Genomic DNA, 55,372 nt, shown 5'->3' with positions numbered 1-55,372 from the left:
ATTCGCCGCCGGGTGTGCGCAAGCGCACCGGAGATTGCGCGCCACGGCCGCTGGCCGCCAGTGCCACCGCCGTTACGCCAGTGCCGCAGCTCAGGGTTTCGTCTTCCACGCCGCGCTCGTAGGTGCGCACGGGCCAGGGCTGGCTGGGGTCGGCGGGCACTTCCACAAAGTTGACGTTGGTGCCGGCGGGGTCGTAGGCCTGGTCGTAGCGGATGTCGTGACCAGCGGCAAATACGTTGAAGTCGGCCAGCTTGGGTGACTCTGTGGGGTCGAGGAAATGCACGTGGTGGGGCGAGCCGGTGTGCAGAAAAACGTCGTCCTCTCCTACTTCAGCATCCTGGGCCGGGGCCACGTCAATCATTTTCAAGCGCACGGTGCCGTCGTCTTCCACTTTAGCATCGTGCGAGCCGTCGATGGCCAGGAAATGGGCGCTGTCTTCGATAATGCCGAGGTACTTGGCGAAAGCCACAAGGCAGCGGCCGCCGTTGCCGCACATAGAGCTGGGGCGACCGTCGGCGTTGAAGTACACCATTTCAAAATCGTAGCCCGTGAGGTCGCGGAGCAGCATCAACCCATCGGCCCCGATGCCGAAGCGGCGGTTGCAGAGGCGGGCAATGTAGGCGTGGTCGGTTTCATCGAACAGCATGGCCCGGTCGTCGATGATAACGAAGTCGTTGCCGGTGCCTTGGTATTTATGGAAAGTCATGTGGGATAAACTACTATATTTTGCTCTGGTTGTCCGCGGATGTGCTTACCAGCTGCAACCACAAAGATTGTTCTGCATAACCACCCTGTGCGGGACAATCTTTCTTTTTACAGAAGAATATTTTCATTATCTGGGCTGCGCGCACCTTTGGCCCAACTTATCGATGTTCGCGTTGGTAGCGGTAGGTGCGGTGTTGCATGCGCTGCTCCTTTCGCTTGCGGCTGGGAGCAATGCTGCCCCGCAGGTATTTTTCAATAACCAATGCCGCGACTGGTGCGGCAGCCGTGGCTCCGAAGCCCGCGTTTTCGAGGTACACCGCTACCGCAATTCGGGGGTTTTCGGCTGGGGCGAACCCTACGAAGGTGGCGTGGTCGTCGCCCTCGTCGTTTTGCACGGTACCCGTTTTGCCGGCGATGGTGATGCCTACGTTGGCCAAGCTAGAGGTTTCGGCGGTGCCCCCGCGCTGCATCACGGCTATCATGCCGGGCACTAGTGCTTCAAAGTGCACGCTGTCGATGAGGGTATAGTGCTTTTCGGTGAAGCGGGGCAACGGACCGCTGGTGCCCACGCTCCGCACAAAATGCGGGGTATAGTACCAGCCCCGATTGGCGATGATGGCCATCATGTTGGCCATTTGCATGCCGGTGAGGTTGATTTCGCCCTGGCCTACGCTCAGGGAATAGATGGAGCGATATTTCCAGTTGCGGGTGCGCCGCCTCTGGTCGTAGTAGGCCGGCGTGGGCAGGAAGCCCGCTTGTTCGCGGGGCACATCGACGCCGAGCAGCGTATCGAGTCCAAACGACTTGGCGTAGCGCTGCCAAGCAGCCAGGTTGGCGTGGCGGGCCTCCACGGCATCCGCCGCCAAGCTGTCGGGCACGTGCTCAATGAGATTGCGCATTACCTGGTAGAAGTAAGGGTTGCAGCTGTACTGCAGGGCGATGGTCAAGTTTCGGCCAGGCGGGTGGCGGTGCACGCAGTTGATGAGCGACTGGTCGCAGCGAAACGAAGTAGTAGGCTGAATGGCCCCCAGTTGCAGGGCCACCGCCGCATTCACCAGCTTAAATACCGAGCCGGGCGGGTTGGCCAGGGTAGCAGGGCGGTTGAGCAGGGGCATATCCTCACTATACAATAGCTTTTGGCGGGCGCCAGCGCGGTCAGGCGCGGTTAGGGTGCTAGGCGCGAAGGTGGGAGCCGATACGGCGCACAGCACCTCGCCCGTGCGCGGGTCTAGCGCCACGAGGTAGCCCTTGCGGCCGCCGAGCAGGCTTTCAACATAGGCCTGCAGCTTGGTATCGAGGCTCAGGTGGAGGTCTTGGCCCTGCTGAAACGCGGTATCGGGGGCCCACGTGCCGTGCTCTTGGCCCGTGGTGTCGACGAGGGGGTGCCGGGCGCCGCGGCGGCCGTTGAGCAGACCGTTGTAGTAGGTTTCGACGCCGCCGTTGCGCAGGCGGTAGAACCGGCCACGCCGGTAGCGTTGGGCCGAGCTCAGAAAGGGCTGCGCCTGGTCGGCGGAGTAGCCCAGTATGCTGGCCGCCGAACCGGTGGTGTAGGTTCGCAAGGTTTGTTGCGTTAGCGTTAACATGGGCCACTCGCGCTGGCGCTTGCGAATTTTTTCAGCCTCGCCGTTGGTAAGCAGCAGCTTAACCCCTCCTTTGGGGCGGGCACCCTCGTAGGGCAGGGCAGCGGCAATGCGGTGCCACAAGGTGCTGTCGCGCCAGCCAAGCAGGCGGCTTAGGCCCATAGAGTCGAGCGGCGGGCGGGCGGGCAGCGTGAGCAAGTACACGGACCGCGTGGCCACCAGCACCGAGTCGTTGCGGTCGAGTACCCGGCCCCGGCGGGGGGCTTCCGTTACTTCGCGGCGCGGGATGAGGGGCCCCACAGTTGTATCCTGGACGACCACCTCGTGCTGTTGTGCCGGCGATGAGCAGGCCGTCATCATCAGCAGCAACGAGAAGAAGTGAGCTTTCCAGGTAGCAAGGGCCATAAGCAGTCAATAAGGCTAGGCGGTGTCCGGCGGGTTGGCCAGTTGTTTTCGATAAACGAGACTGATGGTCATTCGGATGAATTGGATATCAGAAAGTTCGTTTTCGATTGCCAGGTAAAAATTAAGCCAACTTGCAGCTATGGGCCCTGCGGCACGATGTCAATAGCCACTGCACCTAACTATTATGGCTGCAATGATGGCCACGGCCAGCAGCGAGCCCAGGCGCAGGGCAAAAAACACCCAAGCTGGTAATTCAGGGTCTTTACGGATTTTGAACATCTCCATTTGTACGGCAAGAGACTGATAATGGGTATTCTCACATTTAAACGTCGAACGCCTGGCAGATTTGGTCGAGAAGACGAGTGCTTTTCAGGAATCATAAAAGGGTAAGAAAGCAATGGGCATGAGTAACTATACTTTTCTGCCTGCCACGCCAACTTTTCAAAACACTGGGCTGGGGCCCTGCCAAATCGGCCCTCCCTGCCGGGCACGGCCCCTACCTTTGTGCTCTCTATGTACGACTTCCTCACCACTTCGCCCTGGCCCGACTACGAACTCATCGACTGCGGCAACTTCCAGAAACTGGAACGCTTCGGTAAGTACCTCCTGGCCCGGCCCGAACCACAAGCCATTTGGGACCCGCACCTCCCCCTGAAAGAATGGGAAAAAGCCGTTGCTGCCTTCGCCCGTGCCCCCGGCTCGACTGAAAAGGGCCAGTGGCGCCTCAAGCCCGCCATGCCCGAGCAATGGGTCATTGCCTACGAGCGGCCCGACGGCTTGAAGCTGAAGTTTCGGCTGGGTTTGTCGTCGTTTAAGCACGTGGGCCTGTTTCCAGAGCAGGACCCCAACTGGCAGTTCATCTACAACCAGACGCGCCTGCGCCGCGCCCAGCAGCCGCGCGTGCTCAACCTGTTTGCCTACACTGGCGCGGCTACCCTAGCCGCCCGCGCTGCCGGGGCCGACGTCACGCACCTTGATTCGGTGAAGCAAGTCAACTTTTGGGCCCGCGACAACATGGAAGCCAGCCAGCTCGACGGCGTGCGCTGGCTGGTAGAAGACGCCATGAAATACGTGCGCCGCGAAGTGAAGCGCGGCAGCAAGTACCAAGGCCTTATCCTCGACCCGCCCGCCTACGGCCGTGGCCCCAATGGCGAGAAATGGCAGCTGGAAGACGAGCTCAATGAGATGCTCAAGCTAAGCCAGCAGCTGCTCGACCCCGAAGACCATTTCTTCGTGGTGAATCTATATTCGCTCGGCTTCTCGGCGCTGATACTTGATAACCTGACCACGGCCATCTTTCCAGGCCAGAAATCGGTGCGGGAGCTGGGCGAGATTTATTTGCAAGACGCCGGCCAGCGCAAGCTGCCGCTGGGCACGTTCTGCCGGTTTGCCACGTAGCGCGAACTTGTAGTCTGCGACCGAAAGCACTTTTCTTTACTTACAGGACGTGGACTACAAGTCTGCGCTACACCATGCACACCGCCCACGACCATCGCCGCCTCGCCCTCATTGACTTAGGCACCAACACTTTCCACTTGCTCATCGTGGAAATGCCAACCACTCCGGGTGACAAGCCGGTGCCGCTGCTGCGCACGAAAGCCGGCGTGCGCCTCGGCGAGGGCGGCATCAGCAAGGGCATCATTGCCCCCGATGCCTATGCCCGTGCGCTGCACACGCTGGCCGGCTTCAAGGAAGAAATTGAGCTGCACGGCGTGACCGAAATCCGCGCCACGGCCACCAGCGCCATGCGCGTAACCAGCAACGGCCCCGAGCTTGTGCGCGACATCTTCGAGCAAACCGGCATCCGCGTCGAGGTCATCCCCGGCTCGCGCGAGGCCGAGCTTATTTGCGCCGGCATTCGCCAGGCCGTGCCGCTGGGCCAGGAGCCGCATTTGCTCATGGATATCGGCGGCGGCTCCGTAGAATTTATCATTGCCGACGAAGCCACGATTTTCTGGAAGCAAAGCTTTGAAATTGGCGCCCAGCGCCTGCTCGACCAGTTTTTTCCCGAGCCCGAAGGCATCATGCTGGCTGCCACAGTGGCCGCCGAGCAGCAGTACCTGGGCACGGTGCTGGCCCCTCTCATGGCCGCCATCGAGCACTACAAGCCGGTAAGCCTGGTGGGCGCTTCGGGCAGCTTCGACAGCTTGGCCGACATGCAGCTGGGCGAGCTCCGCGCCGAAGCGCAACTGCCGCCGCACACCGAACTGCGGCTGGCCAGCTTCCGGGAAAGCTACACCTCGCTGCTTAGCAGCAACCACGAGCAGCGCGTGGCCCTGCCCGGCATCCTGTCCATGCGGGCCGACATGCTGGTAGTGGCCAGTGTGCTGATTGATTTCGTGCTGGGCATATCCGGCATCAAGCGCATTCGCACGTCTGCCTATGCTTTGAAAGAAGGCCTGCTGGCCGAAATGCTGGCTGCGTAATTTCTTCTCATGACGTTTTCCTACACCCAGCTTTTTTCTTTCACTGAGGCCATCTTCCGCAGCATTGGTTGCCCCGAGGACGATGCCACGCTGGCCACCGAAACGCTACTCTCGGCCGACCTGCGCGGCATCGACTCGCACGGGGTGGCGCGGCTGGTAGGCTACGTCCGCCTCTGGGAAGCCGGCCGCATCAACGCTACGCCGCGCGTGGGCGTGACTTACGAAACCCCCAGCACGGCTGTGGTTGATGGGGACGGTGGCCTAGGCCTGGTAGTGGGCCCCAAAGCCATGCGCGTGGCCATCGAGAAAGCCCAGCAAGTAGGCACCGGCTGGGTTTCGGTCAAAAATTCCAACCACTTCGGCATTGCCGGCTACCACGCCATGCTGGCCCTGGCCCACGACATGATAGGCGTGGCCATGACCAACGCTTCGCCCTTGGTGGCCCCCACCTACTCACTCGACCGCCTGCTCGGCACCAACCCCATTGCCGTGGCCGTGCCCGCTGGCGAGCAGCCCGACTTTGTGGCTGACATGGCCACCACCACCGCCGCCAACGGCAAGCTCGAAATCGCTCAACGCAAAAACCTACCCCTACCCGAAGGCTGGGCCCAAACCGCCGAGGGCCAGGTTTCGACCGATGCCAACGCGGTGAAGAATGGCGGCGCGCTGCTCCCACTGGGCGGCGCCACCGGCTCGCACAAAGGCTATGCACTGGGCAGCATTGTAGACATTTTTTCGGCTGTGCTTTCAGGAGCTAATTATGGACCGTGGGTACCGCCGTTTGTGGCGTTCCTGCAGCCCTCAGCCAACCCGGTGGGCCAGGGCCTGGGGCATTTTTTCGGCGCGATGCGCGTGGATGCTTTCCGGCCCGCCGAGGAGTTCAAGGCGCACATGGACAACTGGATTACCACCTTCCGCAACGCCCATGCCGTGGAGGGCAAAAAAGTGCTGATACCCGGCGACCCGGAGCGGGAAATGGCTGCGCACCGCCTGCTCGGTGGTATTCCGCTGCTGGAAGCCGTGGTGCAGGACCTAGAAGGCGTGGGCAAAAAGTTTGGCGTAAAGCTGTAAACTTGGTTTATGAAACCACTCCTCTACCTGCTGCTGGTGCTCGGGCCGCTGGCCGTGCAGGGGCAAACCGTCCAGTCGATGGGTTTGGGCAATATTGCCGTCAATTAGCGCCCCTTGGCAGCCACGGATTCGCTGGTGATGGATGTAGATGGCAACGCACAACCGGATGTGGTCTTCAAGAGCACTAATGTTCCCAGTGGCGGCCAGGGACAACCATCCACTAGGACTTTCCGGGCTGACGTCAGGACGGGCAGGAGAGCGGAGCGGAAATATGCCATCGACGACAAGGAGTTTGACAGCGTGCACCGGTTTGTAGCGGGCGACCAGATTGGCCCGGGCCTGCGCTGGCGAAATGTCGGCGGTGGTTTTCTCGACTATACAATAACTGGTAATGGCGGCACCGGTGGGCGCGGCTTTTTCCGCTCCAACGCATCGGGCTTTGTTGCTTTCCGCAAGAGCACTGGCGGGCAAATGCGGTACTGGTGGTTTTACATCGAGCCCCGCATTGCCGCTACCGACGCTTGGATAAGCTACTACGCCGGCACCTCCGTGGTGTTAGCCACCCATAGCTCACAGCCAGCCTTTGCCGTACTCCCCTACCCAAACCCCACTATTAGTTGCTGGAAGTTATTGAGCGCCGTCAAATACCAGTTATTTGATGGCTGTGGACGCTTGGTTAGCAGCGTGCCGGACAAGCCAGCTACCCTTATCCAGGCCGAAAGATTGCCCAGCGGCTTATACGCCCTTCCGGTGTATCGCAACGACGGTACGGTAGGGCGGCAGGCGGTAGTAAAGGAATAAGCCCCGCTCATGGCATTCAACAAAAAAAGCTCCTAACCTGCAGAAGGCAGATGAGGAGCTTTTTTTGTTGAATGCCTAAGGAAGCTTAGCTGTTATAGTCAGCAATATTGGTTGATACCAAAGCCGTGGCTGCATCTTCCTGATTCAGGAATTTTGAGTCGTAGCCAGCGTCCGACTTATTAATAAACAAGCAAGTACCGCCGTTCACGGCTTCAATGATTTCGTCTTTCAAGTCCATAGGCAAAGCAGGGCAACCGAGGCTGCGGCCCAGCCGGCCGTTTTGCTTGATGAAGTCTTCGCTGACGTAGTCAGCGCCGTGCATCACCACTGCGCGGGCAGCAGCGTTTGTATTGAACCCCTCGTCGAGGCCCTCAAGGCGCAAGCTACGGCCGTGCTTACCGGTGTACTCGTTGCTTGTGGCGTAGAAGCCCAAGCTGCTCATGTTGCTGGCGTCGGTGTTGGAGAAGTTGGTGGCTTCGTTTTCGCCGGAGTTGTGGCCATGGGCCACCAAGGTGTTGAACTTGGTTTGGTTGGTAGCCAAGTCAAACACCCACAAGCGCTTCTTGGTCGAAGGCAAGTCGAAGTCGACCACGGTTAGCAACTCTTTATTCTCAGCCAAGCGGCCCGCCTCGCGCAAGTTCAGGTAGCCAGTCATGGCCTTGGCGAAGGTTTCGTACTTCAAGCCTTGCTGCTCGGCGCCAAGGGCGTTGTAGGTAGCGCGAAGTTTCTGCTCCAATAATTCTGCGGGCGAGGCAAAAGCATCGGGCGATACAGGCTGGTTGGGCAGGCGCAGTTCGTTGCCCGTGCTACCAGCCATCGACTTGGTTACGGGTGCGGCGAGCGGCGTGGCCAAAAACAACGACGCCAGAAAGGGCAATACGCGACGAGCAATGCGGGTCCGCATCATCTTGCGTTTGCGCTGAATTACGCTGGTCTGGTGCATGTTTACCTGGAGTTAGCTGAGTAATTAAAAAGAACCAAGAGGCTTATAACAGCCCATGATTTCCAACCTTATACGAGGTTATCTATCTGGTGGCTGGTTTTCAAACAGTTCCTTGGGGCAAATGATTCCTTCGGCCTGCTCTGGCTGGTCGAGGCCCGGCACTCGCACCGACCGATTAATCCCAGCCCCGGGCCAAAAAACGCCGCCCGGCGGCCCGCCCATCCAGCCAGCGCGAAGCCAGCCCTGGGCCACTGATGAGCAGCATACTGCCCACCCGCACCGTGGCAATAATCTCCTTGTACTGCTCGGGTGGCAGGGCCGGGCAGCCGCGGCTGTACCCCAGGTGCCCGTGCTGCTGAATGTATTTCGGGCTGGCATAATCCGCGGCGTGCAGCACCACGTACCGGTCGAACGCATTGGTATTTTGCCCTTTGTCGAGGCCCTCGATGCGGCGCGAGTAGCCGTGAACGCCATCGTAGGTGCCGGCCGTGCGGTAGAACCCCAGCGACGTGCAGGCCGACTTTTCCTGGTTGGAAAACCGCGTAGCCCGCAGCTGCCCCGAACCCTCGCCGTGGGCCACCAGGCTGTGATGCAGTACGCGGGCCTTGCGCAGGTCGAGCACCCAGAGGCGTTTGGCGGTATTGGGCAGGTCCATATCGGCCACGGCCAGCAGGCCGGCGCGCTCAATACGGCCGGTGGGGTGCAGCGTGAGGTAGCCCACACAGGCCTGCTCGAGCACCGCGGGGCGCAGGCCGGCGGCGGCAGGGCCCAGAGCAGCGTGCAGGCACCTAATAGCTTGGCGCAGCGTGTCGGGCACCTCGGGCAAAGCCGGCACAGGAGTGAGCACCAGCGAATCGGCGACGGCAGCAACAGGGGGAGGGATGATGTGGCCAGAGACGGTGGTAACCGGCAGGGCATAGGGCATCGCGCTGGGGCTGGAGTGAACTTGGTCGGCACGGAGCTGACAGCTGCTTAGTGCAGCGGTCAGAACGGCTACGTAAACAAAGCAACCCCACGAGAAAGCTTTGGCAATTGAAGTAGCCACGGAAGTTTGGGCATTAGCAAGCATTGCTTGAAAGTACATCTGGATTTGTAACTGGTTCGGTTAGCGAGCCAGAATCGTGGCATTAAATCGACTACGGCAGCTACTCAAATGCTTCGCTGCCACTGCCCACATAAAAAACCATCGCAGAAAGCTTCACATGCTAATTAATATTTATTAAGTATAAATATTAAAATTATATCCCACGTACTAGCTTCCCCAGCATATCTTATAATACTATAAGAATAATTACTTATTACAGGCCATATAACTGCTTTAATACCATTACCCTGCCTTCCCGGGCAGGGTACCGCATCTGCACGAATTTCTTCTTTTTTCACAAACCCCAATTCCCACACATGAAGCACTCTACTCCGTTTTCTTTCTTCCGTCGAAGTACCCGGCACTTACTGCTACTGGCAGTGATGCTGGGCCTGAGCAACCAGGCAGCCCGCGCCCAACAAGTGGTGCTACAAGGCTTCTGGTGGGACTACTGGAATGCTAACTACCCCAACGGGTGGGCCAACTACATTGCCGACTTGGCCCCGCGCCTCAAATCCATGGGCATCGACGCCGTATGGATGCCGCCCACCATCAAGAACGGCAACCAGGGCAACGGCTACTCCCCCTTCGACAACTACGACCTTGGCGATAAATACCAGAAAGGATTTTTGGCCACCCGCGTGGGCAACAAGGACGAGCTGCTGCGCGGCGTAGCCATTCTACATGCCAACGGCATCAATGTGGTGCAGGACATTGTGCTAAACCACAACGACGGGGCCGGCTCTTCTACCGGCGCCGGTGGGCAGGACCCCAACGCCTGGGAAGACTTCACCACCAGCAAATACAAGAACTTCCGCTACGTGAGCTATGCCTCGCCGGCCGTAGACGAAACCGCGGCCAACTACCTGGCCCGCCGCGGCCGCTTCTCCAAAAACTGGCAGAACTTCAACCCCAACCCCGGCAACAACTCCACCAGCGGCGACCTCAACCAGGTATTGTTCGGGCCGGACATCAGCTACTACAACGGCTCCTATGGTCAAAGCTCCAACGCCACCTTCAACCCCACCCAGACGGCGGACTACATGCGCAACGGCAACCGCAACTGGCTGGTGTGGTATAAAAAGCAGATGGGTTTCGACGGCGTGCGCCTCGATGCGGTGAAGCATTTCCTCTATAATATGCAAAGCAACGCCGGCTGGGCCAATGGCAGCGCCACCATGTATGCCGTGGGCGAATGGGTGGGCGGTGCCAGCCAGCTCGACCAGTGGTGCACCGACGTGCAGAACCGCGCCGGCACCTTCGACTTCTCCATGCGCGACGGAATTTATAAACTGGTGAGCAACGGCGGCAGCTTCGACCTGGGCAGCCTGCCCGGCTACCAGCAAGGCCGCCGCGTGGTGCTCATCGACGGCAAGTACGTGCACCGCACGGTGCCTTTTGTGAACAACCACGATACCTTCCGGCCCAAAGTAGACACCAACGGCAACTACATTGGCTGGAACACGGGCGACGAACTGGCCCCGCACATCGACCCGTTTGACCCGCGCCTCTCGGCCGCCTACGCCGCCGCGCTGGCCGTCGACGGCTCGCCCCAGGTATTCTTTGAAGACCTGTTCAACATCGGCAACACCAGCAAGCGCTACTCGCACTCGCCCAAAAGCAGCACCGACCTGCCCGTGCGTTCCGATATCGAAAACTTGATTTGGTGCCACCAGAACCTGAAGTTCAAGCAGGGTGCCTACAAGGTGCGCTGGCAGGCTGCCGACCACCTCGTAATTGAGCGCAGCACCAAGGCCATTATTGGCATCAACGACAACTTCAACACCTGGCAGAACAGCACGGTGAGCTGCGATTTCCCGGCCGGCACGGTGCTCAAGGACTACTCCGGCGCCAACGGCACGGCCACCGTCACGGTGAGCAGCTCGCAAACGGTGGCTATCAACACGCCGCCCTGCAACGGCACCGCCAACAACGGTCGCCGCGGCTACTCGGTGTGGGCCCCTACCAACGCCACCACCGGCTACTCCCTGCCCGGTCGCAACACCACCCAGGAATGGGAGCTGGCCGATGACCTCGGCGACAGCGACAGCCGCTCGCTGCGCCAGGGCGGGCAACTGCCCTCCGGCTCTACGGCGGTGCGCAGGGCGGGCCGCATCTATGTGGCTTCAAGCAAGGTATTTCCTACGTCCTCTACCCCACCGATGCCACCCGCAGCCTCACGGTATCGGTGGTGAACAGTGCTGGCACGGTGGTGAGCACGCTCACCGGCACGGGCACCCTCACGGGTTCCTACACCGCTCCCGCCGAGGGCTGGTTTACCCTGCAGGCCAACAACGCCTCCACCGCCAACCCGGCCCAGCGCTGCTTCATCAGGGCCACTTACATGCCGCCGGCCGTCGTGACTGGCGCCATGACCGGCCGCCGCGAAGCCCAGGTACTCGCCGCCACCCAGGCCGAGTTGGGCAATGAGCTGAGCGTGTACCCCAACCCCACCACGGCCGACCGCATCGACCTGGTGGTGCAGGCCAGCCTGCAGCAGAACGCTACCATTCGCCTGCACGACCTCACTGGCCGCCTGGTGCACGAAGAAACCGTGCGCCTCTACCCCGGCTCCAACGAAGTACGACTCGGCGTGAAGCGGCCCTTAGCCGCCGGCATGTACCAGCTGTCGGTGCCGGAGTTCAAAATCAGCCGCAAGCTGGCACTGCGCTAGTCGGCAAGCCCGACCGGGCTTTTCCGGCTGAAGTTTATTCACAAAAGATGCCCCTCCCAATTATTGGAAGGGGCATCTTTTGTGAATACGTTTCTGCAACAGCAGAAAGGCTTACTACCTGAATTTGGGGTTGGATATCCGGACCTGATGGTTGATGATTTCCACCTTTTTATCCTTTGGATAATCGACCTGGAAGCTAAAGCGCAACCGCTGGCTGGCGCCAGAAGGCAAGGTTAACAACCAAGTCAGCTTGCCTGAACGCGCATCGAGCTGGGCGCCGCTGGTTTCGAGCACTTTCACGCTGATTTCCTTTTCCTCGGACACCGGCACTTGGTCTAGCAGGCGGAGGCGCACGGTTTCGGGGTGGCGGTTGCGCACGTTGAGCTCGTAGGTGAGGCGCACGCGGCGCTTGTCGCTGAGGGGCACGTTGCCGCTAATGTCTTCGAGTTTGGCCCGCCCCACCACCAGTTGCTCGTCATGGCCCAAGGCCACTTCCAACGAGTCGTTAAATGCACGGTCGTTCAGTTCCGTGTTGCCCACGTACGTGCCTTGGTGGAATACTTTGGCCCGGTCGGGCAACTGAAGCCCTTCCCAGCCCGATACTTTGGATTGCAGAAACACTCGTTCCGACACTCGCGGCACGGCCAGGTACTCGGGCCGGCCTGCCAGCTTCACCGCAGGCAGCGTAAGTTCCCGCCGGGCCCCGGTGGCCAGTGTTACCAGCTCCGGCACCTCGTAGCGGGTTCCCTGCGACGTTTCAATTGGGCGGCCCTTGGCCGTACCCTTCACCACAAACTCGTCGATGCGGCCCTCGCCGATGTGGTCACCACCGTCAAAGTCCAGCTCCCAGGGCGTGAGGTCTGGGCGCGAGATGTCGGCGCCCTGCGCGTAGCGCATCAGCACGAGGCGCACCTGCTGCCATGGCAGCCCGCTGCTGTTGCGCAACAGCCCATGCGTCACGAACTCCACCTCCCGGCCCGTGGCGTTGGCCCGAATGTCGAGCTTCGGAAACCACGGCATGCGGCTGCCGACGAAGTAGCGCACGACGAGCGGCACTATTACGGCGCGGGGGGCACGCACCAGCAGCACCTGCCAGCTCCCTAGGCTGGTTTCGTTGGCGCGCGGGCGGAGCTGGCTAGTTTGCGTGTTCAGGGCTTGCTGCCGGGCTTTGAGTCGGTCCGTTTCCTGCTGAATGGCTGGCAGGCGGGCACGCATCAGGCTACTGCCCCTCTGGAGTTCGGCGCTCCAGTTGGCCTGGTTGCCCGAGGGTAGGGTTTGGTTGGCCAGCAGAAAGGCTTTTTCCTGCTGCAACCCCTGCAACTCGCCCTCGATGGTGCGCAGCTCGGCTTCGGCCCGGGTCAGGCTGTCGGCGGCGGTTTTGTTGAGGAGCGTGGGGGTCGGGGCCGCATCATCGTCGTCACTCACGGAAAGCAGTTCGGCTGCATCGCCAAGGCGCACTTCCAGCGTCTGGGCGTCCATGCGGGGCGCTAGGTTGCCTACCACCAAGCGATTTAGGCCAGCGGCCAGGGTTACCTGGCCCTGGTGTTCCAGGGCCGTGCCGTTCAGGTAGACCGTTACGTTGGTGAGGCGAGGCTTAATGGTTTGCGCAGGCGTTTGGGCCGCGCTGCCCCAGGCAACAAGCAAGCACGGCAGAAGCGCGAGTAATCGTTTGAACATAAAAGGGGCCAATGGCAAGAGGCATTGGCAGGACGAAGTTGCACAACTTTACGCCCCAGAGGCGCGAGCCTCCCTCCTATTAAGTTCTGAATTGCCAAAACATTACTTTTCACGTCGCTGATGCAGGTATCCTTTTAGAAAAACACACTGGCATTTATCTTGAAGAAAAACGGTGTGCCGGGCGTGAAGTGCAGCTGCTCAATCACGGGGGAGGTCTGGTCGCGCAGACGGCTGGGGTTGGCAAACTGGGCTTCGTTCCAGTCCACGTTCAGCAGGTTTTCGGCCGTGACCCCTATCTGGAAGCGCGGTTGGGTGTAACTCAGCACGCCATCGAGCAGGAAATAGCCGCGGGCGCGGATGGAGTTGTCTTCGTTGGCCGGACGGCTGTCGATGTTGCGGTAGCGCAGGCTGGCGCCGAAACCCTGGGGTGTTTTGACCGTGAGGCCGCCCACGCTGGTGAAGCGCGGCGCCAGCGGAATGTAGTTTTCGCCCTCAGCCGCACCCACTAGGCGGCCGTGGTTGTAGTTCAGGTCCACATCGGCAAACAAGGAGCGGGTGAGCTGGTAGCGCACCGAGAGGTCGGCGCCATAGCGACGGGTGCGGCCGGCGCTTTCCACAATGGCCTCGTCGCCCACGTACACTAGCTCATCCTGCAGGTGCAGAGACCAGAGGGCCGCGTTCACTACCACGCCGGGCATGGGCTTGAACGTGCTGCCTGCCTCGTAGCCCAGGGCGCGAGGCAGCACGTTGTCGTTTGCGGTGCCGCGCACCACGCCGCGGGCATCATTGGAATGAAAGCCGTAGCCGGAGCGCACAAACAGCTGCACGGCCGGCATCAGCTGGTAGTACAAGTTCAGCTTCGGAGACACCAGCGCGCGGGTTTTGCGACCGTTTAAGGCTTTCAGGTCGCCGTCATCGTTGGTGATGATGCCCCGGAAATCGAACACGAACACGTCGGCGCGCACGGCAGCGTTTAGCGTGAGGCGGTCGGTTAGGGTCAGGGTTTCGTCGAGGTAGGCGTTGATGTTTTGCTCGTAGACTGTGCCGGCCATGATGGTGTCGGTGATGGCGCGGCGCACGGCCCGGCGCAGGGTCACGTCCGCGTCGTCGATGCGGGTGCCCAGGCCGAAAGTGGTGTGCAGGTTGCGGGCCCCGAGACGGTCGTCGCGGTCGTAAGTGCCGGTGTAGCCGTAGATGTTACGGGCATCGGCCTGGTTGATTTCGTCGCCGTCTTCCTCGTTTTCCAGGAAGAAAGTAAAGTTTGAGAACAGGTTGAAGTTATAGTTGGAGTAGTAGAGCTGCTGGCGAATCACAGCGTCGCCGGGCAGGCCCGTGGTGAGTACCACCGAGGCGTTGGTGCGGTCGGTGTTGCCACCCTCGGTGGGGTCGATGCTGCCGAAGCGCGAGATGATGCCGTCGCGCACGGCGCTTTCCGGTATCTGGCCGCTGGCGTCCCAGCTCGACGTGAAGTGCGAGCCGAGCAGGGTGAGCGAGGTGCGGTCCGACAGCTGGCCGGTGTACTTGGCAATGCCGTTGAAGCGCCGGAAATCCTGCGGCTGGTCGAAGTAGGCGTTGGTGAAGCTATACTCGGCGGCTACGTAGGCGCTTTCCGGCTTTTTGGAGAACAGGTGGCGGTTGTTGTTGCCCAGCAGGTCCAGCATCACCAGCGCCCGGCGTGTGTCGAAGCGGCCTGCCTCCAGCTTTACCTGGCTGGCATCGAGGCGGGTTTTGGTGCTGAACTCGCCCGCCCCGGCCGTAGCAAAATCGCCAAATCGTGCCGTGTAGGGCCCTTTGTACACTTTGAGCTGCTCCACTGTTTCGGGTATCACGAAGTGAAAATCGGCATAGCCCTGGCCGTGAGCGTGGCTCACCATGTTCACAGGCAGGCCATCTACGCTCACGGCGAAGTCGGTGCCGTGGTCAACGTCGAAGCCGCGCAGGAAAATCTGCTCGGCCTTGCCGCCGCCCGCGTGCTGGGCAATGAACAGGCCCGGCACCAGCCGCAGCAGGTCTTGGGCCGAGTTCACGGGCCGCAGCGCTTTGTCGATTTGATTAATGGCGGCCAGGCTTTGGTTGGGGTCGTGCGGCTGGCTCACCATCACCTCCGCCAGGTTGAGGGAGGTGGGCGCTAAGGCGATGTTTACCACGTTGGTTTCGCCCGTCGCCACTGTTACGGCTTGTCCCAGGCCCCGGTAGCCCAGCCCGCCTACCCGCAGCGTGTGGGAGCCCGCTGCCACGCCGCCCAGCCGAAAATGCCCCAATGCATCGGTAGCGGTGCCGCCAGCCTGGCCCTCCAGCCCCACGCTCACCCCCATAAGCGGCTGGCCGGAAAGCGAATCTGCCACAGTGCCTCGCAGCGTACCCATGCCCTGCGCCCAGGCGGCGTGGCGGGGCCAACAAACGGCGAGAAAAAGAAAGCACAAGCCCAACGGCAACACCCGCCAGGCCGGCACAAGCGTAAGAAGTTGTTTCATGAAGAAGTTAGGAATGGGTGCGGTTGCTTCTCAGCAAAGGCCTCGAATGAGGGGATACGCGCCGAGCAAAGTCGACTGCTGCCTGACCGCTGCCCCGTCTCGGATGCAGCGGCCAGGCAACTGACGCGCGATTAGAAATTAGCTTTGCTCATGCACATGGCCCGGCATTGGGCCCGGTGCTGCGCCCGCTGCTGAGACGGCCCGGTCCGCTGTCGGTCTGGCGCCGTGCTGAGGGACGGCCGCAGGAGATAGTTGTCTTTGCTTAGCCCAGGGTGGGAAAGGGCGCCGCGGCTCGCCATCGGCAGTTGCACGCGGGAAACAATGCCCACAGCGCCCGCTGCGGGTGAAAATGGTAGTGTCCGGAAATTCATAAAGTCGGGGAAATGCCCCGGCAGCTGGCTTCACGGCGCAGCAGGCCAAGGGCAGTAAATTGGATAAGGTGAAGCGGGCTGAACGCAGACGTTCGCAACCCATGGCCCCGCAGGGCCGGCGCTTTACTTATTCCCGACAGGGTGGCAACTCAATCTGGCCCCGGTAGCCAGTGGGCACGGCGGCTTGGCAGGCCCCTAGCCAGACCTCAGCATAGTGCCAAGCGGGCATGGCAAACGCCAACGGCAGCTGCGGCAGGCAATGCGTATCGAGGCCTTTGAGGGTGGACAGCAGCACTTGCAGCGGCAGGGGCTCGCCGTTTTTCTTTACCACATACTGCACGCCGTTGCAGTCGTCGAAGCAGCCAATGCGCAGGGTGTTTTGCAGCTGGCAGTCGTGGCTGTGCTCGTAAGCGAAAGGACGGTCAATAACCCGGGCCGGGCGCTCCACAAGGCCGGCCCCAACCACCAACAGGTAGTTGAGCAGCAGCAGCAGCGTGAGGTACGAGCGGAGAGCCACGGAAGAAGTACAATAGTTGTCTGGCGCTATCTACGGCGCGCAGGGCGAATTGGATGCCCAGATTACGGCCTTAAACAGCAGGGAACAAATAATTTAGGGCAACTCAGCGAAATGCGCTGAATGAGACTGCCTTTCAGGCTTAAAAACCCTGACACCCGCCTCCAATGCCCTTTCGTTTTGGCCTGGTGGGTGGAGCGGTCAAGAAAAAAAGACGCGCTCTACGGTCCAGTACGCGGCCACCAAACCGATGACGACCGACACCGGCACCACCACGCGCTGCTTGTACCAGGTTTTGTTCGCCGCCCAGCGCCCCACCAGCGCCCAGGCCAGCAATATCACCGTGACCTGGCCCAACTCCACTCCCACATTGAACGAAATGAGCGAGCCAAAGTAGTCCTTCTCCGGCAGGCCCAGCCCGGTGAGCGCGCTGGCGAAGCCCATGCCATGCACCAACCCAAACCCGAACACAATGGCCACCCGCCACGGGTTTAGCCGGTTGGTAATCAGGTTCTCGATGGCCACGAACAGAATCGACAAAGCAATAATGGGCTCAATGACCTCCGAAGGAGGCTGAATCAGCCCGTACATGGCCAGCCCCAGCGTGATGGAGTGCGCCACCGTGAAGGCCGTGGCCTGCAGCAGCACCGGCTTCAGGCGCGGCTCCAGAATGTAGAGGCTCAGAATGAAGAGAATGTGGTCGAGCCCGAGCGGAATGATGTGGGTGAAGCCCAGTTGCAGGTAAGTCCAGAAAATCTCGGTGCGCGAGAGCTTGCTCAGGTCGGTGTTGAGCACATGGGCCGCGGCCGGCTGCGCCAGTAGCACCAGCAGCGCCACCGCCGGCCAGCTGCGGCGCAACACTTTTCCAGCCCAGGCGGCTTGGCCAACAGTTGTGCTCATCAGCGGGATGCCAGCAGTGCTTTGCCTTCGGCTTCGACCTCGGAGTTGAGATAGGGCGCGGTTTTCAGCGAGTTTTCAATCAGCTTCTGGCCCTCGGCCGCTTTGCCTACTTTAGTCAGAATGAGACCAGCGCGGCACAGCAGCACCGGGTTTTTCGAGCCGGTGCGGCGCGCCACCTGCATGTACTTATGAGCGTTGGCGTAGTCGCCACGCTTGTAGAGCACCCAGGCCATGGTTTCGTTCACGTCGATATTGTCGGGGCGGCGCTCGTACTCAATTTTGGCGTGCTCCAGGGCCTTGTCCAGCTCGTTGGTTTTGAGGTAGGCATAGGCCAGCTCGCGGTCGGCGTAGTGGCCCATTTGCTCGTTTTCGTCGGCTTCTTTCGCAGCTCCGGCTAGCATGGCAATGGATTCCCGGGCCATTTTATCGGCCTCGGCGGGCTGGCCGTTGAGGCGGTATAGGTCCGTCAGCTCGTCGCTGAAAGCGTAGTCCTTCACCATGGCGCGCGCCTGCTGATAATTTTTGATGGCGGTGGCGTAGTCCTTTTTGGCGGCGGCCATTCGGCCCAGGCCAGCCAGCGCGTAGGCATAACCGGGGCGGGCCGCCAGCGCCATCAGGAAGCTGTTGCGGGCGCGGGCGGTGTCGCCGCTCACTTCGTAGAGGTGGCCCAGTGCCACGCGGGTCCACTCGGTTTGCTCCAGGCCGATGACGCCCGCCTTCACGGCGTAGTCCATGGCCTCAATGGCTCCGGGTACGTCGCCGTGAATCTCCCGCAGGTAGCTCACGCGGGCGTAAGCAGCCAGGTCGGGGCGCAGCTCATTCATTTTGTCCGCCATTTTCACGGCCTCCTCGTAGTGGCCCATTTCCACGTTGGCGTCGGTCAGCAAACCGTACACAAAACCACTTCTGGGATTTAATTTATGGGCCTGCTGGGCCAGGCCAAGGCCTTGCGCAAAGTGGTGCTGGGTAAGGCTGAGTGAGGCCTTGCAGCACAGGGCCTCGAAGTTCTCGGGCTCGGCCTTCAGCACGTCCTCCACCAGCTGCATGGCGGCACCGTCGTAATACGGGTGGTCGCCGGTCACGCGGGCTTCCTGCATGTAGGCCTGGGCCAGCAGCAGACGGCTTTTCTGGTCGTTGGGGTCGGTCCGCAGTTTGGCCTGAAGGTCCTGAATAGCCGCCTTGGTGTTCAGCCACTCCTTGCCAACCGATAAGTCGCTGTGACGCTCTTTCAGGCCGGGCATGCGGGGCGCCGGTTTTTTAAACATGTAAATGGCCACCGCAAGCAGGCCAAATACGAGCAATAAGCTTGGGTACAAGTATTTTTTCAAAGCAGCAAGGACTAGACTAAGGTAAGGATGAGGCCTTCTTGTGTAAGATACGAAAAAAAGCCGCCGCCGGTCCACGTTGCACCCACGACGGCTTTTTATCAAGTGCTTAAGTTAATTTATTGCCGTTGCAGGCGCACCGACTGCACTACCGTCGAGCCATTGTAGAGGGTGGCAATGTACTGGCCAGGGGCAACGTCGCGGCCCGGCTGCCACGCTACTTCGTTGGCTCCGCTGGCAAAGGTTTTGTCTTTGGCAATGGTCGCCACCTTGCGGCCCGTCAGGTCGCTGATGACGATGCTCATGGTGCCGCGGGCAGGCAACTCAAAGCGCAGCGTGGTCCGGTCAACAAAGGGGTTCGGGTAGGCCTGGGCCACCGTCAGGTTAGCCGCCAGGCCGAGGCCGGCCGAACGCTGCGACAAAGCCGTGCGCTGGGCGTTGGTACCGCTCCAGGGCGTCTGGGCGTAGGGGAATGCCGCCCGCAAAGTGGTGTCGTTGGCCGTGATGCCGGCGTTGAAGGCCAGCACCCGACCCAGCTGTGCCGTTACGGGGTTGGTGGTAGCGGGGGTAAAGTCGTCGTACCACAGGCCGATGGCGGCCAGTACCACGCCACCCACGGCTTGCAGTTCAATGCGGGTCACGTCATCCTCCAGGCGGCGGCCGTTAGGGAAGCCGTCCATGTTCGGGATGTTCTCAACGGTAGTAGTGGTGTTGTAGCGCGGGTCGGTTAGGCCCAGCACGGCAGCGGCCAGCAGGCCCTCCGAGCTGAAGTCAACCGAGTTGCGGGGCGTGGGGGGCACGGCCATGTTTAGGCGCAGCATGTCGCCGCCGGGGTTGCTGGCGACGCCGCCTACCAGCAGGAAGTTGTTGATGAAAGGCTTGCCGGCAGCCAGCGGATTGCCGTTTTTGCCGGTGGCCAGCTGGTACGGAATCAGGTTTGGCACGCCCGTATGGAAAATGGGCAGCAGGTCAACCGAACGGGGCTTGCCCGCCCGCAGCAGGTAGGGACCGAAGGCGTTGGGCGCCAGCGCCGTGCCGTTTAGCAGGGCATTTCCGGCCAGGCCACTCAGGCCGTTGGCGCCGTTGCGGAAGTCAAATCCGGGGAAGGTAGAACCACCAAGCAATGTTTGGCCAGCCAGCGACTTGGTTTGAATGCGCAGCGGCCCGAGGCCGGGCACAGCTTCGCCGTAGTAGGTTTGGCCAGCGGGCTTGGGCGCGGCGGGTGCCACAGGCGTATTGTCGGCCATGTACAGGCCTAGTTCGGGGTTCGACAGGTAGTCGTCGGTGGTAGCGGCTTCGGCGTAGGGGGTGCGGGCGTTCCAGCCGTCCTTGGCGCCAATGGGGTTAATTACTTCGTTGGTAAGCGGCATGCCCAGGCGCGACACCTGCACAAAGTTGCCGGTATGGGCCTGAGTGCCGTCTACGTTCAGAGTCCGGATGGCGGGGCGGCTGGCCGAAGCCCACACGCCGATGATGTAGTCAGAGTCTAGGATGTTGGTAGTGGCTGACAAAGCCGGCGCGCTGGCTTTCTTCAGCACCGACACCGGAATTTGCAAGGCTATGGCGTGGGTGTTTTTGCGGGCCACAGCGTCGCGGGCGGCACCGGGTGCGCGCACGCCGCCCAGGTCGAATATGCCGCCCAGGTCCACGAAGAACGGGTCATCGGTAGGGCCACAGAAAATTTTGGTGCCGTCAGCCAGCGTCTGGATGGCGCCGGTCATCAAAGCCTCATACGTAGTATTGAGTCCGGCCGCACTCGAAATGGAGCGTGGGCCCACGTTGGGCGGCGGCACAATGCCGTTGGTTACGATGGTGGTGAAGGCCCCGCCCGCCATGCTTTTTTCGCAGACGTAGGTGGTCTTGAGGTTTTGCTGGCCCAGCCGAATGTTGAAAAACGTGGTTGGGTCCTGGTTGGTGCGCGAGAACGTGAAGCGGTACGTGATGTCGTCGCCGGCAGTGACCGGGTTGTTCTTCACGTGGATTTCGTAGCGCACGTTCTCGCCGAACGTGTTGTAGTTGGGGCCGCCTTGGGGCAGCTCCAGCGGAATGTAGTTGGCGATGATGGTAACCGAGGCACTGGCGTTGTTGGCCGCCGCATCGGGGCTACGGAAGGCGTAGAGGTCGGTGTTATCGGCCAGCGGGTCGTCGGCAATAAGCGGGGCTTCGCGGTGGCTCGAGGCCTCCAATGCGTTGTGCTGACCACTCCAGGCCAACATCCCTCCTACTGATGTTGCGAGTAGAGCAACGTGAAAAAGAGGACGAGTAAGCAAGTGTTTCATGAAATAAAAATTGGCTTTGGATAAAAGAAAACTCAAACGGCAAAAACCAAGCATCAGCGGCCTAACAGCCAGAAATTGTTGACACTGAGCTCGACTAATGTTGTTGTTATCCTGCCTACGAGTGCCGTGGTTAGTTTGGTTTTAAACTCTGAAATATTATTTTAATAAGATTTATGGACCCTGCTGTCATTTTGCCTAAATCTTTATTTCCATTGAATGAGCTGCCTTTCTCTGCTTCCTGCAATGACCTTATGGGTGCATTTTTAGGTGAAGTCAACTAAAATCTTTGCCGCTTCCCTGCAAACGGTTGGGAATAGCTACCCCAAAAAAAGAAACGCCGGCCAGTCGCGAATCGACTAGCCGGCGGCTCCTATTCGAAGTACGAGCGGTTATTGACGCTCGATGCGTGTGGAAGTGATAATCGTTTTGCCGGTGTACAGCGTCACGTTATAAAGCCCGGGGGCTACGTCGCCATTTGGCTGCCACACCAGCTCATTGGCACCGGCTTTAAAGCTTCTGCCTGCGGCCACGGTTGCTACTTTGCGACCCGTTTTCACGTCCGTAACCACGATGGTCAGCTCAGCTGGGCGGGCCAGTTCGAAGAACAGGGTGGTGCGGTCCACGAAGGGGTTGGGGTAGCCTTGCAATACGGCTACTTTTGGCTGCATACCCAGGCCAACGGCTGGCATAGCGCGGTTTTGAGCGGCTACCATGTCATTCTGAGCGACGTCACCGCCCTCATAACCGCTCCACGGCACTGCCACATAAGGGAATACTGTTCTGAAAGCCTTGTCGTTTTTCTCCACGTTGGTCGTGAAGTTCAACACACTTAGCAGCTGTGGGGTGAGTGGGCTAGGGCTAGAGCCCACCATGTAGTCGTCGTACCACAGGCCGATGGCTGCCAGTACAATGCCGCCTACAGCTTGCAGCTCGATGCGGGTCACGTCATCCTCCAGGCGGCGGCCGTTGGGGAAGCCGTCCATGTTTGGAATGAACTGCACGGCCGTGCTGGTGTTGAAGCGGGGGTCAGCCAAGCCCAGAGCAGCGGCGGCCAACAGACCCTCCGAGCTGAAGTCGGGCGAGTTGCGGGGCGTGGGGGGCACGGCCATGTTCAGGCGCAGCATGTCGCCGAACGTGGGCAGGAAGTTGTTGATAAAAGGCTTGCCAGCGGCCAAGGGGTTGCCTTCTTTGCCGGTAGCCAGTTGGTAGGGAGGCAGGTTGGGCACACCCGTGTGAAAGAGGGGCAGCAGGTCAACCGAACGGGGCTTGCCCGGCCGCAGCAGGTACTCGCCAAAACCGCCCTGAGCAAAGGGTGCCAGGGCCGTGCCGTTCAGCACGGGGTTGCCGGCCAGCACGGCCAGGCCGTTGGCACCGTTGCGGAAGTCAAATCCGTTGGGCACAGCGGGCAACAGGCCGGCCAGCGAGCGGGTCTGGATGCGCAGGGGGCTCAGGCCGGGAATGGCTTCGCCAAAATACGTCTGGCCCATAGGTTTGGGAGCCGCGCCGTTCTTCGGCATGTCGTCGGCCACGTACAGGCCGAGCTCGGGGTTCATCAGGTTCTCGTTGAGGCGGAACTGCACCGTGCCCTGGCCCGGCAGCGCCTGCTGGTAGGGGTCGCGCGAATTCCACTCGTCCTTCAAGCCAATGGGGTTAATTACCTCGTTGGTGAGGGGCATGCCCAAGCGCGAAACCTGCACAAAATCGCCGCGATGAATTTCAGCTCCATTCTGCGCAATGGTGCGCAGAGAACGGCGGTTGGCCGATGCCCATACGCCGATGATGTAGTTGGAATCCAGAATATTCGTGGCCGAGGTCAGGGCGCCAACACCGGGCTTGGTCAGCAAGCGAACCGGAATTTTCATGGCGATGGTGTGCGTGTTGAAGCGCGCCAACCCGTCGCGGGCCTCGCCGCGGGGCCGCACGTGGCCCAAGTCAAAGATGGCTCCGATATCCGTAAAGAACGGGTCGTCAATCTGTCCGCAAAACACCTGCATGCCGCTTTGTGTGCGCCGGATGCGGCTTTGCATATAGGCTTCGTAGCCTTCCGTCCGGTTCAATCCCACGGGCGTCTCAATGGAGCGGGGCCCGATGTTGGGCGCTGGTACCGGCTCGAAACCGAAAATCTGCGTCGTCCTACCGTTCCGGATTTCGTCCAGGGCGTAGTAAGTCTTCAGGTTCTCTTTGCCCAGTCGCACCCGGAAGAACGTCGAGGGGTCTTCGTTGAAGCGCTTGAAGGTAAACCGGTACGTAATGTCATCACCTCGGGTGTCTGCTTGGTTTTTGACGTGGATATCGTACTGGATGTTCTCGCCGAACGTGTAGTAGGTTGGCCCGCCCTGAGGCAACTCAAACGGAATGTAGTTGGCAATGATAGTAACCGAGGCATTGGCGTCGTTGGCGGGCGCATCCGGGCTGCGGAAGGCATACACGTCGGTATTGTCAACCAAGGGGTCATCGGCGACAAGGGGAGCTTCGCGGTGGCTCGAAGCCTCCAAATTGTTGTGCTGGCCAGTCCAGGCCAACATTCCCCCTACCGATGTTGCTAGCAGCGCAACCTGGAAAAGGGGACGGGTAAGCAAGTGTTTCATAGAAATGGTTTTAGGTGAAAAATTTGAATAAATAGGTAAAAATGAATGAAAATGCGCCTAGAAGCGTATAGCCAAACCGTGCGCTTCTCGCCTCAAAAAAGCTCAGTGGAAAGCACTTACGGTCGACGTTATTTCAGTCTTTAGTCGCTACCCATCTACGGACAGCTTGTATACTTTGGACTTACCTTGCGTAATTATTATTGTCATAAAATTTTGTCTTTTTATGCAATTATGATTTTTCTATTGCGTTAGTTTTTCTGTGCTCCATCTTTTTCCTGCCACGGGCGTTTATAAGCTACTTTTGCGTTGCCTGTTCCAGGGCTTTTTTGTGTTTTTTTTATTATTTTTTAAGTCCGCGAATTCGTTGGCTTTGTGCATTTATGGCTACTGTCGCTATCAACCTTGCCACTGGCACGTTTCAGCAAGAAGAAATTATTGTCGGCATCGACCTCGGCACCACAAATAGCCTTGTGGCTTACGTGCACCCCGACAGCCGTCAGCCCGTGGCCATCAACGACCAAGGGCGCGGCAGCATCGTGCCCTCCGTGGTGCACTTCCCCGCCGACGGTGCCGAGCCCGTGGTAGGCAACGAAGCCCGCGAATTTCTCCTCACCGCCCCGCAGCGCACCATCTACTCGGTGAAGCGCCTGCTGGGCAAAAGCTACCGCGACCTGGGCAACCACGCAGACCAGCTCGGCTACAAAGTCATCGACGACAATTCCGAGGGCTTGGTGAAAATCCGGGTCGAAGACCGGTTCTTCTCGCCCATCGAGCTATCGGCCGACATTCTCAAGGAACTGCGGGCCCGCGCCGAGCACGCCCTCAAAACGCCCGTCAACCGCGCTGTTATAACGGTGCCGGCTTATTTCAACGATTCGCAGCGTCAAGCCACCCGCGACGCCGGCCGCCTCGCCGGCCTCGAAGTGCTGCGCATCGTGAACGAACCCACGGCTGCGGCCCTGGCCTATGGCATCGGCCTCGACCCCAGCGACGAGAAAACCGTGGCAGTGTACGACCTCGGCGGCGGCACCTTCGACATCAGCATCCTGCGCATTCAGCAAGGCATCTTTGAAGTGCTGAGCACCAACGGTGACACTTACCTGGGCGGCGACGACCTGGACCGCGCCGTGGCCGAGCACTGGACCAGCGCGTTCCAGCTCTCCCCTGCCTTTCACTCCGACCCGCACCTGCAACAGCAGCTGCGCCTGGCCGCCGAAATGGCCAAGAAATACCTCAGCCAGCACGACGACTTCACCACCCAGCTCACCGACGCTGCCGGGCAGAATACGTCCGTCACGCTCACCCGGGCAGAGTTCAACGACCTCATCCGCCCGCTGGTGGAACGCACCATCACGGCTTGCCGCCAGGCCGTGGCCGATGCCAAGCTAACCACCAAGCTCGACGCTGTGCTCCTGGTGGGCGGTTCTACCCGCGTGCCGTTGGTGTACGATGCCGTTTCCGAGTTCTTCGGCCAGCCGGCCAACAACTCCCTTAACCCAGATGAAGTGGTGGCCCTGGGCGCGGCTATTCAGGCCGACATTCTTGCCGGTAACCGGCGCGACGTGCTGCTGCTGGACGTGACTCCGCTCACACTTGGCATTGAAACGCTGGGCGGCCTGCTCGACCCCATCATTCCGCGCAACTCCAAGATTCCGACCAAGGCCGGACGCCAGTACACCACAAGCGTCGACGGCCAGGTAAATCTAAAAATCGCCGTTTACCAAGGCGAGCGCGACCTCGTGAGCCAAAACCGCAAGCTGGGCGAATTCATCCTGCAGGGAATTCCGGCCATGCCCGCCGGCTTGCCCAAGGTCGATGTCAACTTCCTGCTCAACGCCGACGGCATCCTGAAAGTGGAAGCCATTGAGCTGCGTTCAAACACCCGGCAGCAAGTCGAGATAAAGCCCCAGTACGGCCTGACCGACGAGCAAGTAGAGCAAATGCTGATGGACTCGCTGGTGAACGCCAAAGAAGACGTAGCCGCCCGCTTGCTCATCGAGGCCCGCACCGCCGCCGAGCAGCTGCTGTACCAGGTAGAAAATTTCACCCGAAAAAATCGCCAGCATCTCACCGAGGAGGAGATAAGCGCTACCGCAGCCAAAGTGGAGAGTTTGCGTACTGCCCTAACCAGCCCCGACCGTGACCCCATCCTCAAGGCCATGGACGAATTGGATGAGCTCACCCGTCCCTACGCCGAACGAGTAATGAACATATCAATTCAACAAGCCATGGCAGGCAAAAAAATCGGCTAACGAGTGCCCCTCGTTTACGCCGAATTCTGCCTTGCATTAGCTTTTATGCATGAATCCCTCGCGCTATCGCTCGCTGCTGCTGCTGCTATTTTATCTATCCCTGTTCAGCCTACCCCTGTCGTTTAACTGGGTTGCGGACCGTTGGAACGTGGGCATGATGCTCTTTGCTGAGCCCCTCATGGCCCTGACCGTAGCAGCGGCAGTAGTAGGCGGGCTACTCGGCTGGGTAGCGGTACCGCGCCTCAATCTGCTTGATAAGCTGATAGGCCTGCATTTCGGGGCGCTGCTCCTGGCTACTGTATTTTCAACAGACCCGCTGGTATCTGCCAAATTTTTCATCACGCTGCTGCTCTATGTTTCGTTTGGCTACGGCTTGCCCCGCTTGCTGGTGCCAGTCCGGTCCGAGTGGCTTGCCGCGGTGGGCTCTCTGGCGCTGGGCACGAGCCTGCTGGCTCTTTATGTGCTGGTGCAGCAAGCTATGCAGGGCATTTCCTATCAGCTATCCTACTCCATTGCCGAGCCCTTCCTGCACCACGGTCACACCAACCTCACGGTGATGCTGGAGCCCCTGGTGTTGGCCCTTAATATGGCCTTGATGTATCGCACCCGCACCCAAAGCTTCTGGGTACGGGCGCTCGCGGCGGTGCTCCTGACGGGCGTGCTCATGGTAGTGGCCTTCTCCTATTCGCGCGCTTCGTATGCCTCGCTGCTGGTCCAGGCCATGCTGCTGCTGTTCTATGCGAGTTGGGCAACAGGGCGAAGGTTGCTGCTGCCCTGGGCCGTGGCCGGATTGGTGATTTTGGCGGGCTGGCAAGTACTGGAGGAAGTACACCCACAGGCCTCCAAGCCCTCCGACCCGAAGCTCCTCACCGAGCTCAGCTCCGTGAGCGACTTTTCGCCCGCCAACGAGTCAAATGCCGAACGCAAAAGCCGTTGGCTCTATAGCCTTGAGCTTTTCCAGCAACACCCCGTGCTGGGCATAGGCCCGGGTACCTTCGCCGACCGGTACCTTGAATTTGTCAAAAATTCACCCAATCACCCCACCTACTTCACCACGCTGCGGCGCATGAACGCCCACAATATTTACCTGAGCTGGCTAGTAGAAGCTGGGGGGATGGGCCTGGCCACCGGCTTGCTGCTGCTGGGCTATGTGGTGTGGCGGGTAGTACGCCGGGCTTTCCAATGGCCGGCCCCACTGGGGCAAGTAGCCCTGTCCGTGTATTTATTGTATTTCCTGCTGCACTCCCTTACCCAGGATTTCTGGCAGGAGCCCCGCGTGGTGGTGATTTTCTGGCTGGTGATTGGCTTGCAGCGCTTCTGGGAAGACGGTTATCCTACTAGCGCTTCGGTCTCTGGCCAGCGGGCACGGGCGCGGTCAGGAGTTTGGGCAACGGTCGAGGCCCCGGGCGTAGCCCAAAGCTCAGCACAGCTCGTGTAGCGGTGTCCCGAAATGTCACCTCCAGTATCGCCGGAGGTGGCACTACCCCCGAATCGACAGCAAACGTGAAGGCATAAAACATGCGCGAAGAGTTGCCCGCTCCTAGTCGAACGCCCAGTTTGTAAAGCTCTATTTCCTGGCCCCGCCGCTGCCCGCTTTTCCAAAGTGGCAGCGCGGCTGCTTCGAAGCGTTCCAGGCTTACGGCTCGGCGCACTTCGGGGGCCAACCGTCCGTACGCCGATGTATAATCGGCCCGGAGCACGGCGCGCAAAAATTGCCAGGCCGCCTGCCCCTGCGCGAGCCGGACGGGCTTAGTGAGCAGGGTGGGCAGCGGCTTCGCACTTGCTCCCGTCAGCAGTACCAACAGTGCCAATGTCCAGCCCAGCATTGTCAGGCGCCCCTTTGGCGACGTTGCCTCTTGCAGCCTTTGCCGAAAAACATTTGGTACGTGCATGGTCAAAAGTAAGCGGGGGCGGCCAGCCGAGCGTTGTGCCCGGTCAGCCGCCCCCGCCCCTCGCCTCAAAAGGTTGGCCAGCGCTTGCTGTTGGTTTATTCAATAACGACCCGCCGCGTCACGCTTAGGTTCAGTCCTGTGATGCGCAACGTGTATACACCCGTGGCTAGGTTTTGCGTGGTTACCTCCGCTTGGTTGGCCCGGCCGGCGCTTAGCAGCAGTGGCTGTGTGCGCACCCGCTGCCCTAAGGCGTTATACAGGTCCATAGTGGCTGCACAGGTAGCTCCGGCACCGCCGAGCTTTACGCGCAGGCCGTTGCCCATTGCAACGGGGTTCGGCGCTACCGCCACGGTGTAGCCAGCTGTTTGCTCGCGGCTGGAAAGCAATACGGGAGTCACCGTTACGGCCAAGGCAGCCATGTTATTGGTTTCATCCGACTCGCTAACCACGTTCAGGGGGTCGGCCACAAATAGCACGTAATATACACCGGGAGTGACGTTGCCGGGTACTACGGCCACCAATTGGCGCGCGGCGCTGAGGCCCGTTCCCAGGGCAGCGCCCGCACTGGTGCCCAGGAGGCGGTCGTTTCCATCCAGCACCTGGTTGGTGGAGAGGTAATAGCCGACAGCTGAACTAGTGGCCGGGCCAGCACCGTGATTGGCCACGGTTGCACTCAGCGACAAGCTGCTACCTGCTGGAAGCGTCGACGGCGAAGCGCCAATCTGGGTCAGCAAAAGGTCCGACTGCGGCGCCACGCCACAGCTCACCGTGGCATCAAAGCCCGGCGCACCCACGCTGCCGTCGCTGGTAAACTGCACGGTGAGGGCTCCTTCGACGTTAGTAGCCAGCAGGAGCGGGGGTATTTGGGCGCCTGTGTAGGCACCCAGCAACGGCGCGCTGGTAGTTGTGCCGTCGTAGACACGCACATAATCATACCCCGACTCCAATAGGAACGAGTTAAATACCAGCTGTACCATCCCTCCGGGCGTTGCAGGCCGAATGGTCAGCGAGCCATTAGAGTTATCAGCGTAGTTGCTGTAGCCGCCGTTGTCATAAATAGTAGTCGAGCAGGTAGTGACCGTGGCAGTACCCGTGAAAGGCACAATAGTCCCGGTAAAGGGTCCCAGCACGGTGAGCGACTGCGAAGCCATATTGTTGTTTTCGTTAGTTTCGGCCACCACGTTCTGCGGGTCGACCACAAACAGCACGTAGTAGTTGCCAGCCGCCGTACCCATTGGAACAACCAGGCTGGCTGAGCGGAACGAGCCCTGGCCCGCCAACAGCGCAAAGCCCGTCGCGCTGTTCAGCAACACGTCGCTGGCGTCCCACACCTGGTCAGCAGACAGGTAGTAGCCGACCGAGCTGCTCGATGCAGTGGCATTGCCTGCGTTTTGCACGGTGCAGCCAGCCGAGATGGTAAAGCCCGGCGTGACACTGCCCCCTGAAAGCGCCGGCTGTTGAATCAGCAGGTCGATTCCGGGGGCTATCACGGCCAATGCCTGGAAAGCCACGTTGTTGAATTCATTAGTTTCGGCCACCACGTTTTGCGGGTCGACCACAAACAGCACGTAGTAGTTGCCCGGGGCAGTCCCTGCTGGAATTATCGGGTTATCGTAGCGCGAGAAGTACTGGTTGGCCCCCAGAGTACCGCCCGGGATAGTCTGTAGCAAGACATCGCTCGCGTCCAGCACTTGGTTGGTCGATAAGTAATAGCCGATGGTGCTGCTGGCGGCTGTAGCATTGCCCACGTTATGGATGTAGCAACTCGTGGAAATCCTGTTCCCAGGCACGGCAGAAGCCGTTGAAACATAAGCCTGCGTAATCGTCAGGTCAATGCTAGGCGTCACAACTTGTAGAGCGGCAATAGCCAAGTTGTTGTTTTCATTGGTTTCAAGCACCTGATTGAGGTGGTCGGCTACGAACAGCACGTAGTAAGTACCGATTACCGTGCCCGCCGGCACAGTGAGGTTGGCGTACCGCGACGAGGAATTTCCCGCCGATACGCTGCCATTGGTGCTTCCCAGTAGCACATCGCTGGCATCCAGCACTTGGTTGGTCGACAAATAATACCCTACAGTGGCCACGTTGGCCATGGCGTTGCCTTGGTTATAGAGGTAGCACGACGCCGACGTTACGCCACCGGAGCCTACTGATACCGGGCTTAGGTATGCGCTTTGGATACTCAAGTCAACGCTTGGGGCCTGCACCGTCAGAAAAAGACTGCGTACGTTGTTCGTTTCGTTGATTTCTACTACTGCGTTCTGTGGGTCCGCCACAAACAGCACGTAATAGTTACCCGGTGCGGTGCCCGCCGGCACCACCGGGTACGCCGAACGGTAAGCGCTCTGGTTAGCTCCCAGCCCTCCTCCCATCACCGTGCTCAACAGCACGTCACTGGCATCGAACACTTGGTTAGTGGACAGGTAAAAGCCCACCGTGCTGCTGTTAGCCGTCGTATTGCCTTGGTTGGTAATGGTGGCATTCACCTGCAACGAGTTTCCAGCTACCGTAGAACTGGGGTATAGCTGCTCCTGCTCAATAACCAAGTCTGTACCGGGAGGCGATACCGTGATGCTGACCGCCGAAACGTTGTTGATTTCATTGGTTTCGTTTACCTGATTCTGGTAATCGGCTACAAACAAGATGTAGTAGGTACCCGGCGCCACTCCCGAAGGAATTGCTGCTGTACCAGACCGATACGCAGAATAAGGGGGCGACAACTGCGAGCCATATTGGGAAGTCAGCAGTTGGTCCGATGCATCCAAAGTGGCATTGGTCGAGAAATAGAACCCTACGCTACTGCTGTTGGCCATGGCATTGCCGTGGTTGAGGATGTAGCAAGACATGCTGATGGGGTTACCTGCGGCCGTGTTGAGCGGCGTAACCGCTGCCTGCTGGATAGTCAGGTCGATGCTGGGCGGCGTCACGGTCATGTTTACAGCCACCACGTTGTTGTTCTCATTGCTCTCGCTCACCTGGTTCAGGTAGTCGGCGACAAACAGCACAAAGTAATTGCCTGGTGCCGTGCTGGGAGGCACCGTAAAGTTGCCGTAGCGATACGATGACTGCCCCACGGGCAGGGCTAGCCCCTGCGAGTTGCCTAGCATTTGGTCTGCCGCATCCAGCACCGCATCCTGGGACAAATAATACCCCACCGAACTACTGCTGGCCGTGCTCCCCGATAGGTTATAAATCGAGCAGTTAGACGTAAGGCTTCCACCGGCCACCACGCTCAGCGGCGACAACGATGCGCCCTGTACTGCCAAGTCCGGCAATACCAGCGGCACCGTGGTTACACACTCAATGTTCGCAGCAAAGCCATTCAACTGCACCATCCCGTCCGATGTCAGCCGCACCGTCAGGGCTCCCGAGTTTGAAGTGCCATACACGGTGCCCGGTTGGTTACTGGAGTTGTAGACCCCAATCAGAGGTGCGTTCACATTCGCACCGTCGTAGATGTAAACCGCATCGTACCCGGTTTCCACAGCGAACGAGGTAAACTGTAGCTTGATTTTGTTGCCCGCGGTGGCCGGTGAAATGGTAGTCGAACCATTAGCGTAGGAAGAGTACGGCCCATTGGCCCCGCCATTATCATACAGCGTTCCCGAACAAGCGGTAACGTTGGTGCTTCCCGAAAATGGCAACAGATACGTTTGGGCGTGCAGGCCCCGCGGCGTGGCCACCCCTACGAGTATCAGCAGACTTAGAACCCCAGTAATGAACCGCGAAGCGGCAGGGTAGATGTGCTTCATATAAGCAGTAAAATGGATTTGCAAATAGATAAATATTCAGATGATTAGGGCCCAAAAAAAGTCTTATCCCATTTAAAGAGCAGCTACTCAAGCCCCACTTACTTATTATTCGGCGGTGGCAGGCACTAGCACAAACACGTCCTCGCCAGGGCGTTTCATCAGGTACCGCTCGCGGGCGAACTTCTCCAGCAGCGCTGGTGAGCTCATCAACTCCGCCCGCTCCCGCTTTACCACTTCAATATTGTCGAGATAGTACTGCTTCTCGTTGCGCAGCTCTTTCCATTTCTGGTAAATATCGAACTGCTTGCCTAGGTCGTTGGCGTCAAACACCAGCATCCAGACCAAGAAGCCCATGCCCGTAAGAAAATAAAAGCTGCGAACAACGCGCAGAACAGGGCTAATAAATGAAGGTAATTGCATCAGGGTAAAGGTAATAGAAACGGCCGATTCAGGATGTACTGAATCGGCCGTTTGCGCTATTAATAGCTGAGGAATTACATTTTGCGGCCAGGATAGTAAGCTACTTCGCCTAGTTCCTCCTCTATGCGGAGCAATTGGTTATACTTCGCCATCCGGTCCGAGCGCGAAGCCGAGCCTGTCTTAATCTGGCCGGTGTTCAGGGCCACAGCCAGGTCGGCAATGGTGCTGTCCTCGGTCTCACCCGAGCGGTGGCTCATGATGCTCTTGTAGCCGTTGCGACGACCCAGGTTCATGGCCGCGATGGTCTCCGTGAGAGTACCAATCTGGTTCACCTTGATGAGAATGGCGTTGGCGATGCTCTCGTCGATGCCGCGCTGCAGGCGGTCTACGTTGGTTACAAAAAGGTCGTCGCCCACCAGTTGGATTTTGTGGCCCAAGCTTTCGGTGTGCAGCTTCCAGCCGGCCCAGTCGTCCTCGTCCATGCCGTCCTCGATGCTGATGATGGGGTACTTGCTCACCCAATCAGCCCAGTAATCGGCCATCTGCGAAGACGTCAGCTTGTCGCCCGTACTCTTCTTGAAGTGGTACATGCCATCCGAGTAAAACTCCGATACGGCGGCGTCCATGGCAATCATCACGTCCTCACCGGGGCGGTAGCCAGCCACCTCAATAGCCTGCAGCACCACCTTGATAGCCTCTTCGTTTGATTTAATGTTAGGAGCGAAACCGCCTTCGTCACCTACGTTGGTGCTTAGGCCCTGCTTCTTCAGAACGCCTTTCAGCGTGTGGAAAATCTCTGAGCCCCAGCGCATGGCCTCCGTGAACGAGGATGCACCCACAGGCATAATCATGAACTCCTGGAAGTCAATTGAGTTGTCGGCGTGCGAACCACCGTTCAGGATGTTCATCATCGGCACCGGCATGGTGGAGGCCCCTACCCCGCCCACGTAACGATAGAGCGGCATGTTGGCATCCAGCGCCGCAGCGCGGGCGGCTGCCAGGCTCACGCCCAGAATAGCATTGGCACCCAAGTTGGCTTTGTTAGGCGTGCCGTCCATCTCCAGCATAATCTTGTCAAGCAGCGCTTGCTCGTATACCGAGAAGCCTACCAACTCCTCAGCAATGCGGGAATTAACGTTATCAACGGCCTTGAGTACGCCCTTGCCCATGTATTGGCCATTGTCTTCGTCGCGCATCTCCATTGCCTCGTGCTTGCCCGTACTAGCGCCCGAAGGCACGGCCGCGCGGCCCATCACCCCCGAATCAAGGGTTACATCAACTTCTACCGTGGGATTACCACGGGAATCAAAAATCTGGCGGGCGTGAATCTGCGAAATGAAGCTCATCTTGTCTCGGTTTTAAATCAGTTTACGTTGTCACAAACCTACGCGAATCAGCCGGCATAAGCACGTTTTACTGATAACTCATCAAAACCAAGTTGGGTCACCGCCCCAATCGTTTGCAGCCCTCATCAGCCTAAACACAACGTAGGCCGACAAGAAAAAAGGGACACACCTTACGGCGCGTCCCTTTTAACTCTAGCAGTTAAGCTTAATTAAGCACCAGCCTCGTCAGCCTTAGCTTCATCACGGCTCTCGCCTTCTTTAACGGTTTCCGTAGCCGTATCAGCCGGAGCCGACGTCTCAACTACAGCAGCAGGAGCAACAGCCTCGCTAGTTACTTCGATGGCCGATGTAGCAGCGTCGCCAGCAGCCTTCTTACCACCACGGCTGCGCGAACGACGAGTCGTAGTAGCTTTCTCGGCAGCGGCCGATTTAGCCTCGAGCAGGGTCTCGTTGAAGTCAACCAGCTCAATGATGCACATCTCCGCGTTGTCACCCAGACGGGTATCGCTCAGCTTCAGGATGCGGGTGTAGCCACCGGGACGGGTAGCAATTTTGCTCGAAATGTTGCCGAACAGCTCCTTGATAGATTCTTTGTCCTGCAACGCCGCGAATACCATCCGACGCGAGTGCGTGGTGTCTTCCTTCGACTTGGTCAGCATCGGCTCCACGTACTTGCGCAGGGCTTTGGCTTTGGCAACCGTAGTCGTGATGCGCTTGTGGAGGATGAGCGACGAAGCCATGTTCGACAGCATCGCGTGACGGTGGGCGGTAGTCCGACCCAGGTGGTTGATTTTTCTTCCGTGTCTCATTGGACGTTTGAAAAGATGTGCGCTTGCGGGCGGCGACCACGGCGGGCCTAGGTGGCCTCATTAGAACCGCTGCCCCTTGGGCGCACTGGTAAAAAATAAAAGGTTTATAAAAAACGAATGGCTGAACCATAGGCCGCCGACTGCAACACAGTCAACTTTCCAACGGTTCAGCCATCACGACTAGTCTTCTTCGAGGCGGTACTTGCCCAAGTCCATGCCGAACTCCAGGCCGCGCTCTTCAACCAAGTTCTCCAACTCAGTCAAGCTCTTTTTGCCGAAGTTGCGGAACTTCATCATGTCAGCGATTTCGAGCTGTACCAATTCGCCCATCGTCTTGATGTCGGCAGCCTTGAGGCAGTTCTTGGCGCGTACGCTGAGCTCCATGTCCTCGAGAGGAGTCTTGAGCATCTTGCGCATCTGCATAGTTTCCTCATCAATCGGCTCGTCTTCAGTCACGCGAGGACCTTCGAGGGTCATCGTGTTGTCTGAGAACAGCATGAAGTGCTGAATGAGAATGTTGGCCGCACCTTTCAATGCTTCCTCCGGGTGAATCGAACCGTCGGTTTGAATCTCGATAACGAGCTTCTCGTAGTCGGTTTTCTGCTCCACACGGGTGTTCTCAATGCTGTACTTCACGTTCTTGATAGGCGTGTAGATGGCATCAATAGCAATCTGACCAAAAACCTGGTCAGTCGGCTTGTTCTCATCGGCGGGCACATAGCCACGGCCACGAGCAATAGTCAGCTCAAACTCCAGCTCAGTGCTGGGGTCTAAGTGTGCAATCACGTGGTCGGGGTTCAACACCTCAAAGCCGCTAGCAAACTTGGCAATATCGGCGCCCGAGAAGGTCTCCTGACCTTTCACGCGCACCGTGATTTTATCAGCAATGGCGTCGCTGGTCTTCTTGAACCGGACCATTTTCAGGTTCAGGATGATTTCGGACATGTCCTCAATCACACCTTCGATGGTCGAAAACTCGTGCAACACGCTGTTCGTGCGAACCGACGTGATGGCGAAACCCTCCAGCGACGACAACAGAATGCGACGCAGCGCATTGCCGATGGTGACGCCGTAGCCCTTCTCGAGCGGCTTAAATTCAAACGTCCCGGTGAAGTCGTCGGATTTCTCCATCACCACTTTCTCCGGCATCTGAAAAGCTAAGATTGACATATGTGGGGCGTAAAAAATTTGAAAAAATTAGGTGAAGTATAAGCACAAGTGCGGCCCGGCAATCTGCCGGGCCGCTACCAGTAGCGCTAATTACTTCGAATACAATTCGACGATGAGCTGCTCCGTGATTTTCTCCGGAATCAGCTCGCGGGCCGGGGCGCTGGTGAACTTACCCACCATCTCCTTGCCGTCCCACTCTAACCAGGAGAACTGGCGCGAGTTGCGAACCGACAGGCTCGTGGTGATAGCCTCCAACGACTTCGACTTTTCGCGAACACCCACCACGTCGCCAGCCCGGAGGTGGTACGAAGGAATGTTTACAACTTCGCCGTTAACGGTGATGTGCTTGTGGCCAACCAGTTGGCGAGCAGCGCGACGCGTCGAGGCAATGCCCAAACGGTACACGGTGTTGTCGAGACGGGCTTCCAGCAGGGCAAGCAGGTTGTCACCGGTGATGCCGGGCAACGTAGCTGCTTTGTGGAACAGGTTTTCGAATTGCTTCTCCAACATGCCGTACATGTACTTCACCTTCTGCTTCTCCATCAGCTGAACAGCGTATTCCGACTGCTTCTTGCGACGGCCGCGGCCGTGCTGGCCCGGAGGATAGGCTTTCTTGTTGAGCGCTTTGTCGGGGCCGAAAATCGGCTCGTTGAAGCGACGGGCAATTTTTGAGGTAGGGCCGGTATAACGTGCCATCTTAATCTACTATCTGAAGTTAAAAACTAAACGCGACGACGCTTGGGAGGGCGGCAGCCGTTGTGGGGCAGCGGCGTTACGTCGCGGATGGTGGTCACCTCAATACCCACGTTGCCGAGGGCGCGGATGGCCGACTCACGGCCCGAACCCGGACCTTTAACGAATACTTCGGCTTTGCGCATGCCCAGGTCGTGGGCTACTTTACCGCAGTCGCTCATCGCCATTTGGGCGGCGTAAGGCGTATTTTTCTTTGAACCACGGAAGCCCATTTTGCCAGCCGAAGCCCACGAAATAACTTGACCGTTGTTATTGGTAATGGAGATGATGATGTTGTTGAACGAGGCACGAATGTGTACCTGACCAACCTGCTCCACTACGACAACGCGCTTCTTGGCTTTGTCTTTTCTTTTTTGTGCCATTTGGTTATCGCAAAAAATGCGGGAGGTGTTGGCGCTGGCTGCTGCGGATAATTCATCCGCAGCAGCCAGCGCCGATTCCCGTGTGAGATTATTTGGTTGCCTTCTTTTTGCCGGCTACCGTCTTACGCTTGCCCTTGCGGGTACGCGAGTTGTTCTTGGTGCGCTGACCACGAACTGGTAGACCTTTGCGGTGACGCAAGCCACGGTAGCAACCGATGTCCATCAAACGCTTGATGTTGGTGGTTACTTCCGAGCGCAGAACGCCTTCCGTCTTGTGCTCAGCAGCAATAATGGCACGGATAGCACCCGACTCCTCGTCGGACCAGTCCTTCACCTTCTTGTTGATGTCAACCCCGGCTTTCACCAGAATTTTCTGAGAATTGCTCCGGCCAATGCCGAAGATGTAAGTCAGGGCGATTTCGCCGCGCTTGTTGTCCGGGATATCTACCCCTGCGATACGAGCCATTTTGTGTGGTTAAGTGTTTGCGGACAGAAGCCCGGCAGCTACTTGGAAGGCGGTAAGCATACTTACCAGTACCCAAGGCTCCGGGATTCTAAAAAATGAATTAACCCTGGCGCTGCTTAAAGCGCGGGTTCTTCTTGTTGATGACGTAGAGCTTGCCATTACGGCGGACGAGTTTGCAGTCCACGCTACGCTTTTTCACCGAGGTTTTTACTTTCATGACCTGTGGAGAGAAACGAGTTTATTTATAACGATACTTGATGCGACCCTTTGACAAATCGTAGGGAGACATTTCCAATTTAACCTTATCACCGGGCAGAATCTTAATGTAGTGCATCCGCATCTTGCCCGAAATGTGGGCAATCAGTTGGTGGCCGTTTTCCAGTTCCACGCGGAACATGGCGTTGGAAAGGGCTTCGAGGATGGTACCGTCCTGCTCAATCGAGGCTTGTTTTGCCATAAGGGCTACTGCTGCAATGCTTTTTCTATGTACTCAAAGGAGGTAAGAATCTCCGCCTTATCTTTTCTAACAACAACGGTGTGCTCAAAGTGCGCTGAGGGCTTGCGGTCTTTGGTGCGAATGGTCCAGCCATCCGCCTCCTGCACCACGTCCTTCTTGCCCAAATTTACCATTGGCTCTATTGCCAACACCAAACCCGTTTGTAAGAGCGGCCCAGAACCCCGTTTGCCGTAATTAGGCACTTCAGGTTTCTCGTGCAGCTTTGCGCCAACTCCGTGGCCAACCAACTCGCGCACCACCCCGTAGCCCATTCGAGCCACATGGTTCTGGATTGCGAAGCTGATATCACCAACGCGGTTGCCACTCACGGCTTGTTCGATGCCCTTGTACAGCGAAGCTTTGGTTTCAGCCAAGAGCTTCAGTACTTCGGGCGCCACCTCCCCTATTGGGTAGGTGTAGGCACTATCTGAATGAAAGCCATTCAAGTAAACGCCACAATCCACCGATAAGATATCGCCACTCTTCAGCGGCTCATCGGTAGCAAACCCGTGCACCACCACCGAATTTGGTGAGAGGCACAGGCTGTAAGGAAACTTGTTGTAGCCTTTAAAGGAAGGTACTGCACCATGGTCTCGGATGAACTCCTCCGCGCGCTTATCAAGCTGTCGCGTCGTTACTCCTTCCTTCACCATGCCCGCGACTTCGCCGTGGGCCTTAGCCAGTACTAATGCACTGGCGCGGATGAGGTCAATCTCTTCTTCGGTTTTATACTGTATGCTGCCGCTTGCCATGTTTAAATTACGAAGCCACCGAAATGGGCTGTGCCGTGCGACCGCGCAGCTTACCCGATTTCATCATGCCATCGTAGTGCTGCATGAGCAAATAGCTTTGTACTTGGTTTACCGTGTCCAATACTACACCCACCATAATGATGAGCGATGTACCGCCATAGAAGGCCGAGAACGGACGCGTAACGCCAAGCAACAATGCAATAGCAGGGAAAATTGCAATCAGTGCGAGGGCAACAGCACCTGGCAGCGTCACACGGGTCAGGATTTCATCGATGAACTCCGACGTGTCACGCCCTGGCTTCACACCTGGCACAAAACCCCCACTCCGCTTCAGGTCATCGGCAATCTGGTTAGGATTGACGCTGATAGCCGTGTAGAAGTAAGTAAAGATGATGATGAGCAATGCAAAAGTCAGGTTATACTGCCACGACGTATAGTCCGAGAACTTAACGCCAATGTAGCTAGCCATATCACTCTGGTTCTGCCATACCGAAGCCACAATGGCCGGCACGAACATCAACGACTGAGCGAAGATGATGGGCATTACACCAGCAGCATTAACCTTGAGAGGAATAAACTGACGCTGAGCATCGAGCTGGGTAGTACCACCAACCTGCTTGGCATACTGCACCGCGATGCGACGAACAGCCTGCGTGAGCACGATAACAGCCATTACGACTAGGAATAGAACCACCATTTCCAGCAGGAATATAAGCGATTTATTAACTCCCTTTGCAGCGGCTTCACCAATAATAGCACCGGGCAGACGCGATACTATACCAATCATGATGAGCATCGAGATACCGTTGCCGATACCCTTATCAGTGATTTTCTCACCCAGCCACATGCAGAACAACGTACCGGCCGTGATGATAATCATGGTCGACACGGTGAAGAACGTGCCCGGATTAATGATGGCATCCGCGTTTATGGTAGCGATAAAGCCAACTGACTGCGCCAACACAATCGGAATTGTGAGAATGCGAGTATACTGGTTGATTTTCTTACGGCCCGACTCTCCCTCCTTTTGCAATTTCTGGAAGTAAGGAACAGCAATGGTGAGCAGCTGCAACACGATGCTGGCCGAGATGTAAGGCATGATGCCCAACGCGAAAATAGACGCGTTACTGAATGCGCCTCCAAGGAGGGTATCCAGAATGCCAAACAAACCTTCGGCACCCGTCTTCAGGCGAGTCGGGTCGACACCCGGCAACACCACGTAAACGCCGAGGCGATAGATGGCAATGAAGAAAAGCGTATTGAGGATTCGCGTACGCAAATCCTCAATCGCAAAAATGTTCTTTATCGACTCGATAAACTTATTCATTGCCGAAGGTAGCTTTTAGAGCGTTACCGCTTTGCCGCCCGCCTTCTCGATGGCTTCAACAGCCGACTTCGAGAATGCGTGAGCATGAACTTCCAGAGCCGTGGAAACTTCGCCACGGCCGAGGATTTTGATTTTAGCGTTTTTCGATACCAAACCGTTGGCGATGAAGTAAGCGGCATCCATGGTGGTAGCGCTGTTCTTCTCAAGCAGAGTTGCGAGCACATCGAGGTTGATGGCTTTGTATTCTACACGGTTGATGTTGGTGAAGCCGAACTTAGGCACACGACGCTGGAGGGGCATTTGGCCACCTTCAAAGCCGGACTTACGCTTGTAGCCCGAACGCGACTTGGCGCCTTTGTGACCACGGGTCGACGTGCCACCGCGCGTGGAGCCTTCGCCCCGGCCAATCCGCTTCTCGTTTTTAGTCGAGCCGTAGGCTGGCGATAGATTGCTGAGATTAAGCATGACGATATATAGTCTTACAGTTCGGTTACTTCTAGCAGGTGCTTCACGCTGTTTACCATGCCCATGATGGACGGGTTTACTTCGTGCTGCGCGGTGCTATTCATTTTGTTCAGGCCTAAGGACTGAACGGTGCGCTTTTGACGCTCGGGGCGGTCAATGGCGCTGCGCACGAGCTTTACTTGAATTTGTGCCATGTCATTTAACCGTTAAAAACGCGGGCAAGAGAGATACCACGTGCCTGTGCAATTTGCAACGGGTCACGCATTTTGGCCAAGGCAGCAAAGGTAGCCTTTACCACGTTGTGGGGGTTCGACGAGCCTTTCGACTTCGCCAATACATCCTTGATACCGGCGCTTTCGAACACGGCGCGCATTGCACCGCCGGCGATTACACCCGTACCAGCCGCTGCCGGCTGGATGAGCACGAAACCACCGCCGTAGCGGCCTTCCATGAGGTGAGGAACGGTGTGCTTGTACATCGGCACCTTCACTACGTTCTTCTTAGCGTCGTCAATGCCTTTGGCAATGGCGTCGGTTACTTCGTTGGCTTTGCCGAGGCCGTAGCCTACGTTGCCGTTGCCATCGCCTACTACCACAATGGCAGAGAAGCTGAAGCGGCGACCGCCTTTCACCACCTTCGCTACGCGGTTGATGGCTACTACTTTTTCTTTGAAGTCGGAATCAGCACCCATGCGGGAGTTGTCCTTGTTCCGGTCGCGGTCGTTGCTGCGCTGACGGTCTCCGCCAGGACGATTGTTGTCGCGTTCTTGCGCCATGATAGTTTAGAAATTGAGGCCGCCTTCGCGGGCACCTTCAGCCAATGATTTTACGCGACCGTGGTAGAGGTAACCCGAGCGGTCGAAGACCACTTTGGTAATGCCTTTCTCCTGGGCGACGGCGGCAATCTGCCGTCCTACAGCAGCGGCCAGAGCCACGCCGTTGCCACCTTCGGCCGTTACTTTTTTCGACGTAGCAGCAGCCAGCGTGCGGCCGGTGGTGTCGTCGATAATCTGAGCGTAGATGCCCGTGTTGCTACGGAACACCGAGAGCCGCGGCCGCTCGGACGTGCCAGCCACCTTGGTACGGATGATGCGCTGAATCCGCTTGCGGCGTTGTGCCTTATCAAATGCCATGATGCGAACTTATTTAGAGGCCGTTTTACCAGCTTTGCGACGGATGATTTCGCCCACGAAACGTACACCTTTGCCTTTGTAAGGCTCGACTTTACGCAAGGAACGAATTTTAGCGGCTACCTGGCCCAGAAGCTGATTGTCGATGCTGTTCAGCGTCACAATCGGGTTCTTACCTTTCTCGGTAACAGCAGTAGCAGTTACTTCCTTCGGCAGGGCAATGTAGATGTTGTGCGAGTAGCCTAGGGCCAGCTCGAGCGTGGTACCAGCGAGGGAGGCTTTGTAACCTACACCTACAAGCTCCAGCTTCTTCTCGAAACCATTGCTCACACCGAGTACCATGTTGTTGATTAGCGAGCGGTACAGGCCGTGCATAGCCTTGTGACGCTTTTGCTCCGTGGGACGGGTTACCGTGAGGGTACCGTCTTCAATGGCAACGTTGATGTCGCGGTCCACTTGCGTGGTTAGCGTGCCCTTGGGGCCTTTCACCGTTACCACGTTGTCTTTCTCAACCGAGATAGCGACCCCAGTGGGGACAGAAATCGGGAGTTTACCAATACGTGACATAATTAAGTTAGCTAAAGCGGTTCCGGATTAGTACACGTAGCACAGCACCTCGCCGCCCACGTTCTCGGTTTTGCACTCTTTCTCCGTCATCACGCCCTTTGAGGTCGAGATGATGGCGACGCCCAAGCCGCTGAGTACCCGGGGCAGGTTATCGGAAGACACGTACTGACGCAAGCCAGGCGTTGAAACGCGCTGCAGCTTGGTGATAGCAGGAGCCTTGGTGGTCGGGTTGTACTTCAGAGCAATTTTGATGGTGCCCTGAACCGATGAATCATCAAAACGGTACGACTGAATGTAGCCCTTGTGGTAGAGCACCTTCGTGATTTCCTTTTTGATGTTGCTGGCCGGGATTTCTACCACCCGGTGGTTCGCCTTGATGGCGTTGCGTACCCGGGTCAGGTAGTCGGCAATGGGGTCAGTATTCATTGAGTATTAAATGCGTCCGCTTTTTTCGGAGCGCAAAGATAAGAAAATTTCGCCGGGTGCCCAACGGGACCAACGAAATTTCGGTTAAGACTACTTGGCTTGCCCGGCGACGGTGCAGCCAATGGTTTCTTTTGGCAACCTGCCAAATGGTTTGGGGCCTTCCCCAGCTTTTGGGAGTGCAAAGGTAGCAGACTTACAGGGCTTTTGCAAGTGCAGTGTTGAAAATCCTTCGCAGTGAGCTTGCACTTTGCCTACTTAACTCTCCTCTTCAGGCCCTGTCAAGGTGCTCCCCTGCCCAGGACGCATCTGCAAAAACTTGCTGTGGCGGCAGGCTGAGCAGATACGGCAACCAATATTCTTTGCTAGCAATACGCTCAAACTCTCCTTCTCCTGCCAGATTCAATCTATTATCATCAATAGGCGAAAGAATGAAGTTGATAATATCTGTACCCGCATCAAGATGAAGCACTTGCTTCAAAGTATCTGGTACAACAGGAAACTGAAGTCCCTGATACTTTACTAGCAGTTTGTTGCCGTCACCCTTAATGATTAAAAGTGTATCATATGGCTTTTCAACCTTACGCCAATGACCAATCATTTTATCTTGAAAACGCAAGTCGATTGGGTTTGAGCAACCAATCACAATAAGACTAAGAATGAGTAATGGAATTTTCATTAACGATTGTTTAATCCATTGTGCAGTTGTACCACAAACAAAAATAGGCGCCTCCACCAAAGTGGAAGCGCCTATTTTATTGCTTAGCGAAAAGCCTAAACCGGAATACTACCAGCTTGACTTGGTCACGCCAGGAATTTTTCCAGCGAGGGCCATTTCGCGGAAACGCACGCGGCTGATGCCAAACTTGCGCATGTATCCGCGGGGGCGGCCGTCAATCATGTCGCGGTTGTGCAGGCGCACGGGCGAAGCGTTTTTGGGCAGCTTGTCGAGACCTTCGTAGTCGCCGGCAGCTTTCAGAGCCTTGCGCTTCTCAGCGTAGCGGGCCACGGTGGCAATGCGCTTGCGCTCCCGTGCTTTGATGGATTCTTTAGCCATGAGTTCGGGAGATTAAGCTTCTTTGTTAGCGTTAGCGAAGGGCATACCGAACGCCTTAAGCAGTTCGTAGCTCTGCTCGTCGTTTTCGGCGGTGGTTACAAACGTGATGTCCATGCCCGAGATGCTCTTGATTTTGTCAATCGAGATTTCTGGGAAGATGATTTGCTCTTTCACGCCAAGCGTGTAGTTGCCACGACCATCGAAACCTTTGTCGTTAATGCCTTTGAAGTCACGTACGCGGGGCAGGGCCACCGTCAGGAGACGGTCCATGAACTCGTACATGCGCTCGCCGCGCAGCGTAACCTTAGCACCGATGGGCATGCCTTCCCGGAGCTTAAAGTTCGACACCGAACGCTTGGCAATGGTTGGGATGGCTTTCTGACCGGTGATGGTAGTCAGCTCTTCCACGCCGTTGTCCACCAACTTCTTGTCGGCAACAGCAGCACCAATACCGCGGTTGATGCAGATTTTGGTGATGCGTGGTACCTGCATGATGCTCTTAAACTGGAATTTCTCCTGGAGCGCGGGTACTACGTCTTTCTTATAAATGTCTTTGAGACGGGCCATGATGCAGGGGGCAATTACGCCGTTTTGGCGGTGGCACGCTTGGTGGTCGGAGCTGCCGAAGCTGCTTCGCCTTTGCGCACACGCTCACCGGTGGTGGGGTTGATAGCCTGCACATTGCTCACGTGCATGGGCGCCTCCATCTTGGTGATGCCGCCCTGGGGCGATTTGGCGCTCGGCTTGTTGTGTTTCGTCACCAGGTTCAGACCTTCCACGATTACGCGCTGGGTCACCCGGTTTACCGACTTAATTACGCCGGTCTTGCCACGCTCGTCGCCAGCAATCACCTTGACGGTGTCACCTGACTTCACGTGCAGTTGTACGGGGTCTGCTTTTTTGATAGCCATAGCTTACAGTACTTCGGGGGCCAGCGATACGATTTTCATGAACTGACGCTCACGCAGCTCACGGGCCACTGGGCCGAAGATGCGCGTGCCGCGGGGCTCGTCGTTGTTGTTGAGCAACACGGCAGCATTGTCGTCGAAACGGATGTACGAACCGTCTTTCCGGCGCACTTCTTTCTTCACACGAACTACTACGGCCTTGCTCACGGTGCCTTTCTTGGCGTTGCCGGAAGGGATAGCCGATTTGATGGCTACCACAATCTTGTCGCCAACGCTGGCGTATTTCTTGCCCGTGCCACCCAGAACACGGATGCAGAGGACTTCCTTGGCGCCGCTATTGTCGGCAACCGTCAGGCGGGATTCTTGCTGTATCATTAGTCTGGATTACTTAGCGCGTTCAATAATTTCCACCAGGCGCCACCGCTTGGTCTTGCTCAGGGGGCGAGTGCTCATGATGAGAACCGTGTCGCCTTCGCCACACTCGTTGTTCTCGTCGTGGGCGTGGAATTTTGTGGTTTTGGTAATGAACTTACCGTAAAGGGGGTGCTTTTGCTTCTGCACCACAGCTACGGTGATGGACTTGTCCATCTTGGAGCTCGTTACCTTGCCGGTGATTTCTTTGCGCAGGTTGCGCGAAGCTTCAGCAGCGGCTTGGTCTTGGGTTGTTACGTCGGTTGCCATCGGTTATTGAGCGGGGTTAGTGGCCTGCTCGTTGTTCCGACGAGTCTGCTCGGTGAGCAAGCGGGCGACGTTTTTACGGTTGGCCTTGAGGCGGGCGGGGTTCTCCAGCGGCGAAATCGCATGAGCGAAACGCAACTGCTGGCCCTGAGCCTGCTCGGTTTTGATTTGCTCTTTCAGCGCTTCGGCGGAAAGGCCTTTGAGGTCGGTCTTGTTCTTCATGACTTAAGCAGCGTCCGTATAGTCGCGGCGAACCACGAATGAAGTTTTTACGGGGAGCTTCTGAGCCGCCAGACGCAGCGATTCTTTAGCTACTTCCAGCGAAACACCGTCCGACTCGAACATGATTTGACCGGGCTTTACGCAGGCCACCCAATATTCAGGCGAACCCTTGCCTTTACCCATCCGCACTTCAGCAGGCTTCTTGGTAATGGGTTTGTCGGGGAAAATGCGAATCCATACTTGCCCTTCGCGTTTCATGGCGCGGGTCATGGCGATACGGGCTGCCTCAATCTGGCGGGCCGTAATCCAAGATACCTCAAGCGACTTGATAGCGAACGAACCGAAGTCTATGGAGCTGCCGCGGTAGGCGAGGCCTGTTACGCGACCCTTTTGCATCTTGCGATACTTGGTCCTTTTCGGTTGTAACATTTGATTTTAATAAAAGAGAGTGTTCTGTAAGAGAGAGAGGCGAACAGTCGAACATTTCACTTCGTTCACCAACCGGCAAACGAAGTGAAATGCGCTTGACTTGTTCTAGCGACGCGGGCCGCGAGCGGCACCACCAGCAGCTCCACCACCTTGGGCGGGGCCATTGCGACGAGGACCGGCATTGTCGCCACGGGGGGCACCACCGCCGGCGTTGCCGCCACGGTCGTTGCCACCACGACCACCGGCACCACCGTCACGACGCGGGCCGCGGTCGCCTTCACGACGCTCGCCACGGGGGCCACGGTCGTCACGACGTCCACCGGCATCGCCACCGGGGTTAGTGAGCTGCTGGTTCGGCGAGAGATCGGGCTTGCCGAACACCTCACCGCGCATTACCCACACCTTGATGCCAATTTTGCCATAGACGGTCTGAGCTTCCGACAAAGCGTAGTCAATGTCAGCGCGCAGCGTGTGCAGCGGCGTACGACCTTCTTTGTACTGCTCCGAACGGGCAATCTCAGCACCACCGAGACGGCCACCGCACTGAATCTTGATGCCTTCGGCACCAACACGCATTGCAGCCTGAATCGACATTTTCATGGCGCGACGGAAGGAGATACGAGCGGCCAGCTGCTGAGCGATGCTCTCGCCTACCAGCTTGGCATCCAACTCCGGACGCTTGATTTCGAAGATATTGATTTGAACGTCTTTGCTGGTGATTTGCTTCAGCTCGTCCTTAATCTTATCTACCTCCTGACCGCCTTTACCGATTACCACACCCGGACGAGCCGTGTTGATGGTGATGGTAATGCGCTTCAGGGTGCGCTCAATCACAATGCGGCTGATGCCGCCTTTCTGAATACGAGCGTTGATGTACTTGCGGATTTTCTCGTCCTCCACCAATTTCTCGGCGAAGTCCTTGCCGCCATACCAGTTGGAGTCCCAGCCTTTGATTACTCCCAAGCGGAAGCCAACCGGATTTACTTTCTGTCCCATAATAAATTAGGATTTGGCGTCGGCCTTAGGGTTATCGGTAGTACCAACTTGCTTGGCGTGCTCGGTGGTTTTCTTGCCGAGCTTCTCCACTTTCGTGTCGATTTTCAGCGTCACATGGTTGCTACGCTTGCGGATGCGGTGGCCACGGCCCTGAGGGGCGGGGCGCAGGCGCTTCAATTGGCGTCCTTCGTCCACGAAGATTTCGCTGATGTAGAGGTTTGCGTCCTCAATCCGCTCTTCTTCGTTGTGCTGCTGCCAGTTGGCCAAGGCCGACAGGAGCAGTTTCTCAATCTTCTCGGCGCCGATGTTGGCTTCAAAGCGCAGCAGGCCAAGGGCTTGCGTTACTTTCTTGCCGCGCACGAGGTCGGCCACCAAACGCATCTTGCGAGGCGAGGTCGGCACATTGCGGAGTTTTGCTACTGCTTCCATCTTAGCGCTTGCCTTTATCTTTTTTGGCGACGTGACCACGGAAGTTACGAGTCGGGGCAAATTCGCCCAACTTGTGCCCTACCATGTTCTCGGTCACATACACCGGGATGAACTTATTGCCGTTGTGAACAGCGAACGTGTGGCCAACGAAATCCGGGGAAATCATCGAGCGGCGCGACCAAGTCTTTACCACCGATTTCTTACCAGCCGTTTCGAGTGCCGTGACTTTCTTTTCCAGCCGGAAGTCAATGTACGGCCCTTTTTTGAGTGAACGTGCCATATATTACTTCTTGCCTTTGCGGCTCACAATCAGGTTCTCCGAATACTTGTTCTTGTTGCGGGTCTTCTGGCCCTTAGCCAAAATACCGTTGCGGCTACGTGGGTGACCACCCGACGATTTGCCTTCACCACCACCCATGGGGTGGTCGACAGGGTTCATGGCTACACCACGAACGCGAGGACGGCGACCAGCCCACCGGTTACGGCCAGCCTTACCCATCCGGGTGTTCATGTGGTCACCATTCGAAACGGTACCAACCGTGGCCATGCAAGTCACAAGGACCATGCGCATTTCGCCGGAAGGCAATTTCAACGTGGCGTACTTCTCTTCGCGGGCTACGATTTGGGCGTAGGTGCCGGCCGAGCGAGCCATGGCCGCGCCCTGACCGGGCTGCAGCTCAATGTTGTGGAGAATGGTACCGAGGGGAATCTCACGGAGCGGCAAGGTATTGCCTACTTCGGGAGCTACGCCTGTACCCGATACTACCGTCGTACCCACGGTCATGCCGGCGGGAGCGATGATGTAGCGCTTCTCGCCGTCAGCGTAGCTGAGCAAGGCGATGCGGGCGGTACGGTTAGGGTCGTACTCGATGGTCTTCACGGTAGCCGGAACACCGGCTTTGTCGCGCTTGAAGTCCACGATACGATACTGGGTTTTATGACCACCGCCGATGTAGCGGTTGGACATTTTACCGGAAGAGTTCCGGCCACCCGATTTGGGGAGGGAAGTCATCAAGGACTTCTCCGGGGTCGACGTGGTTATCTCGTCGAACGCCGGCGCAACGCGGAAGCGCTGCCCTGGGCTGGTTGGTCTGAGTTTTTTAAGTGCCATTACTAGCTAGTTTTGCTTTTGCGGCTGAAGAATTAAGGCGAGGCCTAGAGGTTGCCGTAGAAGTCGATTACGTCGCCTTCTTTCACGGTAACAATGGCTTTCTTGCCGTGGGCCCGACGGCCAGTCACTTGACCGCCTTTGGTGCCTTTCGACTTCATTTTGCCAATGGTGCGCATCGTGTTGATGTCGGTCACGGTCACGCCGTACAGCGTTTCTATGTCCTTCTTGATTTGCACTTTATTGGCCGTGCGCTCTACTTCGAAAGTGTAGCGACCTTTTTCGTTGAGGCCGGTGGCCTTTTCGGTCACGATGGGGCGTTTCAGCGTGCTCATTATTCGGCGGTGCTATAGAGTTCAACCAATGAAGCCATGCCGTCTTCCGAAATCAGCAGCGTGTCCGTGTTCAGCAGGTCGTGGGTGTTGAGGCCGATGGGCGTCGACACGGTCACTTTCTGCAAGTTGCGGGCGCTGAGAACAACGTTCTTGTTTACCTCAGCGGTAACAAGCATGGTCTTTTTGCCATTGTTCAGCTTGAGGCCGTTCAGGATGGCTACGAAGTCCTTGGTGCGGGGAGCATCCATGGCAATGTTCTCCACGAGAGAGATTTTGCCATCCTTTGCCAGACTCGACAGAGCCGAGAGACGAGCTACGCGCTTGGTCTTCTTGTTCAGCTTGAAGCTGTAGTCGCGGGGCTGAGGACCAAACATGCGGCCACCACCTACGAACACACCCGACTTCATGCTACCAGCACGGGCACCGCCCGTACCTTTTTGTTTCTTGAGCTTTTTCGTGGTGCCGTGCACCTCGTTGCGCTGCTTGGACTTGTGCGTGCCCTGGCGCTGGTTGGCCAAGTACTGCTTTACGTCCAAGTACATCACATGCTCGTTTACTTCGAGACCGAAGATGGCGTCAGACAGGGTCACCTTGCGGCCGGTGTCTTCGCCTTTGAGGCTATAAACTGAGAGTTCCATCGTATAGTCTATTTCTCGATTACCACGTAAGAATTCTTAGCACCGGGAATCGAGCCGCTCACCAGAATCAGGTTCTTATCACCGACTACGCGCATCACCTTCAGGTTTTGCACTTTCACACGGTCGTTGCCCATACGGCCACCCATGCGCATTCCTTTGAATACGCGTGAAGGCCAAGAGCAAGCACCGATAGAACCGGGGTGACGCAGACGGTTGTGCTGACCGTGAGTCTGGCCGCCAACGCCCTGGAAGTTGTAACGCTTCACAACGCCTTGGAAACCCTTGCCTTTAGAGGTACCCACTACGTCCACAAACTCGCCCTCTTCGAACAAAGTAGCGTCGATGGTGGAGCCAGCGGCGTAGGTCGATTCGGCGTCGAGGCGGAATTCAACCAATTTTTTCTTGGGGGTAGTACCAGCTTTAGCGAAGTGACCTACCAAAGCTTTGGTGGTGTTCTTGGCTTTTTTCTCGCCGTACCCAATTTGAATGGCGGTGTAGCCGTCATTCGCGATAGTCTTAACCTGCGTCACTACGCACGGACCCGCTTCAATGAGCGTGCAGGGAATGTTTTTCCCATCCGGAGTGAAGAGGCTTGTCATACCGATTTTCTTACCGATGATGCCAGGCATTCTGTTAATGATTAAATGACACAAAAAGAAAACGGCCGAGTGCCGTTTTCGCTAAGGGAGTGCAAAGATAGAAAAAAAGGCTCAGGATTCATAACCACACTTAGAAATATTTTCTAGATGAGGCTGTTAGCTACCCAACGTGTGTCCGTTTGGAAGAATTATGCAGGCCGCCATATTGGATCATTATCCTCAGCGGGCATAGAACCCTGTAAAGCGAGCAACAAGAAAAATAGAATATAGGCTAACCCTATCTGCGTTTCTAAGGTGTACTCTACCAAAAAAGATAATGCGATACTTAGGTAGTGGGCCAACAGCAGAGGAGCGTGTTTGCGCCGGGCCCACCAAGCTGGATAAAATATTCCAATCAGAAAAACCAGCAGACCTAGGCCGCCATGAGCAGCTAGATTGTAGAGGTACTGATTGTGGGGTAAGATGTAATAAGTAGACTCCATCTCTGGATAAAGGATGGCATAACGCTTAGCCATCTCCCCTTCTAAATCCGCTTTTCCAACCCCTAAAAGCTTGTTGTCGCTCCAAACGCTCAGGGCTGCCTTATATGAGTAGACACGGGCCGCTATTGAGTACTTTTTGCCTTCTTTCGCTGATGTTTGTTTGACTTTGCTTACATCTAGCCGGGTATTAAATACCCTATTGTTAAAAGTTGGAAATGCTATATAGCTAATGGCAAGCAATAGGAAAAGTGTAGCCATGATAATGGCTGCTTCCTTCCATAGCTTTTTCTTTAACACGAGCCACAAGATTGCCAGACCGCATAACGCATAAAAAGTCATCTGACCACTACGAACAGCTAGCAGATGCAGGAAAGCAGCTAGTATTATAATGGCTGCGATAAGCCAAGCCCGCCACTTTTGTTGCACAGCTTGATGCACCAATAGGAGTACTCCTGCTGCAATAGCTAAGGTGATAAGGAGGCTGAACCGGATATGGTCTGGCTCAGTCGGCATGACTTTAGAATGCAGATACATTTCATTGATTTCCCGGAAGTGCAGCAAATAGTTAACTGTAGCACCTACTGCCGCAATCACGGTCATGCCAATCAATAACAACCACAACCACCGAAGATATCGGCTTGGCATTGCAGGCATCAACCAAAGCCCTAGTACCAGTGCCACAAAGGGCAACTTCAACACTATATCCCGGTTGTACTCGCCAATGTTAGCTGCATCAGTATTCAGTCCTTGCAAGAGGTTCAATAAGTATATAGAAAACAAACTTCCAAACACGGGCGACATATCCCAGTTTGCTATCCGACGATATGTGCAGGCATAAATGATGCCTGTCAATGCTATTCCGGCTACCCCAATGCTCGGAAGTATACGAAACCAGTTGGCAACGAAAATGCCAATGATGACACAACTGCAGAAAAAGAGAATTGCTCGATGCAAACGAGCTACAGTGAATACAGATTGCATGTAGGCTGGATAGTACTGGTGCAAGTTCCAAAGAATAAGCCCCACCGCATTTCACTGCAGTGGGGCTTTTCTTAATTAAGACTGAAATCGAATCCTCAGACTTTGATTTCTACGTCAACGCCGCTGGGCAATTCCAGCTTCATCAGAGCATCTACGGTCTTCGACGAAGTCGAGAAGATGTCCACGAGGCGCTTGTAGGTGCAAAGCTGGAACTGCTCCCGGCTCTTCTTATTCACGTGGGGCGAGCGCAACACGGTGAACTTCTCTTTTTGGGTCGGCAAAGGAATCGGGCCGCTTACGATGGCACCGGTGGCCTTCACAGCTTTCACGATTTTCTCGGCCGATTTGTCCACGAGGTTGTGGTCGTAGGACTTCAGCTTAATGCGAATTTTCTGGTTCATTGGGGGTTTTGGTCCGATTGACCAAGTTAGTGACCGGTATTATTTACTTCCTTTTACTTTAGCAATGATGCCTTCGGCCAAGTTGCTTGGCACTTGCTCGTAGTGCGAGAACGTGAGCGATGCCGAAGCACGACCCGACGAAATCGTACGCAGGGCAGTTACGTAACCGAATAGTTCCGACAGCGGAACGTCGGCCTTGATAACTTGGGCACCGCCTTTGGTGTCCATGCCTTTCATCAGACCACGACGACGGTTCAAGTCACCGGTTACGGGACCCGTGTATTCGTCGGGGCAAACCACTTCAACAGCCATGATGGGCTCGAGCAATTTCGGGCCAGCCTGACGAGCTGCTTCGCGGAAACCACCGCGGGCGGCAAGTTCGAACGACAGGGCGTCCGAGTCAACGTCGTGGAAGGAACCGTGGTAGAGACGCACTTTCATGCCCTCAACTGGGAAGCCGGCCAATGGACCTTGACGCATGGCCTCTTCGAAGCCTTTCTGAATCGGCTGGATGAATTCGCGGGGAATAACACCACCAACAATGGCGTTGTCAAACTCGAAGCCGGGCTTTTCTGGCTCGGTCTCTTTTGGGCCGAGTTCGAAAACGATGTCGCCGAATTTACCACGGCCACCGGTCTGCTTCTTGTAGGTTTCGCGGTGGTCGACCTTCTTGGTCAGAACCTCCTTGTACGCTACCATCGGAGCACCCTGGTTGATTTCCACTTTGAATTCACGACGCATGCGGTCGATGATGATTTCCAAGTGAAGCTCACCCATACCACGCAACACGGTCTGGCCGGTCTCGGGGTCGGTGTTAACCTTCAGGGTGGGGTCTTCCTCGATGAGCTTGGCGATGGCCATGCCCATTTTGTCAACGTCAGCCTGAGTTTTTGGCTCGATGGCGTAACCAATTACCGGCTCGGGGAAGCTCATCGACTCAAGGACGATAGGGTTCTTCTCTTCGCTCAGCGTATCACCGGTTTTGATGTCTTTGAAACCAACACCTGCAGCAATGTCACCCGCCTGAATTTTGTCAATCGGGTTCTGCTTGTTGGAGTGCATCTGCATCAGGCGCGAGATACGCTCCTTCTTGCCTGTGCGGTTGTTCAGTACGTACGAACCAGCGTCCAGCACGCCGCTGTAGCAGCGGAAGAAGCACAGACGGCCTACGAATGGGTCGGTAGCAATTTTGAATGCCAGAGCGGTGAAAGGCTCCGAGTTGTCGGGGTGACGCTCGATTTCCGCGCCGGTATCGGGGTGGGTACCGATGATGGCGGGCATGTCGAGGGGCGACGGAAGGTAAGCCATAACGGCATCCAGCATAGTCTGCACACCCTTGTTTTTGAAAGCCGAGCCGCACAGTACGGGCGAAAACTTCATGTCGATTACCGCCTGGCGGATAACGACCATCATTTCTTCGCGGGTAATGGAATCAGGGTTATCGAAGAATTTCTCCAACAACGCGTCATCATACTCAGCTACGCTCTCAACGAGCTTCTGACGCCATTCAGCTACCGTCTCCACCAAATCCTCGGGAACGGGGATTTCGCTGTACGACTTGCCTTCGGTAGCATCGTCCCACACAATGGCTTTGCCGGTCAGCAAATCCACTGCACCGCGGAACGTGTCTTCAGCACCAATCGGAATCTGCAACGGCACTGGGTTAGCACCCAATTTGTCTTTGATTTCGGCAACGGCCTTAAAGAAGTCAGCACCGGCACGGTCCATTTTGTTGACGAAGCAGATGCGGGGCACGCTGTATTTGTCAGCCTGACGCCATACGGTCTCCGACTGGGGCTCAACACCCGACACGGCGCAGAACAGGGCCACGGCACCGTCGAGTACACGCAGCGAGCGCTCCACTTCCACCGTGAAGTCCACGTGGCCGGGGGTGTCAATCAGGTTGATTTTGTATTGCTTGGTTTCCGACGTTGGGTCACCCTTCACGTCGGTTGGGTAGTTCCAGAAAGTGGTCGTAGCAGCCGAGGTAATCGTGATGCCGCGCTCCTGCTCCTGCTCCATCCAGTCCATCGTGGCAGCACCATCGTGCACTTCCCCGATTTTGTGGGTTTTACCCGTGTAGTACAGAATACGCTCCGAGGTCGTGGTCTTACCGGCGTCGATGTGCGCCATAATCCCGATGTTCCGGAGGTATTGTAGGTCTTTGTTAACGGCCATGATTTTGGTTAGGGCTTAGAAATTTGGGGTCTCAGGTCTTGGCGCTTTAACAGAACAGTCCGTCAAATAAATCCAAGTCCCTAAGACCCCAAACCCAATTATCCAGTTTAGAAACGGAAGTGCGAGAAGGCCTTGTTGGCCTCTGCCATGCGGTGGGTGTCGTCTTTCTTCTTAACGGCAGCACCTTCGCCTTTAGCGGCAGCGATGATTTCGCCAGCCAGCTTGTCCTTCATGGTCTTCTCACCACGACGACGCGCGTACTGAATCATCCATTTAGCACCCACCGAAATGCGGCGGTCAGCGCGCACTTCAATCGGAACCTGGAAGGTAGCACCACCTACGCGGCGGCTCTTTACTTCCACGGTGGGCATTACGTTGTTCAACGCTTTGCGCCACATTTCGAGGCCGCTCTCCTTGGTGCGCTGCTCCACGAGGTCGCAAGCGTCATAGAAGATGGTGTACGCCAGGTTTTTCTTACCGTCGTACATCATGTAGTTCACGAAACGGGTTACCAGCGTCTCCTTGTACTTAGGGTCCGGCAGCAAGATGCGCTTCTTTGGTTTAGACTTTCTCATGATAGGTAGTTGATATTGAGTAGTCAGTATCAAGGAGGCGCAGTTCCGTTTCCGGTGCCACGCATCACTGACTACTCACTACTAGCTGATTTATTTCTTTTTAGCGGGTGCGCCTTTGCCACCCTTGCCAGCTGCTGCTGCGGGTTGACCTGGCTTCGGACGCTTGGCACCGTACTTAGAACGACGCTGGGTCCGGCCGCTTACACCGGCGGTGTCCAGGGCGCCACGGATAATGTGGTAGCGTACACCTGGCAAGTCTTTAACCCGGCCGCCACGAATCAGCACGATGCTGTGTTCCTGGAGGTTGTGGCCTTCACCGGGGATGTATGCGTTTACTTCCTTACCGTTGGTAAGGCGCACACGGGCCACTTTGCGCATAGCCGAGTTCGGCTTCTTAGGCGTGGTGGTGTACACACGGGTGCACACGCCCCGACGCTGCGGGCACGAATCAAGGGCGGGCGACTTCGACTTGGTAGTCAAAGCCTCACGGCCTTTCCGTACTAACTGATTGATGGTTGGCATTTAGCGATTGGTTTGTTTGGAGCCGTTTGCCCCTAAAATTTGGCTTGCAAAGGTAAGATTATTTCGCCGCAATAGCAAACACACTGAGGATGTTAATTTTTAACTGTCTTCTTTTCGGCCAAAATAAAAAGCGCCTCCACTCGAAAATGAAGGCGCTTTCGCGTCTGGAATGACTTGTTCAGCTTAGGCTTCCCCTACCGCACCGCCGAAGTTCATTGGATAGCTAGGAGCCTCGTTCTGCATTTTGATAGCCCCAAAGGCAGCTTCAAAGCGCTCAATATTCTCCGACAAGGCTTGCAAAAGGCGCTTGGCGTGCTCGGGCGTGACGACGATGCGCGCTTTAACCTTGGCCTTCGGCAGGCCGGGCATCATACGGATGAAGTCAATTACGAACTCACTGTTGCTATGCGCAATCATGGCGAGGTTAGCGTATTCGCCCTCAGCCATAGCTTCGGAAAGCTCAATGTTGATGGCGTTTGGGTCCGGGTTTTGGTCGTTTGGTTGCATAAGGTGATTATTAAAACATCACAGTAGAACGTCATGCTGAGCTTGCCGAAGCATCTTTACCGCTTCGTTGTTAGCCTTCCCACTTCTCTAAGTCAATGTCGGTCCAGTCAGGATTTGAAGTATTGATTA

The 55,372-nt window shown here is 57.1% G+C and carries 59 protein-coding genes (2 of these 59 only partly in view); 8 read left to right on the top strand and 51 right to left on the bottom strand.

Annotated elements, in window-relative coordinates; all coding sequences use genetic code 11:
* Together dapF and ACP7AJ_RS16760 are read right to left on the bottom strand one after the other, a co-directional pair.
* Positions 1–706: the 5' portion of a diaminopimelate epimerase gene (gene dapF / locus ACP7AJ_RS16765; RefSeq protein WP_426061340.1), read on the bottom strand. It extends 95 nt beyond the left edge of the window; only the first 706 of its 801 coding nucleotides appear in the window; its start codon is at positions 704–706; its stop codon lies off the left edge, out of view.
* Between the two features lie 157 nt (positions 707–863).
* Positions 864–2,690, bottom strand: coding sequence for a peptidoglycan D,D-transpeptidase FtsI family protein (locus ACP7AJ_RS16760; RefSeq protein WP_426061339.1), 1,827 nt, complete (start codon positions 2,688–2,690; stop codon positions 864–866).
* A 513-nt stretch (positions 2,691–3,203) separates the two neighbouring features.
* Between ACP7AJ_RS16760 and ACP7AJ_RS16755 the strand changes: the two genes are divergently transcribed.
* From ACP7AJ_RS16755 to ACP7AJ_RS16740, 4 genes are all read left to right on the top strand, one after another.
* The gene (locus ACP7AJ_RS16755; RefSeq protein WP_426061338.1) at positions 3,204–4,088 is read left to right on the top strand and encodes a class I SAM-dependent methyltransferase; all 885 of its coding nucleotides are present in this window, start codon (positions 3,204–3,206) and stop codon (positions 4,086–4,088) included.
* A gap of 74 nt (positions 4,089–4,162) precedes the next feature.
* The gene (locus tag ACP7AJ_RS16750) at positions 4,163–5,116 is read left to right on the top strand and encodes a phosphatase (RefSeq protein ID WP_426061337.1); all 954 of its coding nucleotides are present in this window, start codon (positions 4,163–4,165) and stop codon (positions 5,114–5,116) included.
* A 9-nt stretch (positions 5,117–5,125) separates the two neighbouring features.
* Entirely contained in the window at positions 5,126–6,187 is a 1,062-nt protein-coding gene (locus ACP7AJ_RS16745) for an Ldh family oxidoreductase (RefSeq protein WP_426061336.1), read from the top strand.
* A gap of 114 nt (positions 6,188–6,301) precedes the next feature.
* Positions 6,302–6,988, top strand: coding sequence for a T9SS type A sorting domain-containing protein (locus ACP7AJ_RS16740; protein WP_426061335.1), 687 nt, complete (start codon positions 6,302–6,304; stop codon positions 6,986–6,988).
* 85 nt (positions 6,989–7,073) lie between these two features.
* Here the strand turns inward: ACP7AJ_RS16740 and ACP7AJ_RS16735 are convergent, their stop codons facing one another.
* Both ACP7AJ_RS16735 and ACP7AJ_RS16730 read right to left on the bottom strand, forming a co-directional pair.
* Entirely contained in the window at positions 7,074–7,931 is an 858-nt protein-coding gene (locus ACP7AJ_RS16735; RefSeq protein WP_426061334.1) for a murein L,D-transpeptidase catalytic domain family protein, read from the bottom strand.
* A gap of 175 nt (positions 7,932–8,106) precedes the next feature.
* A complete protein-coding gene (locus tag ACP7AJ_RS16730) occupies positions 8,107–8,856 on the bottom strand; it encodes a murein L,D-transpeptidase catalytic domain family protein (RefSeq protein WP_426061333.1) in 750 nt (249 codons plus the stop codon).
* A gap of 476 nt (positions 8,857–9,332) precedes the next feature.
* Here ACP7AJ_RS16730 and ACP7AJ_RS16725 point away from each other — a divergent pair, with 476 nt between their 5' ends.
* Together ACP7AJ_RS16725 and ACP7AJ_RS16720 are read left to right on the top strand one after the other, a co-directional pair.
* Complete coding sequence (locus tag ACP7AJ_RS16725) at positions 9,333–11,210, top strand: alpha-amylase family glycosyl hydrolase (protein ID WP_426061332.1); 1,878 nt, start codon at positions 9,333–9,335, stop codon at positions 11,208–11,210.
* The gene (locus tag ACP7AJ_RS16720; protein WP_426061331.1) at positions 11,204–11,689 is read left to right on the top strand and encodes a T9SS type A sorting domain-containing protein; all 486 of its coding nucleotides are present in this window, start codon (positions 11,204–11,206) and stop codon (positions 11,687–11,689) included. Before ACP7AJ_RS16725 ends, ACP7AJ_RS16720 begins: the two co-directional genes overlap by 7 nt.
* Before the next feature lie 114 nt (positions 11,690–11,803).
* Here ACP7AJ_RS16720 and ACP7AJ_RS16715 read toward each other — a convergent pair whose 3' ends face one another.
* From ACP7AJ_RS16715 to ACP7AJ_RS16685, 7 genes are all read right to left on the bottom strand, one after another.
* The gene (locus ACP7AJ_RS16715) at positions 11,804–13,366 is read right to left on the bottom strand and encodes a DUF4139 domain-containing protein (protein ID WP_426061330.1); all 1,563 of its coding nucleotides are present in this window, start codon (positions 13,364–13,366) and stop codon (positions 11,804–11,806) included.
* A 134-nt stretch (positions 13,367–13,500) separates the two neighbouring features.
* The gene (locus ACP7AJ_RS16710) at positions 13,501–15,840 is read right to left on the bottom strand and encodes a TonB-dependent receptor (protein ID WP_426061329.1); all 2,340 of its coding nucleotides are present in this window, start codon (positions 15,838–15,840) and stop codon (positions 13,501–13,503) included.
* A gap of 498 nt (positions 15,841–16,338) precedes the next feature.
* A complete protein-coding gene (locus ACP7AJ_RS16705; RefSeq protein ID WP_426061328.1) occupies positions 16,339–16,728 on the bottom strand; it encodes a hypothetical protein in 390 nt (129 codons plus the stop codon).
* A gap of 198 nt (positions 16,729–16,926) precedes the next feature.
* Positions 16,927–17,625, bottom strand: coding sequence for a HupE/UreJ family protein (locus tag ACP7AJ_RS16700; RefSeq protein ID WP_426061327.1), 699 nt, complete (start codon positions 17,623–17,625; stop codon positions 16,927–16,929).
* Positions 17,625–18,890: a tetratricopeptide repeat protein gene (locus tag ACP7AJ_RS16695; RefSeq protein ID WP_426061326.1), complete on the bottom strand. Its 1,266-nt coding sequence runs from the start codon at positions 18,888–18,890 to the stop codon at positions 17,625–17,627. Before ACP7AJ_RS16695 ends, ACP7AJ_RS16700 begins: the two co-directional genes overlap by 1 nt.
* Before the next feature lie 179 nt (positions 18,891–19,069).
* Positions 19,070–21,229, bottom strand: coding sequence for a DUF4331 family protein (locus ACP7AJ_RS16690; protein WP_426061325.1), 2,160 nt, complete (start codon positions 21,227–21,229; stop codon positions 19,070–19,072).
* Positions 21,230–21,618: 389 nt separating this feature from the next.
* Positions 21,619–23,817 carry a DUF4331 domain-containing protein gene (locus ACP7AJ_RS16685; protein WP_426061324.1) on the bottom strand — a complete coding sequence of 733 codons (2,199 nt, stop codon included), beginning with the start codon at positions 23,815–23,817 and terminating at the stop codon, positions 21,619–21,621.
* A 380-nt stretch (positions 23,818–24,197) separates the two neighbouring features.
* On the opposite strand from ACP7AJ_RS16685, the gene hscA reads away from it, so the two are divergent.
* On the top strand, positions 24,198–26,069 hold the full coding sequence (gene hscA / locus ACP7AJ_RS16680; RefSeq protein WP_426061323.1) for a Fe-S protein assembly chaperone HscA: 1,872 nt from the start codon (positions 24,198–24,200) through the stop codon (positions 26,067–26,069).
* Positions 26,070–26,118: 49 nt separating this feature from the next.
* Positions 26,119–27,507, top strand: coding sequence for an O-antigen ligase family protein (locus tag ACP7AJ_RS16675; protein ID WP_426061322.1), 1,389 nt, complete (start codon positions 26,119–26,121; stop codon positions 27,505–27,507).
* Between the two features lie 549 nt (positions 27,508–28,056).
* On the opposite strand, the gene ACP7AJ_RS16670 is transcribed toward ACP7AJ_RS16675, so the two are convergent.
* From ACP7AJ_RS16670 to ACP7AJ_RS16475, 40 genes are all read right to left on the bottom strand, one after another.
* Positions 28,057–31,713: a CARDB domain-containing protein gene (locus tag ACP7AJ_RS16670; protein ID WP_426061321.1), complete on the bottom strand. Its 3,657-nt coding sequence runs from the start codon at positions 31,711–31,713 to the stop codon at positions 28,057–28,059.
* Positions 31,714–31,818: 105 nt separating this feature from the next.
* Entirely contained in the window at positions 31,819–32,067 is a 249-nt protein-coding gene (locus ACP7AJ_RS16665) for an FtsB family cell division protein (protein ID WP_234795137.1), read from the bottom strand.
* A 140-nt stretch (positions 32,068–32,207) separates the two neighbouring features.
* Positions 32,208–33,479, bottom strand: a complete 1,272-nt coding sequence (gene eno, locus ACP7AJ_RS16660; protein ID WP_426061320.1) for a phosphopyruvate hydratase — start codon at positions 33,477–33,479, stop codon at positions 32,208–32,210.
* 209 nt (positions 33,480–33,688) lie between these two features.
* On the bottom strand, positions 33,689–34,288 hold the full coding sequence (gene rplQ, locus ACP7AJ_RS16655; protein ID WP_426061319.1) for a 50S ribosomal protein L17: 600 nt from the start codon (positions 34,286–34,288) through the stop codon (positions 33,689–33,691).
* 180 nt (positions 34,289–34,468) lie between these two features.
* Positions 34,469–35,458, bottom strand: coding sequence for a DNA-directed RNA polymerase subunit alpha (locus ACP7AJ_RS16650; RefSeq protein ID WP_092677104.1), 990 nt, complete (start codon positions 35,456–35,458; stop codon positions 34,469–34,471).
* Positions 35,459–35,548: 90 nt separating this feature from the next.
* Positions 35,549–36,154 (bottom strand): 30S ribosomal protein S4, encoded by a 606-nt coding sequence (gene rpsD / locus ACP7AJ_RS16645; RefSeq protein ID WP_426061318.1) that lies wholly within the window; start codon positions 36,152–36,154, stop codon positions 35,549–35,551.
* A gap of 26 nt (positions 36,155–36,180) precedes the next feature.
* Positions 36,181–36,573: a 30S ribosomal protein S11 gene (gene rpsK, locus ACP7AJ_RS16640; RefSeq protein ID WP_035567868.1), complete on the bottom strand. Its 393-nt coding sequence runs from the start codon at positions 36,571–36,573 to the stop codon at positions 36,181–36,183.
* An 88-nt stretch (positions 36,574–36,661) separates the two neighbouring features.
* Complete coding sequence (gene rpsM, locus ACP7AJ_RS16635) at positions 36,662–37,039, bottom strand: 30S ribosomal protein S13 (RefSeq protein ID WP_070727294.1); 378 nt, start codon at positions 37,037–37,039, stop codon at positions 36,662–36,664.
* A gap of 100 nt (positions 37,040–37,139) precedes the next feature.
* Complete coding sequence (gene rpmJ / locus ACP7AJ_RS16630) at positions 37,140–37,256, bottom strand: 50S ribosomal protein L36 (RefSeq protein WP_046246595.1); 117 nt, start codon at positions 37,254–37,256, stop codon at positions 37,140–37,142.
* 21 nt (positions 37,257–37,277) lie between these two features.
* Positions 37,278–37,496, bottom strand: a complete 219-nt coding sequence (gene infA, locus ACP7AJ_RS16625) for a translation initiation factor IF-1 (RefSeq protein WP_035567874.1) — start codon at positions 37,494–37,496, stop codon at positions 37,278–37,280.
* 5 nt (positions 37,497–37,501) lie between these two features.
* Entirely contained in the window at positions 37,502–38,287 is a 786-nt protein-coding gene (map, locus tag ACP7AJ_RS16620) for a type I methionyl aminopeptidase (RefSeq protein ID WP_426061317.1), read from the bottom strand.
* A gap of 7 nt (positions 38,288–38,294) precedes the next feature.
* On the bottom strand, positions 38,295–39,614 hold the full coding sequence (gene secY / locus ACP7AJ_RS16615) for a preprotein translocase subunit SecY (protein WP_426061316.1): 1,320 nt from the start codon (positions 39,612–39,614) through the stop codon (positions 38,295–38,297).
* A 15-nt stretch (positions 39,615–39,629) separates the two neighbouring features.
* Positions 39,630–40,079, bottom strand: coding sequence for a 50S ribosomal protein L15 (gene rplO, locus ACP7AJ_RS16610; RefSeq protein ID WP_380201911.1), 450 nt, complete (start codon positions 40,077–40,079; stop codon positions 39,630–39,632).
* A 14-nt stretch (positions 40,080–40,093) separates the two neighbouring features.
* Positions 40,094–40,273, bottom strand: a complete 180-nt coding sequence (gene rpmD, locus ACP7AJ_RS16605; protein WP_092676456.1) for a 50S ribosomal protein L30 — start codon at positions 40,271–40,273, stop codon at positions 40,094–40,096.
* 5 nt (positions 40,274–40,278) lie between these two features.
* Complete coding sequence (gene rpsE / locus ACP7AJ_RS16600) at positions 40,279–40,770, bottom strand: 30S ribosomal protein S5 (RefSeq protein WP_035567955.1); 492 nt, start codon at positions 40,768–40,770, stop codon at positions 40,279–40,281.
* Positions 40,771–40,860: 90 nt separating this feature from the next.
* On the bottom strand, positions 40,861–41,211 hold the full coding sequence (gene rplR, locus ACP7AJ_RS16595) for a 50S ribosomal protein L18 (RefSeq protein WP_068191746.1): 351 nt from the start codon (positions 41,209–41,211) through the stop codon (positions 40,861–40,863).
* A 9-nt stretch (positions 41,212–41,220) separates the two neighbouring features.
* Complete coding sequence (gene rplF, locus ACP7AJ_RS16590; protein WP_426061315.1) at positions 41,221–41,775, bottom strand: 50S ribosomal protein L6; 555 nt, start codon at positions 41,773–41,775, stop codon at positions 41,221–41,223.
* A 27-nt stretch (positions 41,776–41,802) separates the two neighbouring features.
* A complete protein-coding gene (gene rpsH / locus ACP7AJ_RS16585; protein WP_380201909.1) occupies positions 41,803–42,201 on the bottom strand; it encodes a 30S ribosomal protein S8 in 399 nt (132 codons plus the stop codon).
* 268 nt (positions 42,202–42,469) lie between these two features.
* Positions 42,470–42,877 (bottom strand): hypothetical protein, encoded by a 408-nt coding sequence (locus ACP7AJ_RS16580; RefSeq protein WP_426061314.1) that lies wholly within the window; start codon positions 42,875–42,877, stop codon positions 42,470–42,472.
* Positions 42,878–42,985: 108 nt separating this feature from the next.
* The gene (rpsN, locus tag ACP7AJ_RS16575) at positions 42,986–43,255 is read right to left on the bottom strand and encodes a 30S ribosomal protein S14 (protein WP_035567891.1); all 270 of its coding nucleotides are present in this window, start codon (positions 43,253–43,255) and stop codon (positions 42,986–42,988) included.
* 12 nt (positions 43,256–43,267) lie between these two features.
* Entirely contained in the window at positions 43,268–43,822 is a 555-nt protein-coding gene (gene rplE, locus ACP7AJ_RS16570) for a 50S ribosomal protein L5 (RefSeq protein ID WP_426061313.1), read from the bottom strand.
* Between the two features lie 14 nt (positions 43,823–43,836).
* Positions 43,837–44,166, bottom strand: coding sequence for a 50S ribosomal protein L24 (gene rplX, locus ACP7AJ_RS16565; RefSeq protein ID WP_092676441.1), 330 nt, complete (start codon positions 44,164–44,166; stop codon positions 43,837–43,839).
* 3 nt (positions 44,167–44,169) lie between these two features.
* Positions 44,170–44,538: a 50S ribosomal protein L14 gene (gene rplN, locus ACP7AJ_RS16560; RefSeq protein WP_035567895.1), complete on the bottom strand. Its 369-nt coding sequence runs from the start codon at positions 44,536–44,538 to the stop codon at positions 44,170–44,172.
* A 9-nt stretch (positions 44,539–44,547) separates the two neighbouring features.
* Positions 44,548–44,844, bottom strand: coding sequence for a 30S ribosomal protein S17 (rpsQ, locus tag ACP7AJ_RS16555; protein WP_426061312.1), 297 nt, complete (start codon positions 44,842–44,844; stop codon positions 44,548–44,550).
* 3 nt (positions 44,845–44,847) lie between these two features.
* Positions 44,848–45,063: a 50S ribosomal protein L29 gene (gene rpmC, locus ACP7AJ_RS16550; protein WP_426061311.1), complete on the bottom strand. Its 216-nt coding sequence runs from the start codon at positions 45,061–45,063 to the stop codon at positions 44,848–44,850.
* Positions 45,064–45,066: 3 nt separating this feature from the next.
* Complete coding sequence (rplP, locus tag ACP7AJ_RS16545; RefSeq protein ID WP_046246580.1) at positions 45,067–45,492, bottom strand: 50S ribosomal protein L16; 426 nt, start codon at positions 45,490–45,492, stop codon at positions 45,067–45,069.
* Positions 45,493–45,597: 105 nt separating this feature from the next.
* Complete coding sequence (rpsC, locus tag ACP7AJ_RS16540; protein WP_092676431.1) at positions 45,598–46,488, bottom strand: 30S ribosomal protein S3; 891 nt, start codon at positions 46,486–46,488, stop codon at positions 45,598–45,600.
* A 6-nt stretch (positions 46,489–46,494) separates the two neighbouring features.
* Positions 46,495–46,917 carry a 50S ribosomal protein L22 gene (gene rplV / locus ACP7AJ_RS16535; protein WP_068191733.1) on the bottom strand — a complete coding sequence of 141 codons (423 nt, stop codon included), beginning with the start codon at positions 46,915–46,917 and terminating at the stop codon, positions 46,495–46,497.
* A gap of 1 nt (position 46,918) precedes the next feature.
* A complete protein-coding gene (rpsS, locus tag ACP7AJ_RS16530) occupies positions 46,919–47,197 on the bottom strand; it encodes a 30S ribosomal protein S19 (protein ID WP_068191730.1) in 279 nt (92 codons plus the stop codon).
* 3 nt (positions 47,198–47,200) lie between these two features.
* Positions 47,201–48,028: a 50S ribosomal protein L2 gene (gene rplB / locus ACP7AJ_RS16525; RefSeq protein WP_380201896.1), complete on the bottom strand. Its 828-nt coding sequence runs from the start codon at positions 48,026–48,028 to the stop codon at positions 47,201–47,203.
* 44 nt (positions 48,029–48,072) lie between these two features.
* Positions 48,073–48,360: a 50S ribosomal protein L23 gene (gene rplW / locus ACP7AJ_RS16520; protein ID WP_426061310.1), complete on the bottom strand. Its 288-nt coding sequence runs from the start codon at positions 48,358–48,360 to the stop codon at positions 48,073–48,075.
* Complete coding sequence (gene rplD / locus ACP7AJ_RS16515) at positions 48,360–48,998, bottom strand: 50S ribosomal protein L4 (RefSeq protein ID WP_426061309.1); 639 nt, start codon at positions 48,996–48,998, stop codon at positions 48,360–48,362. The genes rplW and rplD overlap by 1 nt, the downstream gene beginning before the upstream one ends.
* Positions 48,999–49,006: 8 nt before the next feature.
* A complete protein-coding gene (rplC, locus tag ACP7AJ_RS16510; protein WP_426061308.1) occupies positions 49,007–49,627 on the bottom strand; it encodes a 50S ribosomal protein L3 in 621 nt (206 codons plus the stop codon).
* 158 nt (positions 49,628–49,785) lie between these two features.
* Positions 49,786–51,060 (bottom strand): O-antigen ligase family protein, encoded by a 1,275-nt coding sequence (locus ACP7AJ_RS16505; protein ID WP_426061307.1) that lies wholly within the window; start codon positions 51,058–51,060, stop codon positions 49,786–49,788.
* Positions 51,061–51,155: 95 nt separating this feature from the next.
* Positions 51,156–51,461 (bottom strand): 30S ribosomal protein S10, encoded by a 306-nt coding sequence (gene rpsJ / locus ACP7AJ_RS16500; RefSeq protein ID WP_035567915.1) that lies wholly within the window; start codon positions 51,459–51,461, stop codon positions 51,156–51,158.
* Between the two features lie 39 nt (positions 51,462–51,500).
* Positions 51,501–53,639, bottom strand: coding sequence for an elongation factor G (gene fusA, locus ACP7AJ_RS16495; RefSeq protein ID WP_426061306.1), 2,139 nt, complete (start codon positions 53,637–53,639; stop codon positions 51,501–51,503).
* 107 nt (positions 53,640–53,746) lie between these two features.
* Complete coding sequence (gene rpsG / locus ACP7AJ_RS16490; protein WP_035567919.1) at positions 53,747–54,214, bottom strand: 30S ribosomal protein S7; 468 nt, start codon at positions 54,212–54,214, stop codon at positions 53,747–53,749.
* A 90-nt stretch (positions 54,215–54,304) separates the two neighbouring features.
* Positions 54,305–54,736: a 30S ribosomal protein S12 gene (gene rpsL / locus ACP7AJ_RS16485; protein WP_068191715.1), complete on the bottom strand. Its 432-nt coding sequence runs from the start codon at positions 54,734–54,736 to the stop codon at positions 54,305–54,307.
* A gap of 183 nt (positions 54,737–54,919) precedes the next feature.
* Positions 54,920–55,243, bottom strand: coding sequence for a DUF3467 domain-containing protein (locus ACP7AJ_RS16480; RefSeq protein ID WP_426061305.1), 324 nt, complete (start codon positions 55,241–55,243; stop codon positions 54,920–54,922).
* 70 nt (positions 55,244–55,313) lie between these two features.
* A protein-coding gene (locus tag ACP7AJ_RS16475) for a GIY-YIG nuclease family protein (protein WP_426061304.1) crosses the window boundary here: on the bottom strand, positions 55,314–55,372 show its final stretch. Its footprint extends 232 nt past the window's final position; the window shows 59 of its 291 coding nt (coding positions 233–291); its start codon lies off the right edge, out of view; it ends in the stop codon at positions 55,314–55,316.

It is taken from the genome of Hymenobacter sp. B1770 (assembly GCF_049896385.1).
Classification (GTDB): Bacteria; Bacteroidota; Bacteroidia; order Cytophagales; family Hymenobacteraceae; genus Hymenobacter.
This window is presented reverse-complemented; position numbering and strand designations above follow the sequence as displayed.

Excerpts from the sequence above, each read along its gene's own strand:
- map (WP_426061317.1), bottom strand. The coding sequence starts at position 38,287 with ATGGCAAGCGGCAGCATACAGTATAAAACCGAAGAAGAGATTGACCTC.
- ACP7AJ_RS16685 (WP_426061324.1), bottom strand. The coding sequence starts at position 23,817 with ATGAAACACTTGCTTACCCGTCCCCTTTTCCAGGTTGCGCTGCTAGCA.
- rplF (WP_426061315.1), bottom strand. The coding sequence starts at position 41,775 with ATGTCACGTATTGGTAAACTCCCGATTTCTGTCCCCACTGGGGTCGCT.
- ACP7AJ_RS16755 (WP_426061338.1), top strand. The coding sequence starts at position 3,204 with ATGTACGACTTCCTCACCACTTCGCCCTGGCCCGACTACGAACTCATC.
- fusA (WP_426061306.1), bottom strand. The coding sequence starts at position 53,639 with ATGGCCGTTAACAAAGACCTACAATACCTCCGGAACATCGGGATTATG.
- hscA (WP_426061323.1), top strand. The coding sequence starts at position 24,198 with ATGGCTACTGTCGCTATCAACCTTGCCACTGGCACGTTTCAGCAAGAA.
- ACP7AJ_RS16760 (WP_426061339.1), bottom strand. The coding sequence starts at position 2,690 with ATGGCCCTTGCTACCTGGAAAGCTCACTTCTTCTCGTTGCTGCTGATG.
- ACP7AJ_RS16695 (WP_426061326.1), bottom strand. The coding sequence starts at position 18,890 with ATGTTTAAAAAACCGGCGCCCCGCATGCCCGGCCTGAAAGAGCGTCAC.
- rpsG (WP_035567919.1), bottom strand. The coding sequence starts at position 54,214 with ATGAGAAAGTCTAAACCAAAGAAGCGCATCTTGCTGCCGGACCCTAAG.
- rplN (WP_035567895.1), bottom strand. The coding sequence starts at position 44,538 with ATGATACAGCAAGAATCCCGCCTGACGGTTGCCGACAATAGCGGCGCC.
- rplR (WP_068191746.1), bottom strand. The coding sequence starts at position 41,211 with ATGGCATTTGATAAGGCACAACGCCGCAAGCGGATTCAGCGCATCATC.
- ACP7AJ_RS16715 (WP_426061330.1), bottom strand. The coding sequence starts at position 13,366 with ATGTTCAAACGATTACTCGCGCTTCTGCCGTGCTTGCTTGTTGCCTGG.
- ACP7AJ_RS16745 (WP_426061336.1), top strand. The coding sequence starts at position 5,126 with ATGACGTTTTCCTACACCCAGCTTTTTTCTTTCACTGAGGCCATCTTC.
- ACP7AJ_RS16700 (WP_426061327.1), bottom strand. The coding sequence starts at position 17,625 with ATGAGCACAACTGTTGGCCAAGCCGCCTGGGCTGGAAAAGTGTTGCGC.
- infA (WP_035567874.1), bottom strand. The coding sequence starts at position 37,496 with ATGGCAAAACAAGCCTCGATTGAGCAGGACGGTACCATCCTCGAAGCC.
- rplC (WP_426061308.1), bottom strand. The coding sequence starts at position 49,627 with ATGCCTGGCATCATCGGTAAGAAAATCGGTATGACAAGCCTCTTCACT.
- rplB (WP_380201896.1), bottom strand. The coding sequence starts at position 48,028 with ATGGCACTTAAAAAACTCAGACCAACCAGCCCAGGGCAGCGCTTCCGC.
- rpsH (WP_380201909.1), bottom strand. The coding sequence starts at position 42,201 with ATGAATACTGACCCCATTGCCGACTACCTGACCCGGGTACGCAACGCC.
- rplO (WP_380201911.1), bottom strand. The coding sequence starts at position 40,079 with ATGCTTAATCTCAGCAATCTATCGCCAGCCTACGGCTCGACTAAAAAC.
- rpmC (WP_426061311.1), bottom strand. The coding sequence starts at position 45,063 with ATGAAGAACAAGACCGACCTCAAAGGCCTTTCCGCCGAAGCGCTGAAA.
- ACP7AJ_RS16725 (WP_426061332.1), top strand. The coding sequence starts at position 9,333 with ATGAAGCACTCTACTCCGTTTTCTTTCTTCCGTCGAAGTACCCGGCAC.
- rplX (WP_092676441.1), bottom strand. The coding sequence starts at position 44,166 with ATGGCTATCAAAAAAGCAGACCCCGTACAACTGCACGTGAAGTCAGGT.
- ACP7AJ_RS16750 (WP_426061337.1), top strand. The coding sequence starts at position 4,163 with ATGCACACCGCCCACGACCATCGCCGCCTCGCCCTCATTGACTTAGGC.
- eno (WP_426061320.1), bottom strand. The coding sequence starts at position 33,479 with ATGAGCTTCATTTCGCAGATTCACGCCCGCCAGATTTTTGATTCCCGT.
- ACP7AJ_RS16670 (WP_426061321.1), bottom strand. The coding sequence starts at position 31,713 with ATGAAGCACATCTACCCTGCCGCTTCGCGGTTCATTACTGGGGTTCTA.
- rpsL (WP_068191715.1), bottom strand. The coding sequence starts at position 54,736 with ATGCCAACCATCAATCAGTTAGTACGGAAAGGCCGTGAGGCTTTGACT.
- rpsE (WP_035567955.1), bottom strand. The coding sequence starts at position 40,770 with ATGGGTGCTGATTCCGACTTCAAAGAAAAAGTAGTAGCCATCAACCGC.
- rpsS (WP_068191730.1), bottom strand. The coding sequence starts at position 47,197 with ATGGCACGTTCACTCAAAAAAGGGCCGTACATTGACTTCCGGCTGGAA.
- rplV (WP_068191733.1), bottom strand. The coding sequence starts at position 46,917 with ATGGAAGCAGTAGCAAAACTCCGCAATGTGCCGACCTCGCCTCGCAAG.
- ACP7AJ_RS16730 (WP_426061333.1), bottom strand. The coding sequence starts at position 8,856 with ATGCCCTATGCCCTGCCGGTTACCACCGTCTCTGGCCACATCATCCCT.
- ACP7AJ_RS16665 (WP_234795137.1), bottom strand. The coding sequence starts at position 32,067 with ATGGGCTTCTTGGTCTGGATGCTGGTGTTTGACGCCAACGACCTAGGC.
- rpsQ (WP_426061312.1), bottom strand. The coding sequence starts at position 44,844 with ATGGCAACCGACGTAACAACCCAAGACCAAGCCGCTGCTGAAGCTTCG.
- ACP7AJ_RS16675 (WP_426061322.1), top strand. The coding sequence starts at position 26,119 with ATGAATCCCTCGCGCTATCGCTCGCTGCTGCTGCTGCTATTTTATCTA.
- ACP7AJ_RS16690 (WP_426061325.1), bottom strand. The coding sequence starts at position 21,229 with ATGAAACACTTGCTTACTCGTCCTCTTTTTCACGTTGCTCTACTCGCA.
- rpsM (WP_070727294.1), bottom strand. The coding sequence starts at position 37,039 with ATGGCTCGTATCGCAGGGGTAGATATCCCGGACAACAAGCGCGGCGAA.
- rpmD (WP_092676456.1), bottom strand. The coding sequence starts at position 40,273 with ATGGCACAAATTCAAGTAAAGCTCGTGCGCAGCGCCATTGACCGCCCC.
- rpmJ (WP_046246595.1), bottom strand. The coding sequence starts at position 37,256 with ATGAAAGTAAAAACCTCGGTGAAAAAGCGTAGCGTGGACTGCAAACTC.
- rpsJ (WP_035567915.1), bottom strand. The coding sequence starts at position 51,461 with ATGAACCAGAAAATTCGCATTAAGCTGAAGTCCTACGACCACAACCTC.
- ACP7AJ_RS16505 (WP_426061307.1), bottom strand. The coding sequence starts at position 51,060 with ATGCAATCTGTATTCACTGTAGCTCGTTTGCATCGAGCAATTCTCTTT.
- rplQ (WP_426061319.1), bottom strand. The coding sequence starts at position 34,288 with ATGAGACACGGAAGAAAAATCAACCACCTGGGTCGGACTACCGCCCAC.
- ACP7AJ_RS16580 (WP_426061314.1), bottom strand. The coding sequence starts at position 42,877 with ATGAAAATTCCATTACTCATTCTTAGTCTTATTGTGATTGGTTGCTCA.
- ACP7AJ_RS16710 (WP_426061329.1), bottom strand. The coding sequence starts at position 15,840 with ATGAAACAACTTCTTACGCTTGTGCCGGCCTGGCGGGTGTTGCCGTTG.
- rplD (WP_426061309.1), bottom strand. The coding sequence starts at position 48,998 with ATGGAACTCTCAGTTTATAGCCTCAAAGGCGAAGACACCGGCCGCAAG.
- rplE (WP_426061313.1), bottom strand. The coding sequence starts at position 43,822 with ATGGCCCGTCTCAAAGACATTTATAAGAAAGACGTAGTACCCGCGCTC.
- ACP7AJ_RS16735 (WP_426061334.1), bottom strand. The coding sequence starts at position 7,931 with ATGCACCAGACCAGCGTAATTCAGCGCAAACGCAAGATGATGCGGACC.
- rpsD (WP_426061318.1), bottom strand. The coding sequence starts at position 36,154 with ATGGCACGTTATACCGGCCCTACCTCAAAAATTGCCCGTCGCTTCAAC.
- rpsC (WP_092676431.1), bottom strand. The coding sequence starts at position 46,488 with ATGGGACAGAAAGTAAATCCGGTTGGCTTCCGCTTGGGAGTAATCAAA.
- rpsN (WP_035567891.1), bottom strand. The coding sequence starts at position 43,255 with ATGGCTAAAGAATCCATCAAAGCACGGGAGCGCAAGCGCATTGCCACC.
- rpsK (WP_035567868.1), bottom strand. The coding sequence starts at position 36,573 with ATGGCACAAAAAAGAAAAGACAAAGCCAAGAAGCGCGTTGTCGTAGTG.
- ACP7AJ_RS16650 (WP_092677104.1), bottom strand. The coding sequence starts at position 35,458 with ATGTCAATCTTAGCTTTTCAGATGCCGGAGAAAGTGGTGATGGAGAAA.
- ACP7AJ_RS16480 (WP_426061305.1), bottom strand. The coding sequence starts at position 55,243 with ATGCAACCAAACGACCAAAACCCGGACCCAAACGCCATCAACATTGAG.
- rplW (WP_426061310.1), bottom strand. The coding sequence starts at position 48,360 with ATGAGCACGCTGAAACGCCCCATCGTGACCGAAAAGGCCACCGGCCTC.
- rplP (WP_046246580.1), bottom strand. The coding sequence starts at position 45,492 with ATGTTACAACCGAAAAGGACCAAGTATCGCAAGATGCAAAAGGGTCGC.
- secY (WP_426061316.1), bottom strand. The coding sequence starts at position 39,614 with ATGAATAAGTTTATCGAGTCGATAAAGAACATTTTTGCGATTGAGGAT.